This window comes from Kiritimatiellia bacterium (genome assembly GCA_028715905.1).
GTDB lineage: Bacteria > Verrucomicrobiota > Kiritimatiellia > JAAZAB01 > JAAZAB01 > JAQUQV01.
In genome coordinates, this window is the sequence record JAQUQV010000009.1 from 1 (window position 1) to 52617 (window position 52617).

46 protein-coding genes and 3 tRNA genes are annotated in these 52617 nt (G+C 55.6%); 25 read left to right on the plus strand and 24 right to left on the minus strand.

The window, feature by feature from the left end; translation table 11 throughout:
* The 3 genes from PHP98_03160 to PHP98_03170 all read right to left on the minus strand — a co-directional run.
* Positions 1–887, minus strand: an 887-nt coding sequence (locus tag PHP98_03160; GenBank protein ID MDD5482639.1) for an efflux RND transporter periplasmic adaptor subunit, incomplete at its 3' end; no start/stop codon positions are given.
* Positions 865–1554: a TetR/AcrR family transcriptional regulator gene (locus tag PHP98_03165; protein ID MDD5482640.1), complete on the minus strand. Its 690-nt coding sequence runs from the start codon at positions 1552–1554 to the stop codon at positions 865–867. The genes PHP98_03160 and PHP98_03165, both read right to left, overlap by 23 nt.
* Positions 1555–1716: 162 nt before the next feature.
* Positions 1717–2025 carry a hypothetical protein gene (locus tag PHP98_03170; GenBank protein ID MDD5482641.1) on the minus strand — a complete coding sequence of 103 codons (309 nt, stop codon included), beginning with the start codon at positions 2023–2025 and terminating at the stop codon, positions 1717–1719.
* On the opposite strand from PHP98_03170, the gene PHP98_03175 reads away from it, so the two are divergent.
* Positions 2012–2428 (plus strand): ATP-binding protein, encoded by a 417-nt coding sequence (locus PHP98_03175; protein MDD5482642.1) that lies wholly within the window; start codon positions 2012–2014, stop codon positions 2426–2428. The two genes, PHP98_03170 and PHP98_03175, sit on opposite strands and share 14 nt — an antisense overlap.
* Before the next feature lie 174 nt (positions 2429–2602).
* Here PHP98_03175 and PHP98_03180 read toward each other — a convergent pair whose 3' ends face one another.
* Together PHP98_03180 and PHP98_03185 are read right to left on the minus strand one after the other, a co-directional pair.
* A complete protein-coding gene (locus PHP98_03180) occupies positions 2603–3799 on the minus strand; it encodes an ATP-binding protein (protein MDD5482643.1) in 1197 nt (398 codons plus the stop codon).
* A 138-nt stretch (positions 3800–3937) separates the two neighbouring features.
* Positions 3938–5122, minus strand: a complete 1185-nt coding sequence (locus tag PHP98_03185) for a uroporphyrinogen decarboxylase family protein (protein ID MDD5482644.1) — start codon at positions 5120–5122, stop codon at positions 3938–3940.
* A 335-nt stretch (positions 5123–5457) separates the two neighbouring features.
* Here PHP98_03185 and PHP98_03190 point away from each other — a divergent pair, with 335 nt between their 5' ends.
* On the plus strand, positions 5458–6543 hold the full coding sequence (locus tag PHP98_03190; protein ID MDD5482645.1) for an SGNH/GDSL hydrolase family protein: 1086 nt from the start codon (positions 5458–5460) through the stop codon (positions 6541–6543).
* Between the two features lie 172 nt (positions 6544–6715).
* Entirely contained in the window at positions 6716–8170 is a 1455-nt protein-coding gene (locus PHP98_03195; GenBank protein ID MDD5482646.1) for an MATE family efflux transporter, read from the plus strand.
* Positions 8171–8551: 381 nt separating this feature from the next.
* Here PHP98_03195 and PHP98_03200 read toward each other — a convergent pair whose 3' ends face one another.
* Both PHP98_03200 and PHP98_03205 read right to left on the minus strand, forming a co-directional pair.
* A complete protein-coding gene (locus PHP98_03200) occupies positions 8552–10369 on the minus strand; it encodes an FAD-dependent oxidoreductase (protein ID MDD5482647.1) in 1818 nt (605 codons plus the stop codon).
* A gap of 9 nt (positions 10370–10378) precedes the next feature.
* Positions 10379–11788 (minus strand): M28 family peptidase, encoded by a 1410-nt coding sequence (locus PHP98_03205; protein MDD5482648.1) that lies wholly within the window; start codon positions 11786–11788, stop codon positions 10379–10381.
* A gap of 186 nt (positions 11789–11974) precedes the next feature.
* Here PHP98_03205 and PHP98_03210 point away from each other — a divergent pair.
* A tRNA-Pro gene (locus PHP98_03210) sits at positions 11975–12048 on the plus strand.
* 548 nt (positions 12049–12596) lie between these two features.
* Here PHP98_03210 and PHP98_03215 read toward each other — a convergent pair.
* Complete coding sequence (locus PHP98_03215) at positions 12597–12896, minus strand: hypothetical protein (GenBank protein MDD5482649.1); 300 nt, start codon at positions 12894–12896, stop codon at positions 12597–12599.
* 20 nt (positions 12897–12916) lie between these two features.
* Here PHP98_03215 and PHP98_03220 point away from each other — a divergent pair, with 20 nt between their 5' ends.
* From PHP98_03220 to PHP98_03250, 7 genes are all read left to right on the plus strand, one after another.
* A complete protein-coding gene (locus PHP98_03220; protein MDD5482650.1) occupies positions 12917–13735 on the plus strand; it encodes a hypothetical protein in 819 nt (272 codons plus the stop codon).
* A gap of 34 nt (positions 13736–13769) precedes the next feature.
* Complete coding sequence (locus PHP98_03225; protein ID MDD5482651.1) at positions 13770–14444, plus strand: hypothetical protein; 675 nt, start codon at positions 13770–13772, stop codon at positions 14442–14444.
* 912 nt (positions 14445–15356) lie between these two features.
* Positions 15357–15722, plus strand: a complete 366-nt coding sequence (locus PHP98_03230) for a hypothetical protein (GenBank protein ID MDD5482652.1) — start codon at positions 15357–15359, stop codon at positions 15720–15722.
* Positions 15723–15920: 198 nt separating this feature from the next.
* Positions 15921–17309: an ATP-binding protein gene (locus PHP98_03235; GenBank protein MDD5482653.1), complete on the plus strand. Its 1389-nt coding sequence runs from the start codon at positions 15921–15923 to the stop codon at positions 17307–17309.
* A gap of 82 nt (positions 17310–17391) precedes the next feature.
* Positions 17392–17673 carry a calcium-binding protein gene (locus PHP98_03240; protein MDD5482654.1) on the plus strand — a complete coding sequence of 94 codons (282 nt, stop codon included), beginning with the start codon at positions 17392–17394 and terminating at the stop codon, positions 17671–17673.
* Positions 17674–17690: 17 nt separating this feature from the next.
* Entirely contained in the window at positions 17691–18443 is a 753-nt protein-coding gene (locus PHP98_03245) for an ERCC4 domain-containing protein (protein MDD5482655.1), read from the plus strand.
* 517 nt (positions 18444–18960) lie between these two features.
* Positions 18961–19653, plus strand: a complete 693-nt coding sequence (locus tag PHP98_03250; GenBank protein MDD5482656.1) for a winged helix-turn-helix domain-containing protein — start codon at positions 18961–18963, stop codon at positions 19651–19653.
* A 199-nt stretch (positions 19654–19852) separates the two neighbouring features.
* Here the strand turns inward: PHP98_03250 and PHP98_03255 are convergent.
* Positions 19853–19927, minus strand: a tRNA-Asn gene (locus tag PHP98_03255).
* A 106-nt stretch (positions 19928–20033) separates the two neighbouring features.
* Between PHP98_03255 and mraY the strand changes: the two genes are divergently transcribed.
* Both mraY and murD read left to right on the plus strand, forming a co-directional pair.
* Positions 20034–21146 (plus strand): phospho-N-acetylmuramoyl-pentapeptide-transferase, encoded by a 1113-nt coding sequence (mraY, locus tag PHP98_03260; protein ID MDD5482657.1) that lies wholly within the window; start codon positions 20034–20036, stop codon positions 21144–21146.
* A gap of 113 nt (positions 21147–21259) precedes the next feature.
* A complete protein-coding gene (murD, locus tag PHP98_03265) occupies positions 21260–22651 on the plus strand; it encodes a UDP-N-acetylmuramoyl-L-alanine--D-glutamate ligase (GenBank protein ID MDD5482658.1) in 1392 nt (463 codons plus the stop codon).
* On the opposite strand, the gene PHP98_03270 is transcribed toward murD, so the two are convergent.
* Both PHP98_03270 and PHP98_03275 read right to left on the minus strand, forming a co-directional pair.
* A complete protein-coding gene (locus PHP98_03270; protein ID MDD5482659.1) occupies positions 22632–22991 on the minus strand; it encodes an MGMT family protein in 360 nt (119 codons plus the stop codon). The two genes, murD and PHP98_03270, sit on opposite strands and share 20 nt — an antisense overlap.
* A gap of 115 nt (positions 22992–23106) precedes the next feature.
* On the minus strand, positions 23107–24003 hold the full coding sequence (locus PHP98_03275) for a biotin--[acetyl-CoA-carboxylase] ligase (protein MDD5482660.1): 897 nt from the start codon (positions 24001–24003) through the stop codon (positions 23107–23109).
* A 112-nt stretch (positions 24004–24115) separates the two neighbouring features.
* Between PHP98_03275 and rpe the strand changes: the two genes are divergently transcribed.
* The 4 genes from rpe (at position 24116) to PHP98_03295 (ending at position 28661) form a co-directional block, all read left to right on the plus strand.
* A complete protein-coding gene (gene rpe, locus PHP98_03280; protein MDD5482661.1) occupies positions 24116–24793 on the plus strand; it encodes a ribulose-phosphate 3-epimerase in 678 nt (225 codons plus the stop codon).
* A gap of 49 nt (positions 24794–24842) precedes the next feature.
* Positions 24843–26651: a translation elongation factor 4 gene (lepA, locus tag PHP98_03285; GenBank protein MDD5482662.1), complete on the plus strand. Its 1809-nt coding sequence runs from the start codon at positions 24843–24845 to the stop codon at positions 26649–26651.
* Positions 26652–26666: 15 nt separating this feature from the next.
* Positions 26667–27743, plus strand: a complete 1077-nt coding sequence (gene lepB, locus PHP98_03290; protein ID MDD5482663.1) for a signal peptidase I — start codon at positions 26667–26669, stop codon at positions 27741–27743.
* A 159-nt stretch (positions 27744–27902) separates the two neighbouring features.
* Positions 27903–28661, plus strand: coding sequence for a hypothetical protein (locus PHP98_03295; GenBank protein MDD5482664.1), 759 nt, complete (start codon positions 27903–27905; stop codon positions 28659–28661).
* Positions 28662–28692: 31 nt separating this feature from the next.
* Here PHP98_03295 and PHP98_03300 read toward each other — a convergent pair whose 3' ends face one another.
* On the minus strand, positions 28693–29835 hold the full coding sequence (locus PHP98_03300; protein MDD5482665.1) for an HRDC domain-containing protein: 1143 nt from the start codon (positions 29833–29835) through the stop codon (positions 28693–28695).
* Positions 29836–30040: 205 nt separating this feature from the next.
* Here PHP98_03300 and PHP98_03305 point away from each other — a divergent pair, with 205 nt between their 5' ends.
* The 4 genes from PHP98_03305 (at position 30041) to PHP98_03320 (ending at position 34850) form a co-directional block, all read left to right on the plus strand.
* Positions 30041–30937 (plus strand): PHP domain-containing protein, encoded by an 897-nt coding sequence (locus tag PHP98_03305; protein ID MDD5482666.1) that lies wholly within the window; start codon positions 30041–30043, stop codon positions 30935–30937.
* Positions 30934–32079: a radical SAM family heme chaperone HemW gene (hemW, locus tag PHP98_03310; GenBank protein MDD5482667.1), complete on the plus strand. Its 1146-nt coding sequence runs from the start codon at positions 30934–30936 to the stop codon at positions 32077–32079. The genes PHP98_03305 and hemW overlap by 4 nt, the downstream gene beginning before the upstream one ends.
* A 1-nt stretch (position 32080) precedes the next feature.
* Positions 32081–33037, plus strand: coding sequence for a methionyl-tRNA formyltransferase (fmt, locus tag PHP98_03315; protein MDD5482668.1), 957 nt, complete (start codon positions 32081–32083; stop codon positions 33035–33037).
* Between the two features lie 220 nt (positions 33038–33257).
* Positions 33258–34850: an AAA family ATPase gene (locus tag PHP98_03320; protein ID MDD5482669.1), complete on the plus strand. Its 1593-nt coding sequence runs from the start codon at positions 33258–33260 to the stop codon at positions 34848–34850.
* Between the two features lie 86 nt (positions 34851–34936).
* Here the strand turns inward: PHP98_03320 and queC are convergent, their stop codons facing one another.
* The 8 genes from queC to PHP98_03360 form a co-directional block, all read right to left on the minus strand.
* Positions 34937–35620 (minus strand): 7-cyano-7-deazaguanine synthase QueC, encoded by a 684-nt coding sequence (queC, locus tag PHP98_03325; GenBank protein MDD5482670.1) that lies wholly within the window; start codon positions 35618–35620, stop codon positions 34937–34939.
* A complete protein-coding gene (locus tag PHP98_03330; GenBank protein ID MDD5482671.1) occupies positions 35617–36270 on the minus strand; it encodes a radical SAM protein in 654 nt (217 codons plus the stop codon). Before PHP98_03330 ends, queC begins: the two co-directional genes overlap by 4 nt.
* A gap of 83 nt (positions 36271–36353) precedes the next feature.
* On the minus strand, positions 36354–36728 hold the full coding sequence (gene queD, locus PHP98_03335) for a 6-carboxytetrahydropterin synthase QueD (GenBank protein ID MDD5482672.1): 375 nt from the start codon (positions 36726–36728) through the stop codon (positions 36354–36356).
* Positions 36729–36858: 130 nt separating this feature from the next.
* Positions 36859–37791: a lysophospholipid acyltransferase family protein gene (locus PHP98_03340; protein MDD5482673.1), complete on the minus strand. Its 933-nt coding sequence runs from the start codon at positions 37789–37791 to the stop codon at positions 36859–36861.
* Between the two features lie 179 nt (positions 37792–37970).
* Positions 37971–39134 carry a DUF362 domain-containing protein gene (locus PHP98_03345; protein ID MDD5482674.1) on the minus strand — a complete coding sequence of 388 codons (1164 nt, stop codon included), beginning with the start codon at positions 39132–39134 and terminating at the stop codon, positions 37971–37973.
* Positions 39135–39244: 110 nt separating this feature from the next.
* A complete protein-coding gene (locus tag PHP98_03350; protein ID MDD5482675.1) occupies positions 39245–39658 on the minus strand; it encodes a hypothetical protein in 414 nt (137 codons plus the stop codon).
* 173 nt (positions 39659–39831) lie between these two features.
* Positions 39832–39925: transfer RNA gene (locus PHP98_03355), tRNA-Ser, on the minus strand.
* A gap of 502 nt (positions 39926–40427) precedes the next feature.
* Positions 40428–41489 (minus strand): Gfo/Idh/MocA family oxidoreductase, encoded by a 1062-nt coding sequence (locus PHP98_03360; protein ID MDD5482676.1) that lies wholly within the window; start codon positions 41487–41489, stop codon positions 40428–40430.
* 167 nt (positions 41490–41656) lie between these two features.
* Here PHP98_03360 and PHP98_03365 point away from each other — a divergent pair, with 167 nt between their 5' ends.
* Positions 41657–42724, plus strand: a complete 1068-nt coding sequence (locus PHP98_03365; GenBank protein ID MDD5482677.1) for a 3-isopropylmalate dehydrogenase — start codon at positions 41657–41659, stop codon at positions 42722–42724.
* 55 nt (positions 42725–42779) lie between these two features.
* A complete protein-coding gene (locus PHP98_03370) occupies positions 42780–43793 on the plus strand; it encodes an aspartate-semialdehyde dehydrogenase (protein MDD5482678.1) in 1014 nt (337 codons plus the stop codon).
* Positions 43794–43835: 42 nt separating this feature from the next.
* On the opposite strand, the gene PHP98_03375 is transcribed toward PHP98_03370, so the two are convergent.
* Entirely contained in the window at positions 43836–44966 is a 1131-nt protein-coding gene (locus PHP98_03375) for a uroporphyrinogen decarboxylase family protein (GenBank protein ID MDD5482679.1), read from the minus strand.
* Between the two features lie 119 nt (positions 44967–45085).
* On the opposite strand from PHP98_03375, the gene PHP98_03380 reads away from it, so the two are divergent.
* Together PHP98_03380 and PHP98_03385 are read left to right on the plus strand one after the other, a co-directional pair.
* On the plus strand, positions 45086–45961 hold the full coding sequence (locus PHP98_03380; GenBank protein MDD5482680.1) for an AraC family transcriptional regulator: 876 nt from the start codon (positions 45086–45088) through the stop codon (positions 45959–45961).
* A 119-nt stretch (positions 45962–46080) separates the two neighbouring features.
* Positions 46081–47415, plus strand: a complete 1335-nt coding sequence (locus PHP98_03385) for an OmpA family protein (protein MDD5482681.1) — start codon at positions 46081–46083, stop codon at positions 47413–47415.
* A gap of 34 nt (positions 47416–47449) precedes the next feature.
* Here PHP98_03385 and PHP98_03390 read toward each other — a convergent pair whose 3' ends face one another.
* The 3 genes from PHP98_03390 to PHP98_03400 all read right to left on the minus strand — a co-directional run bounded on the left by PHP98_03390 (position 47450) and on the right by PHP98_03400 (position 52249).
* Positions 47450–48646, minus strand: coding sequence for a DEAD/DEAH box helicase (locus PHP98_03390; protein MDD5482682.1), 1197 nt, complete (start codon positions 48644–48646; stop codon positions 47450–47452).
* 18 nt (positions 48647–48664) lie between these two features.
* On the minus strand, positions 48665–50428 hold the full coding sequence (locus tag PHP98_03395) for a formate--tetrahydrofolate ligase (protein ID MDD5482683.1): 1764 nt from the start codon (positions 50426–50428) through the stop codon (positions 48665–48667).
* A gap of 111 nt (positions 50429–50539) precedes the next feature.
* A complete protein-coding gene (locus PHP98_03400) occupies positions 50540–52249 on the minus strand; it encodes a thiamine pyrophosphate-binding protein (protein ID MDD5482684.1) in 1710 nt (569 codons plus the stop codon).
* Positions 52250–52617: the final 368 nt, after the last annotated feature.

Here is a 52617-nt window from a genome sequence, read left to right on the forward strand (position 1 = left end):
GCCCGGACGAACATGCCCGGCAGAAGCGTTTTGTCGGGGTTGGGAAAGACAATCCGCAGAATGACCGCCCCGCTCGCGGGATCCACGGTAACGTCGCGGAACTGCAGCGTTCCTTCCAGGGGATACATCAGGCCGTCTTCCATGATGATTTTGACCTTGTTTTGTCCCTCGGTGTCGTGCTTGAGGCGGCCGTCGGCCAGACTGCGCTGCAAGCGTAAAACGTCGGCGGTGGATTGGAGCAGGTCAACATAAATGGGGTCCAACTGCTGAATGGTGGCCAGCGCAAGGGGCTGATGCGCGGTAACCAGCGCGCCGATGGTTACGGATGACTTTCCAATGCGGCCGGATATGGGCGCGGTAACGCGCGTATAGTCCAGATTGATGCGGGCGGATTCAACCGCCGCCTTGTTGACCGCGATTTCGGCTTCGGCCTGTTTCAAGGCGGCGAAGGCGTCGTCGTAATTCTGCCGGCTGACGGCGTTGATGGCGATCAGCTCCTTGTAACGCTCAACCCTGGCGCGGAGCGCGGTCAAATTGGCCTCGGCCCGCGCCAGCGTTGCTGCGGCGCCGTCGCAAATAGCTTGGTAGACGTCCGGATCAATCTGGTAGAGCAGGTCGCCCTCCTTGACTTCCGCGCCTTCCTCAAAGAGGCGTTTCTGGATGATTCCGCCGACCTGCGGCCGCACTTCAGCCACCAGAAATGCGGAGGCGCGTCCGGCCAGTTCCGTGGTAAGCGTCAAACGTTCCGGCCGGATGGTTGCCACGGCCACTTCGGGCGTCGGCATTTGGCCGCCCGTCTGCCTGTTGCCGCAGCCGGCCGGCATCAGCGCGACGATAAGGACGGCCAGCCCGCCGGCGGTTTTTTCAGCGAATTTGCGCGCATTCATGTTGATCCTTTTTTTTGATTGATCCCAATTCTCTCCATAAAGTCTGCAGCTGGCGCCGGTAATGGCCTTTTATATTCTTGATATTGCTGAATTTAACCGCGATCATGGTGCCGGCCATGATCGTCATCAGGGACACCAGCGCGTCGTCAATGTTGACCTGCCGGGGAAGTTCGCCGTTTTCCCGCGCGAGCTCCAGGCATTCCCTGAAAAATTCATCCATCATAAGGGGGTGAATGTTTTCTATGCCGTCCAAATGCGGGAAAAACAGGCGTTTTTCAATGTTGGAAATGCGGGCAGCCTTCGGTTTTTCATGCTGGACCACCATGATGGAAATGAGCTCGTAGGTGATATTGATCCCGGCGACGGCGTCCGCCAGTTCTTCAAAAAAGGCGTTCAAGAGCGCGATGTATCGGCCGCGGAAGGCTCTTTTCCGCGCTTTCCAGATGAACATAACGGCCATCAGGCCGACGTAGTAGGTGATGACGTCTATTTTCTGCGGAAAATAATTAAAAAACGTGCCCTCGGAGACCTCGGCGCTCCGGCACACGTCCCGCACGGATATCTTTTCAAAACGGTCTTTCTGCAGCCGCCTGAGAAAGGCCTTCATCAGGGTGATTTTTGTGCGGGCGTATTTTTTTTCGCGCAACGAATATTCCTTTTTTGCCATCTCAAAATCTCCCTTTTATAGTCAACACTTAAAATGTAGTATGCTATAAAAATAATTTCAACATAAAAATATTATTTTTTTACCCCCCCCCCCCTTTTTTTTTTTCGGGCCGCCATGCGTCACCTTGTTTCTTTTCCGTCGGGGCGGGGCGGCGGGGGCGGGTTATTTCTGGACGATTCTGGCGTTGGCGGATTTTCCGCCGCTGTCCCGGACACTGATGATGTTGGCGCCGGTGTTGGTGGCGTTCTGGTAAAGCGCAAACGCAGTGTTGGAGGTCGCTATGAAGAGCGTCCCGAGGAGGTCGTTGTTCATTGACCATTTATAGTTGTTGTTCCCGCCATCGGCGATGAATTCAATAATGTTTGTCACTTCTGCTTTCAGCGATGCCGATTCGGGATAAATGGTCGCGGAATTCGTGGAATCATTGTCAAGCTCGCAGCCGGCGAGCATGGAAACAATGGCGGATGACATCGCGCTTCTGGCATCTGATATTTCCCTTGAAAAGGAAATAGAGCCGGACTTAAAAGTCATGGCGGACGCCGACTTGATGAATCAGGCGCTCTACAACCTCATCGCCAATGCTGTCAAATATAACCGGAAAGGCGGCTGGATAAGGCTGGTCCTGCGCGCGGAAGGCCCCCGGGTGAAATTTGTTGTTTCCAATTCCGGCCCTGAAATTCCATTATCTGACCAGGAAAAAATCTTTGACCGATTCTACCGCGTCAGCAAATCAAGGGATAGAACCGTGGACGGCATTGGCCTCGGATTGAGCCTCGCGCGGGAGATTGTCGCGGCCCATCGCGGCGAACTTGTTCTTGAAAAATCGCTGAACGGCGTAACCTCGTTTGTCGTGCGGTTGTTCAGGTCAAATTGAAAGAGTCGCCATGCCGAAATATGCGCGGTAGGCGTTGACCGCGGCGAAATAATTTTCAGTTTTGACGTCCTCATGCACGGAATGACTGGCGTGCAGGATATGGCCGCCTTTGGCCCGGCGTCCGTAATCCAGGCGCTCAAATGTAAGAGCCTGTCAACCGGTTTTGATTTGACGTCATTTCTCCATTTCCGCAAGTATTTTCATCAGCCCTTCGTGCCAATTCACGGAAATTATTTTTTCCGAAAGCGGAACAGGGGCGTCCTGGAGCGTGAGCACCGTTCCCGTGGAATAAAACAAATCTTTTACACCATGCTTCAAAGCGGACGCCATGGCCATGTCCGGTGTCTTTGAAAACTTGATCTCGCTGGCGTGGATATCGCCGCCGATTTCCAACAAAAAATCCATTTCTACTCCAGCCGCGGTGCGATAGAAGAAAATATTGACGCGCCGTTTGACGGTCAAGATGTGTTTGACGGTTTCCATCACGACAAAATTTTCAAAGATATTTCCGCGCTCGGCGCTTTTGAGAAACCGATCGGCATTGTCAATTCCAAGCAGGTAGCACAGAAGTCCCGTGTCAACAAAATACAACTTGGGAGTTTTAACCACGCGCTTGGTTATATTCCGATGCCAGGGTTGAAGAATATACACTATGTATGTGGACTGCAGAATCGTCAGCCATTCCTTTGCCGTTGGCTGGGTCACACCGCATTCTTTTGAAATTTCCGAAAGATTCAATAGTCCTCCGGCCCGGGCAGCCAACAGACTGATAAAGGTCTGAAATTTAGTGAGATCGCCTATTTTTTTGATATTCCTGACGTCGCGTTCAAGATATGTGGCAATATAAGACGCAAACCAGCGGTTCCAATCGATACTTTTATTGACGATGAGTTCAGGATAAAATCCGCGGACAATCTGCTCCGCCAAGCCGGCGCTTTGCAGCCATCGTTTTTCCTGCAGTTCATCAACATGAAATGGGTATAAGTGAAAAACAGCAATCCGTCCGGCAAGCGTTTCAGATACACCCTGCATCATCGGAAATACTTGCGAGCCGGTCAGTATAAATTGTCCGGGGCGGTCGCGCTGCCGGTCTATTTCCATCTTAACATATGACAGCAATTCCGGTGCATATTGAATTTCATCGATAATAACCGGAGGCCGATTTGTATCCAAAAAAAGATGCGGGTCTTTTTTTGCCAAAGCGCGCGATATCGGATCATCAAGGTTCGTATAACGACAGGTCTTGAGCAACTCCTTCAGCAAAGTGGATTTCCCGGATTGCCGGGGACCGGTGACCAAAAGAGCGGGGAAATGTTTCAACGATTTCAGAATCAACGGTTCGATAGCCCGGTGATAGTACTTATGTTTCATGGCAAAAGGCTATCACCCCGCCGTTTTTTATCAAGCAAATTCAAAATCTAATTTTGAATTTGCTTGCCGCCCGCTTTGATTATCCATTGCCATAGCCGGCCGGTGGCGTCAGATCGGATGGTTAATGGTTGCCAGCAGTCAATTTGGCAAAGGTTCCATGCCGAAATATGCGCGGTAGGCGTTGACCGCGGCGAAATAATTTTCAGTTTTGACGTCCTCATGCACGGAATGACTGGCGTGCAGGATATGGCCGCCTTTGGCCCGGCGTCCGTATGTCAGGCATTCATGCACTTCCGCGTGCACTTCTGACGGCGTTCCATGGCAAAGCGTATGGCGTGCGTCAATATTGCCGATGACGCAAATCCGGTCGGCGACGCCTTCTTGTATCAACCGGGGCCAGGTCATACCGGCGGCCTTGTCCACTTCCTTATAGCCGTCAATGCCGGAGGTGAAGAAAAAATCTTCCTTGATCGGCCAGTGATTGCCGTCGGAAGTGTAAACCGCCTTGGCGCCGAGCGAGTGAATCAGGTTTACGTGTTCCTGGATGACGGGCAGGATGAATTCATGATAATGAGCCGGCGAGATGAAAGGGCCCTTGTCGCAGCTGACATCGCCGCCCATGGCCACCACGGAACAGCCGGCTTTAATGGCGCGCTTTGTGGCGGCAAAAGCGGCCGTCTTTTTCATTTCAATCCAGCGCCGGAGCAGTTCCGGCTCTTCAATCAGCCACATCAGCATGAACGGCGGATAGGCGGCCACGCCTGTTCCGGCGCCGATTTCCGCCATGTAAACCCAGTCAAGGCCGTCGCGCCGCGCCAGCTTTTGGACTCCGGCCAAAATCGGGTCAGGTTCCCCGGAATCGTCCGGCGCTTTTCCGTCCCATGTTTCCACGAGGCGTTTTGTTTCTTCTTCGGATGTTTTCTGGCTGTCGCTCATGGCTTCGGCCGGATTTTCGGGCTCAACCATGAAAGTGCGCTCGTTAAGGTGATATGCGGCTCCTTCCATTTTCCATTTGTTTTTGCCGGTTTTGACCGGCCGGGCGTGTTCCCGGCCGATAGCGTGGTTTAACCGCACCATATCCAGGCCGAAAAATTTTCTAACGGCGTATTCCGCCTTGATCTGGGCCTTCGCCAGCTCTTCACGGGAAATGCCCTCCGCCATGGCGTCCCAGGCCATGGCCATGTCGGTGGCGACGGTGCGGCCGCATATTTTCCAGTGAATGGGGTGGAATGGTTGAAAGATTTCAAACAAGGGCGTGCGTTCCGTCGTCCGGTGCGCCAGGGCCGCGTGTACCGGATGTATTTCACAGGGTGCTTCAGACATTTTTTTTATCCTCCGCTTGTTTTAATCTCATTTTCCGCCGCTGAATTGATTTGTTGCCGCAAGTGTCTTTTTGCCAGCATAAACAACGGATGTCAAGACCTTATAGCGGTTGAAGGCAACCTCATTCTCGCGGGTGTTTTTGTGATATTGGCGTGGTCTTATGCGCCGCGCGGATCATCTCGCGCCACAAAGCGCCCCCGGCGCGATCTCGCCCGCCGGCCTCTTCATGATGAGCCGCAATTTTGCCGCTTTCTGGTTGACAAAGGGAGTATATTTTTCTGTACTTGCATTCAGCCGCGAATAACGCGACAAACTTTTTGGAAAGGGGCGAATTTATGCCATCAGGAACCAAAACAAAGGCGGATAAAAAAAATCCGGTCATTTGCCGAATGGATGCCCGGGAGCTTTGTGTTGAGGGGCGGGGCTGGAAAGATACCGCCGCGTCTTACGACCGTTTTCCGGCCCGCGCCCGGCCGGCCGTGCCCGGTCCCGTCTGGGATTTAAGCCGGCATTCGGCCGGGATGGCAGTCCGCTTTATTGCGAACGCATCTGACATTTATTGCCGTTGGGAACTGACTTCAGGCAAACTTGCCATGCCCCACATGCCCGCGACCGGGGTCAGCGGGGTTGATCTGTACGTGCGTTGGTCAGGCGGTGCCAAACAACGTTGGCGCTGGGCGGGAAGCGGCCGGCCGGAGATGCAAATAAACGAAGCCGTGATCGCGGCCGGCATTCCGCCCGGCCGGCATGAGTTTTTGCTTTACCTGCCGCTCTACAACGGAGTAAAATCGCTTAAAATCGGCGTCCCGCGCCGGGCGAAAATATTTGCCGCCCCGGCCCGTCCGTCTGTCCGGACGCGGTCGATTTTATTCTACGGCACCTCCATTACCCAGGGCGGATGCGCTTCCCGGCCGGGTATGGCCTATCCGGCCATAATCGGGCGTTTTCTGGACCGGCCGACGATTAACCTCGGTTTTTCCGGCAACGGGCGCATGGATCCGCCGGTCGTTGATTTGTTATGCGAACTTGATCCGGCGGTTTATGTTATTGATTGCTGCCCAAATCTTTCTCCGGAATTAATCGCGGAACGCACCGGGCAGCTCGTGCAAAAAATACGCCGGGCGCGTCCGCGGACTCCCATTATTCTGATTGCAAACATTGAATATCAGGCGGCCGCCTTTCTGCCGGTTGTGCGCTTTAAGTATACGAAAAAAAATATCGCGTTGGTCGCCGCTTACAAACGCCTTCTGAAAGGCGGCGTAAAGGGACTGCATTATGTGCCCGGGAAAAATCTTTTCGGCGGGGACGGCGAAGCGACTGTGGACGGCACGCATGCAACCGACCTGGGGTTCCTGAGGATTGCGCGCGTCTTGGCGCCAGTCATCGGGAAGGCGCTCATGGCAGGCCGGTTCGGCCTTTAACCGCCGCGTCGCGCTGCGCTCCGGCCGCGAATCACATCGGAGCGGCGTGGCGTCCGTATTCTGTTCTTCCGGCGTTACGGGAGGCGCGATCGTGGCTTGCGCCGCGGCGGCGATGAGACTGCAGAGCGTCGTCTAGCGCAAACATAAAAAGCGGATATCAAACCATGCTGCCATGAAAATGTTGAAAAAAATAGCAATGCTCTGGACCCGTCCGAACGGGTGCCGGGAGGTGATGCGCATCAGCCTGCCGCTGGTGGTCAGCATGGGGTCGCATACCGCCATGCTTTTTGCCGACCGGCTCTTTTTAAGCCGTTATTCGGTGGAGGCCATCGCGGCTGCCACGCCCGCGGGTCTGCTGGCCTTTATGTTCACGTGTTTTTTCATGGGGGTGGTGGGTTTCACCAACACGTTCGTTGCCCAGGCGACCGGTTCCGGCCGGAAGGAACAGGTGGCGCGTTCAATCTGGCAGGCCGTTTATTTTGCGGCTTTGTCAGGCGTTTTGCTGGCGGGGGTGTCGTTTTTTGGCGATACTTTTTTTCGCTGGGCGGGTCACCCCGCGGAGGTGCGTCTGCAGGAGAATGTATATTTCCGGATTCTCATGCAGGGCGCGTTTTTCGCGCTGCTGCATGATGCGCTGGCTTGCTTTTATTCCGGCCAGGGGCTGACCCGTCCCATCATGTTCATCAATCTGGCCGGGGTCTTGATTAATATTCCCCTGGACTATTGCCTGATTTACGGTGCGGCCGGTTTCCCGGAGATGGGTATTACGGGCGCCGCCGTTGCCACGGTGCTGAGCCACGTTCTTATGACGGCGCTTTTTATCCTGTTGGTTTTCAGCCGGAAAAACGACCGGCTGTTCGGCATGCGGCGGCAAAGGGCGTTTGATAAAAATCTTTTCGGCAGGCTCGTAAAATACGGGGCGCCGGCCGGCCTCCAGTTTTTTGTGGACATCTTTGCCTTTACTTTTTTCCTGATGGTGGTGGGGCGCATCGGGCGCGACGAACTGGCGGCGACCAACATTGCCTTTGCGATCAATTCTCTGGCCTTCATGCCGATGATCGGTTTTTCCATCGCCGCCAGTTCGCTCGTCGGCCAGGCGCTCGGCCGCGGCCGGCCAGCGGAAGCCATAACCGCGACCAACAGCTCGCTTTTGCTGACCATGATTTACATGTGGCTGGTGGCCTTATTGTTCGTTTTGTTTCCGGAACCGCTTTGCGGAATATTCCGCTCGCCCTCCGGGGACCCGGCGGCCGATGCGGCCGTGCAGTCCATGGCGGTCATTCTCCTGCGTTTTGTGGCGTTTTATTCCCTGGTGGACGGCTTGAATGTCATTTATTCCGGCGCCCTTAAAGGGGCGGGGGACACGGCTTTCATCGGCTGGACCATCGCCGTGCTTTCGGTCGGCCTGATGATTTTGCCGATAACTCTGGCCGTGATTGTGTTCGGGGCCGGCCTTTACACGGTCTGGACTTTTGGCACGCTCTACGTCTGTGTGCTGGCCGTTGCGTTCTGGTGGCGTTTCCGGCAGGGCAAATGGAAAGCGATGAGGGTTATTGAGCTCCGTCAGCCGGCCGGCGACATTGTCCTGCCGCGGCCGGAAGTGCCCGGCGCCGAAGAGCTGGTCTGAGGCGGCAGGCCGCCGTCCAAAACTTTTCCGACTGGCGTTCCGCCGGTCTTGTTTTGCCCGCATATTGCGCGAAAACCGTGCAACATGGTTAATCCCGGCGAGGTATTGCAAAGAGATGTGGGCGCAGTTTATAAAGTGTGCCCGGGGTTCTTTCATGCACGGGAGAAGTTGCGCGCGGCAGCCGGCCTGATTAAATGCATAGGAATTTCAAACTTGCCGCAAAAGAGCGCAAAATCGTGGGTAGGAGCCGAACCCCTGTTCGGCGATGCATCTGGTGTTTGGAATCGCCGCATGGGGATGCGGTTCGTCCGGAATCGCCGCATGGGGATGCGGCTCCTACATCTATCAAATACAGTTGCCGCTCCTGCGGTTCAATGTTTTTCACCCGCGTTTCATCATGGCCGTCAATTCGGATAAATGCGTTTCGTAGACTGCCCGCGGGAAAACATCATGCTTCCGGCAGAGCGCGGCGGCCATGCCGACGACCTCGCCCATCATGCCGGTTGTTTTCTGGACCCGCACCGTGCCGAGCGCCGCGTGCGTTACGCTGATGTTGCGTCCGGCCATGAAAAGGTTGCGGATGTTCCTTGAATATAAACAGCGGTAAGGGATCGCGTAGGGCTTGATCGGCTTGCTTTCCGATATGGCGAGAAATTCTTGCCCGGGCAAATGGCGTTGGTTTTCGGGATCGGGATAATGCAGGTCAAATGGCCAGGTGCAGGTTACGCAGGCGTCCGGAAATGGTTTCCTGCTTTCAATATCCTGCTGGCAAAGCACGATGTCGCCCTGCAGACGCCGCGACTCGCGCTTGCCGCCGATACAGGCCGCCCAGGCCAGGGCATGGCGGGCGTATTCGTCCTTTCTCCTGGAGCGGTTTTTTAAAAAGTCCCAGTTGCCGAAAATAGCGCGGAACGAATGGTCGCGTATTTTTTCAAAATCCGCGATCTGGTCGGCGCCGATGCCGCTTTCCCAGTTCCAGTCGCCCCGGAGAGCGTGTTGGCAGGTTTCCTCGGTGAAGGGAAGCGCCCATGGGCATTCCGGGAAAGATACCGGTTCCGGCCGGAGGCCGGCATACCATTGCACGGAAGTTCCCATGACGAGCCTGTCCGTTTTTTCCGGCGCCAGCTCTTCGCCGGTCTCGGCGCGGTTTTCCCGTCCGACGCGGAAATCGGCGCCGGCCAGCGCTCCGAGCGCGCCGTCGCCGGTGCAATCGGCCGCCAGCCTGGGTTTGATCAGCTGTTCGCGCCCCGTCCTGATATCCGCGGCCGTGACGGCGGTGATTTCGTCCCCGTTCATTTTAACTGCCGTTACGTGGCAGTTGAGGAAAAGCCTGATGTGCTCCTCCGCTTGAACGGCCAGCAGTTTTTTTTCATCCTCGTAATTTTCCGCCGGCCCGGCGTTATGGATGCGTTTTGCCGGGTCCAGTTTCAGAATGCGGCGGCTTTCCGGGGCGGTTGGATTTTGTTCGGCCGCAATGAAGTCATAATATCCGACGGGGGCAATTTCCTTTACGATGTTGCCCAGGGACGGGTAGGGGGGCAGGTTGATTTCTCCGGAAAGCCCGACTCTGACTTCGGAGCTGTTGTTTCCGCCCAGAACAGGGCGGTCATGAACCAGGGCGACTTTCAATCCGCGGCGGGCCGCGGAAAGCGCCGCGCAGATTCCGGCAATCCCTCCGCCGGCCACAACCAGGTCAAATTCTCCCGCTTCTTCCGGCGCGGCCGGCAAAACCGCGGCGGAGCGTCGGAATTTTGCCAGTTCCGGCCCGCTTTCCGGCGGACGGAAGTCGGGGTCTTTTGAAAAAACAATGGCGTCACAGCGTCCGTTAAACCCGGTTAAATCATGCAGGGCGATTAAGGTTTTGCGCGCGGCAATTTCCACTGTGCCGCCGTCCTGCCAGCGCCATTGCGCGCCTTCGGCGCCGAAGACGGCCGGAAGCCGGCGCCCGTCAATCGCAAGCTGGAAGCGGCCGGGCGCTCCGGAAGCGCCGAGAGACGCAGCCCAGTCCTTTGTGCGGACCCAGACGCGGTAAATACCGGCGGCTGGAAATTGAACGGTGGTGAGGGCGTCCTTTACCGGCAAGCCCAAGCCATGCGCCATGAGGTATGGCGAACCCATCTGGTCCATGAACTGCTGGTCAACGATCCACCCGCCTGAATCTTCAAAGCTTTCAGCTTCCAATAAAATAATTTTATCCATGGCAAAGTCTCATAAAAGAACGGCGGGAGTTTGCGCTGCGGGCCATAATCCGCCGGTTTTCAGCCTTTCCTCAAGGATTGGATCGCGGCTCAGCCATTGCCGGACTTCGCGTGCGCTGTGATGATGGTCCGGCCTGTGCCGGGCGGCATCCAGCCGCAAACACGTATCGGCGACAACCATGATTGCTTCCTTTGCGTCAAATATATCCACTTTGTCCGGCGTGTCGCGCCGGGTGTGTCCATAAGTCAGTTGGGCGGGATCAAACAGCCATCCCCGGCGTTCGCGCGACATCATCCAGACCGCGGGAACACCCTTCAATAAAAAGGGGAAACAATCGGTGTTGTAGGCCACGTAGTGTTGGGCCCTGTTCTGCCATCCCGCCGTTTTTGCCGTTTCTTTCAGCCAGCGCAGCGTTTCCGCAAATCCTCCCACCCAGTAATTGGTTGAGTTTGCCGGATCAAGGTTGAACATCATGACAATGTTGCGCATTTCGCGCGCGTGTTTCTTGACGTAAGCGTTTGACCCGGCCAGGCCGAGCTCTTCGCCCGTAAAACAAACGAACCGGATGGTCCGCGCCAGCTTGCCCCGGTAGTATTTTGAAAATACGCGCGCCAACTCCATGACCGCCGCCGTGCCGGACGCATCGTCGGCCGCGCCGACGGTATTGTCCTTTGTGTCGTAATGGGCCGCCACCAGGATGATTTCATTCGGCCGCTTCACCCCCCTGATTTCCCCGATGACGTTGCAGGTGACGGCTTGTTTTTTAGGATTGTTCTTCAGGAACATCCTGACTTCCAGCCTGCCGGAATCGCGCGCCAGACGCGCCAGACGTAATGCGTCTTCCCGTGCAATTCCGGCGGCCGGAATGGGCGGGTTGGCGGCGCTGTCGGACTTTAGAACCGGCGTGGCGATTATCACGGCCCTGGCGCCGGCCCGCGCCGCCCGCCGCACGATGATAGACGAATGTTCGGAGATGTCGCGTCCGCCTTCTTCCGGTATAACCAGCGCGATTTTGCCGGCCAACGCCCGTTGATTTTTGAGGGTGGCCAGCGTCCGGAACGAGTTCACCACCGCTAATGCCGCGTTTATTCCCCCGCGGGGCGTGGAGGGCGTAAACCCGATCGCCGTAATTTGCAGCCTTTGTTTGTCCGGTTTAAGTTCCAGGAACGCGGGGCCGTGTTTCCAGGTAAAACAGGTGAATTTTTCCTTGTGTGCCTTGTCAAGGTTATATGACCGGAATTGGTCCAGGATATAACCGGCTGCCGTCTTTTCGCCGCGGCTGCCTGTGAACCTAACCCCGATGCGGTCGCAAAGTGTCAGCAGATGGCGTTCAAATTCCCGCGCCGCCCATATGTCGCCCATCAAGCGAATGCGCGCCTCGGGTCCTTGCGGAAAATTGTCCCGCGTAATAATATTCATTATGCCGTCCTTTTGGACAACAAAATCGCATGATTTATCGCTTTGTTCAAGCTGAATCTGACGGTGTGTCGTAAATATTAAAACGGACGCTAAATACAATCCCCTTACGTTATCAGAAGAGTCTTGCAAAGCAAACAGGGGCGAGTGTATTATCTGCCGCAAGAAATTGTATATCTGTATTTATTTCGGGGTGTAGCGCAGCCTGGCAGCGCGCCAGCCTTGGGCGCTGGAAGTCGTGGGTTCAAATCCCACCGCCCCGATCCACAAAACGCTTGACAAATATAGCTTTTCTTGTTTTTCGTGCAGTCGGCAAACTTGCTTTTTTCCGTTTTAGGGGTTGAATTATTTTCACTTTTTTACTTACCTTATTCGCTATTCGCGAATAGCGTATCTCTATGTCAATGAAGCCACAAGATATATTAGTTACACTTAAACTGCTGGTTTCGGAATGGCCAAAATCATTTCGGACGGAGACGTCTATCCCTGCTCGCATCTTTGCCGAAGCGAATTCAGAATTGGCAACGTTACCGAAACACCGTTTCCGGATATCTGGAATTTGTTTTTGGAGATATCAGATCGGAGTTGGCGCAGCAGACTGATCGGTCCATGCGACATGTGTACACACAAACCGAGATGTGGAGGTTGCCGGGCCATAGCATTGCACGAATTTGGAAATATCGGTCCCAGTGACCCCGGCTGCCCGATGTCATTGACCTTGGCATAGAACGGGGATTTTGTTTCACATGATGAAAGAATATATTGAGGAATTTCAAATAAAAACGCACAAATTTTGATAGGAAAAATGAACTTATCCTCTAAGTATCAACCGTGGGTGGAAGCGCGAAATAAATTCCATTTGTCTCATGCCCACATTCAGATGGCGCGAGAACTCGGCCTTAATCCTAAGAAATTCGGGCGTCTCGCGAATCACAGGCAGGAGACCTGGAAGGCGCCATTGGCCGAATTTATCGCCGAACTTTACAGAAAACGGTTTGGCAGGAGTCAGCCGGCTGATACCCGGCCGCTTGAACGGATCATTGAGGACGGAAAGCGCAAGAAGGCCGAGCGCAAGGCCCTGCGAAGAGAAGAAATCTCCAATATCCTTCATGGCGCGAACGGGGGCGCCGCATGACGCCAGCGCAGGAAGTTCGACGATTCCTCGCAAGCGGAGAATATGATGCGCTTTATAGCGCGTGGCCTGGCGGCGACCTGATCGTCAAAGCGCGCAAGGGCGAACATGCGTTGAAACAGGCCCTGGTTACTGAGGTCCGCCGTCGTGCGAAAGGTCGATATTTACCGCCGCTACCTCCTGGCTTCAATCCATCGCAATTCACGCTCGGTAAGGTGGGTTCGATGGTGCGTGGCCTTTTCCCGCGAAAGGAACAACGGACTGTGTTCAGGCTGTTTGACAAGTCGCTCGTGTTCCTCACCCCTGGCAGTATCGGGCAGATTCTTGCCGGAATGACTTGGATGGAGACCGCATGGCAGGTCGCCAACCTGTACCTCGGCAGTCTTGACCTTCCTGGCTTGGACGGTAAACCAGTGCGCCTTGTCGGTCTGAGTGAGGAAACAACGTTTTTTGTTTCCATGGCTTACTTCCAGGAGAAAAATCCCTTTGCGGACTACGTGGTGCACGAAGCCGCGCATGTCTTCCACAACTGGAAGCGCAATCGGGAGGGTCTGCGCCACACTCGCGCGCGAGAGTTTCTGCTCCCAATCGCTTTCAAAAAGAGAGAACTCTTTGCCTACGCCTGCGAGGTCTACAGCAGAATACTGGAACAGGCCAGGAATCCGGCCGACAGAAAACGCCTTCACACCGACTATGCGGCAAAATGGATTCCAGCAGGGGATGGTCTCGATCAAACCGAACTGGCTGATATTCTTGCAAAGGCTGTAACTGTCCGAAACGGTTGGCAACACATCCTCCAACGCTGCAGCCATCCTTGATCAGTTTGAGGATAATCATAGATTGCAACGAACAATGACTATCGGCCGTGAAAAACTACGAACGGCCATTCGAAGACTCGGGAATAAGCACGTCTACTTCATGCTTGAGGAAGCCATAGCCTTGCTGCCGCCATCCAAACTGGCTAAACTCGCGGGACAATACTTCGACGTGAAGAGCCTTAAATCGAATCCCGGTAACGGCTTGGGGCTTCTCGCTCAAGTGAAGGAATTTGAAAAGGCAAGCCTTGCGGGTGACTACTACGAGAGCTTCGCCGTCAACTCCAAGAACTACCGAGAAATGCCCGGCGGCACGCAAGCTTGGATTGCCGAATGCCGGCGTTTGCTGGGCCGCTGCGTGATTGCGGCCAAGAAGAGCGATCCTGCCGAAGCCAGGGAGGCCATGGAAACCATTTTCGGCCTGTTGCGTCATATTGACGAGTGTCTCGACGATGTTGTTTTCTTTGCCGACGAGGGATGTTCATGGCAGATTGGCGTTGACTGGAAAACTGTTTTGCCGTCGTGGTTCGCCTGCCTTTCGGCAACGACTGACGCGGTCGAATACGCACGCCGGGTTATTGAAGTCGTGGACGAGTTCGTGAAATACGATCGGGAAATGTTTCTTGTCGTGGCTTGCCGTAAAGCTTCTTCCGCGCAGAGAAAAACCCTTGTTGGTCTTTTAGGAACAAAATGGCGCAAGAACAGTTCGTAATTGGCTCTTCACCCTGCGGGACAGCTTCTGGAGCGAAGTTTCGAGCCAGTCGTGGTTCGTTCATGGGACGAGTCGCGGCGAAGATTTGTTCTCGCCATTCCATGAGTGACCGGTCGGAAGGGAGTCCACGCATGCATGACTACCAACGCAGTGCCGTCGATATCCAGATCGATTTCCGCTCTTTTCCAGCCGCCGTATCCTTCGCCTGGAACCTCAAGCGAATAGTCCGCAGGGAACTGCTGATAGTAGTTGGCTATTATTTTTGTCTTGGGCATTTCACGGTCTCATTTCCTGCAGAACTTGTTATTAAGACGTAAACTTTGATCGGCTTATCCAGAATTATCAAGGATAAAGATTCAATCCCAGACACGGGACTGAAGGGTCTCCCTCAGGATCAGTTTCAAGCCTTTTCGTCCTGCCGTTGTCTTCAGATACATTTCGTGGCGTTCGGCGTCTTCCTTGGAAAAGAATTACTCACAAAAGATTAGCCGAAATGGGCGGCGGGGTGCAGTGGCGGCGGATTGACCATGGAAATGTTCGGTTAAACGGCGTTTGAGGTCGGTTGTAAAGCCTACATAATAAGTCGCCGTCGTGCATAGAGAGCAGGACGTAGACGCAGTATTGGAGCTTGGCGGGCATGTTTCAAATAATACGGTTGGATTGGGTAGAAAGCAATCCTTGTTTCTAACGAAGCGGGAGGAGAATCATGGGAAGAAGAGACAGTGAAGCAGAACCTTCGGTTCGCTTCACCGCCACACAGTGAACCTTGTTCTACTGTGTGGCTCCGCGGACTATACACAAAAACGAACAACGTTTGTCCTGAATATAATCATCGGAATGCCGATTTGCAAGCAAGGTTTTCAACCGTTCGTTCTCCATCCGATTCCCTATCCAGTGGACGTGATTCAAAAGATGACTACCGAAGTAGGCGCAGTAACAAGAAGCGAGACTCGCATTCGGCACCCGATTCACTTGGCTCTGGAATGGAAACGAGTGCTGAACTCCGACGGGAATATGACCTTGGCGAAAATTGCCAGAGAAAAGGGGTTTTCGCGTGCTCGCGTCACACAAATCATGCACCTTCTTTGTCTTGACGAACGGATACAGAAGCACTTTTTGAAAATTACTGCCGCCACTGATATCGCGTTCTTTTCTGAGCGGCAGTTGAGGGTGATTGCCGCATTGAAAAGTATGGAGCAACAGATAGCGGCATTCAAGGCGCTTGTGGTGGAGCGCGATCATACAGTTGAAGGTCTCTCCTTTTCGGGACAAGCATAATCCTGTTTTTGCCCTATTCATGTTGATTTCAGCCCCGTATTTAATAACAGTCCATCGGCTTTTTTCGGGACATTCGGGACAACCCCGCCAGATTTAATACGATAATGGACAGAGCGGATTGTCCCGATTCGCTCGATTATTTCGTGCCGAAAATGCTTTATATCCACAGCCAAATCCATATTATAAAACCTATCAGTTGTGAAACAGCGATCTAAAAAAACGCAGTTTCCGCCCGAAAGCGAAACGGTGGAATGGAAGCAGTCGCTCGGCGAATGGAAAGAAATCGTCGAAACGTGCGCTGCTTTTGCCACGGCCCAGGGCGGAACCGTCTATGTTGGCATCAGCCCGGAGGGTAAACGAGTCGGTGTTCAGATTGGCCAAGGGACGATCGAAGATATCGCCAATAAAATCAGGATCAACGCCGATCCTCCTCAATTCCCCTCCATCGCTATCTCTGGCCCAGAAAATTCGGCGGTTTTAAAGATTCATATTGAGCAGAATCCTGTAAAACCAGTCTGGGCTTTCGGACGGCCGATGAAACGAGTCGGCAGAACCAACCAGCACCTTCGGCGTGACGAATCTCAGCGGTTGTTGGAGATTTCAACGGGACGCACATGGGACACCTTTGTCTGCAGTGAGTTCATAGACAAAGATATCAGCAAAAAGGCGGTCAAGGAATTTCTCAGACGAGCCGGAATGAAGATGTCCACATCGGTCGAAGACGTCATGAGGAATCTCAAGCTCGTGACCCATAGTGGTTTCACCAATGCTGCCGTTCTACTGTTTGGCAAGTACCCCCAGCGTTTCTTTGTGGAAGCACAGACAAAGTGCGCCCGTTTTAAGGGCACAAGTTCTGTCCATTTCCTCGATGAACGTACATTGGAGGGGCCTATTCTGGAACAACTCGACAATGCCATGGCATTTGTCACCCGCAATACCCGCCAGGCAATAGTCATTACAGGCAGGCCCGAGCGTGATATTATTCCAGAGTATCCGGACGATGCTGTTCGCGAAGCCATTACCAACGCCCTATGTCATCGCAACTACGCCGAGGTTGGAACTATACAGGTTCGAATTTACGATAACTGTCTTGAGGTCTGGAATCCAGGCTCTCTTCCGAATGATATCTCTGTTAGCGAGCTATATCACAAGCACCGTTCATGCCCCCGGAACATGCTATTGGCTGGCGCTCTTTTCAGGGCACGGCTCATAGAGCATTGGGGTACGGGTACGCTTCGGATCATTGAGGCGTGCAAGAAACACAACATCAAGGTTGAATTCGAGAACAAGGCCAGTACGTTTATCGTCCGCCTTAAACAGAGGTCTCAAAGGGTAGGGTCGCCGACCCAGTCGCCGACCCAGTCGGGCGACCCAGTCACACGCCTGCTGTCCGCGTTGCAAACCGGTGAGTTATCTTCCGGTGAACTGCGGAACATGTTGGGCATCAAGCACAGGCCAACGTTTCGGCAAAACTATCTTCATCCGGCACTATCTTCTCATTTGATTACGCTTACCATTCCCGACAAGCCCAACAGCCGGCTTCAGAAATATCGGCTGACGGAAAAGGGTAAGGCCATGCTGTCGTAATGAAAGGTGTAACACCATGCCGCGCAAACAAATTCAACTCAAATGTCCCTCGCATGTTCTCAGTCAACAGCGACTGGACGAGATGATAGAAGAGGCTACGGTAGACTGTTACAACGAATCCGAACAGGTCACCGGACTGTTCACGATGCTGGAAGAAAATTTAGCTCTTCCATTTAGGACTACCTTGCTCGGCATGGAGGTCGCAGTCGAGAAAATCGATCTAAACGATGCAGAGGAAATCGTGGTGGTCTGCAAACGAGGTTCGGAGAGACAGCGGGTGCCGATCCTTGATTTGCCTTTGCCGACTCCAAAACCGGTCGGGTCAGATTGGATTGAAGCGTATCGTGAATGGGCGAAAGGATAAAATAAATCAACAAAGCCATGGATGACAACATTCCGCAATGGGTTTTTCCTGAGCCAGACAAGTTCGGCTTCAGCGAAGGAGGAATCAAGATAGAGACTTCATACAATCGCTCAAGACCATTGGAGATTGTGGCAGACGATCGCGAGCAACCGTCGGGCGTGATCGAACACCTGCTGTCACATGAGGTGTTCCGGGTTACCGTTCGCCGCTTGAAACTGGGCGACTATCTGGTCGGTAATCGCGTGCTCATTGAGCGCAAAACGGTTTCCGATCTCTCGGCTTCAATCATTGACGGACGTTTATTTCGCCAGGCATGTCTCCTTGCGGAAAGCGCTTATCGTCCCCTCATGCTTATAGAAGGGCATGTTTCCGAGGGGGATGTATCCGGCGTAAGCAGAGAGGCTATTCAGGGAGCACTCATTACACTCGCCATTTTCTTGAATATTCCCTGCCTGCGTTCTTTTGATGTAAAGGAAAGCGCAAATCTAATCTATTACGCGGGGTTACAAATGCATCGCAACATCAGCCGCGGTGTATATCGGCATGGCTATCGTCCAAAACGTCGAAGAAACAGACAGCTTTTCATCCTTCAAGGGCTTCCCGGCATTGGTCCGGCCCGGGCCGAGCGGTTGCTGGAGACATTTGGCAGTATTGAGAACGTATTCCATGCCGATGTCGAAACGTTGTCACGTGTTGTTGGGATAGGACGTAAAACAGCAGAAGCCATCAGGGAACTGGTTGGTCCTGACGTTGACCGGAATTCAGAATAGAAAAGTGTGTTATCGTTGAAGCATCAGTGAGTAAGGAGCAAACTGATTGTTCAGTATGACGCCAGAGAGATTCTCGATGGCGTGAGCAGTCGCGAATCTATCCGAAACGAGAAACAGCAAGAGGAGATATAGACATGCGAATTACAGCCTGCCGCAGACAGTATCTATCAGATCACAGTTCTACGAACTATCTGTTCCAAAGCGGGCTCTGCCCGCAACCCAATGTTATTAATGCTTCCTTCCCCATGTGGTGCGAATTTGGTTCGAAAAAGGCGGCGGCGATTCCGGCTCATCTGGCCCGTTGCCGCCCTCGCGCATACACGAGTATAGCGCTTCGCGCGGCGCCGGCCCATCTGAACCGGACTGGCCTTTCTTTTTCGAATCCGGCTCCGCCGGAAGCCAAATTCGCCCCACGCTTGCATCGGGCTTCGCTCTGCGCTACGCCCGAGTTCAGACTTTCTCTGTTGCTTCTTCCAATGAACGCAAGGAAGCCATTGCCCATCAACGCCAACGCGACTTGGGCATCAAACACGGTCTCATCGGCGTCTGGTCCTGCGTCGAAGCCTGTTCCTCTTTCCGCGCCCACTATGACGCCCAGGCCGGTTTCCCTCAGCCGCGGCATCTCTTTTCCCGCTGCAAACATCTTTACTTTTATTACGACCATCCCCTCTTCGGCTTTATGAGTGTCCGCCTCCAAACCTGGTTTCCCTACGGCATTCAGATCGCATTCAACAACCGCTTCATGGATCAAATGGCTGCCGTTAAAGACACGCAACCCTTCCGCCAAATCCTTGATGCTCTCTCAAAACCACGCCTTCAAAACTCCCGCCGTATCCGCTCCCTGGAAATAACCGGCAAAGACCGGGAATTCCTTCAGGCCTTGTCCGATCCGAAGTTTGCCGTCTCCGGCCTGACCAATAAAGACCTGCGTCAAATACTCCGCCTTACCCCCTGGGCCAAGGGCGGATCCGAAAAACAGCTTTCCGCCCGCATCAGCCGCCATTTGCGCCTTATGCGCGAGCACGGCCTCATCCGCAAAATGCCCAACCAGCGCCGTTATCTTCTCACTTCCTCAGGCCAAATATTAACCACCGCGCATATATTTCATCCCACATCATCCTTACCCGGCATTCTTTTCTTGCTTCTCATCACGGCTTTTGACATTTCAGGTGCTATCAAATACAGTTGCCGCTTTTGGCGGCCTAATTGAAAGTCGCCGTCGTGCATAGAGAGCAGGACATAAACGCAGTATTGGAGCTTGGCGGGCATGTTTCAAATAATACGGTTGGATTGGGTAGAAAGCAATCCTTGTTTCTAGCGAAGCGGGAGGAGAATCATGGGAAGAAGAGACAGTGAAGCAGAACCTTCGGTTCACTTCACCGCCACACAGTGAACTTCGTTCTACTGTGTGGCTCCGCGAGCAGGGCTCGAACCTGCAACCTAGTGGTTAACAGCCACCCGCTCTACCATTGAGCTATCGCGGAATCAGAAATCGCGTCATCAACGTAACATGCAAACAAGAGTTGTCAAGCCCGAAAATGAATTGACTTTTCACGACGGACAAATTAACTTGCATCCGGGTAAGTTGTCATGTTTTATTATTTGCATTTATTGTCGGATTATGTCTCCTACCTGCGGGTATTTCAGTATATCTCCGTCCGCGTCGTGGCCGCGGCCGGGACAGCTTTCCTGCTAAGCCTTTTGCTCGGGCCTGTTTTCATCCGCCGTTTGACAAACGTGTGCTGCGGCAATGAGACCCGTTATCGGAGCGATTTGCCCGTCTTGGACACGGTGCACGGGGAAGCGAAAAAGAGGACGCCCACCATGGGGGGGCTGCTCATCATCAGCGCCATTCTGCTTGCGTCCCTGCTCTGGGCGGTGCCAACCAACCCGCTGGTGTTGATAACCTTGGCGACCATGTGTTACATGGGATTGATCGGATTCAAAGACGACTATCTTAAAACGGCCGGGCGCGATGCCCGCGGCCTGAGCTCGCGGCGGAAGCTGTTTCTTCAGGCGGGCTGGGCCGCTCTGCTGGCTTTGTTTCTTTTTGTCATTCCCGACACGCGTGATTTTGCCAGGCAATTGATGGTCCCGTTGTTGAAAACGCCGCTGGCGGCGGAACTGCCTTTCCTCGCGGCGGGTTTGTTTATCATGCTGGTGATTGTCGGTTCCAGCAACGCGGTGAATCTTACCGATGGCCTGGATGGGCTGGCCATCGGGTGTGTTTGCACGGTAACCTTTGCCTTTGCGGTCATGGCGTATGTGGCCGGGCATGTCAATCTTGCGGGCTATCTGCAGGTTCCCTATATCGCCGGCGCCGGCGAGCTCACGGTTTTTTGCGGGGCGGTTCTGGGCGCCGGGCTCGGGTTTCTCTGGTTTAATTGTCATCCCGCGTTGATTTTTATGGGGGACACGGGCAGTCTGGCGCTTGGCGGCGCCCTGGGCTGTGTGGCCGTTCTCATCAAACATGAACTGGCGCTTTTGATTGTCGGCGGCATTTTTGTGCTGGAGGCCATGAGCGTGATTCTGCAGGTGGGTTGCTTCAAGCTCACCGGGAAACGCATCTTTTCCTGCGCGCCTCTGCACCATCACTTTGAGCTTAAAAAACCCGCCTGGAGCGAGACCCAGGTAACCGTGCGTTTCTGGATTGTTTCCGCGATTTTCGCCCTGCTGGGCATTCTGCTGCTGAAGATGCGGTAAGCATGCGCGAAGCGTGAAACGCATGAATGGAAAAATATTTCATCAAATGAGTTTTACGAATTACGCTTCTTTTGCCTGCCTCGTTCGGGGCCGCCGACAATCTAAAATCGTAAATGGCAAATGATCAATGTAAATCCGTCCTGATCCTGGGATTGGCCGCCAGCGGCGAAGCCGCCGCGCGCCTCTTGCTGGCCGAAGGGCGCAAAGTTACGGTTCTGGACGGGAAAAACACCCCGGAAATCAGGGGCCGCGCTGGTAAAATCCAAAAATACGGCGCGGTTGTTTTTGCCGGCGCGTCAAAAATTCCGGACGGTGATTTTGAACTTTGCGTGGTCAGCCCGGGCGTGCGCCCGGATTCGCCGGTTTTGAAGGAGATTGTTTCCCGGGGCATTCCCGTCCTGCCCGAATTTGAACTGGGCTGGCTGCGCGCCAAATGCCCGGTAATTGCCGTTACCGGTTCAAACGGCAAAAGCACCCTTGTGAAATTATGCGCGGAGACCATGCGGCTGGTGGGCCTGAAAACCTTTGCCGCCGGCAATTACGGGCCGCCGGTTTCGCAAATCGTCCTTGACCATCCCGCGCTTGATTGGCTGGTGATTGAAGTCAGTTCGTTTCAACTGGAGACGGCCCGCAATTTCCATCCCGATATAGGGGTTCTTTTGAACGTCTTTCCGAACCACCTGGACCGGCACCATGATTTGCGCAGCTATACCGCCGCCAAGGCGCGCCTCTTTGCGCGGATGACGGATAAACACCGGGCGGTTGTGAATGAAAATAATTTGTCCGAAATAAACGGGATGCTCGGCGGGAAACTGCGGCTGGTTTCATTCGGCCTGTCGGCGGAAGCCGATTGGTTTTTTCGCGAAAATTTTGTCGGCACGCGGTTCTCCGATCAAAAGGTACAACTGGAGAACACCGTTTTTGCCAACGAAATCATGGGGCAGGCCGCGGCTGCGGCCGCGGCCGTCATGGCGGCCTGCAAAATTCCATTTTCCTGCCTGGAACGCGCGGCCCGTGATTTTAAACCTTTGCCGCACCGCCTGGAAAGCGTGGGTATGTTGCGCGGTGTGCGTTTTGTGGATGATTCCAAGGCGACCAATGCGGCGGCCTTGGCGGCGGCTTTAAAAATAACGGCGGGCAAGGTGCGCCTGATCGCCGGCGGCCTGCCGAAAAATGAATCTTATGCGCCGCTCAAGCCGCTTCTGGCCGAAAAAGCGAGCGGAGTGTATTTGATCGGCCAGGCGGCCGGGGAAATGGGAACGGCATGGGGGGAGACGGTTGCCTGCCGCATTTGCGGCACGCTTGAAAAGGCGGCGGCGGAAGCGTGGCGCGAGGCGGTTCCCGGCGAAACGATTCTGCTTTCTCCGGCCTGCGCCAGCTTTGACCAGTTCCGCAGTTTTGAAGAGCGCGGCCGGCGCTTCCGGCAATTTTATGATTCGCTGGCGGCCGAACAGGCGGGCCGGGAAGCCAAGCCGGCGCCCGGCGCTAAAAAGCAAGGCGTTTGACAATTCGGCCCGGTTCCGCCAATCGGCCGCGCCGGAATTTGATTCCTTCCGCCTTCAGTAAATCCAGTTTCCGCCTCAGGGCCGCGCCGTGTCTTTTGCCCCGGAAACCGCCCGGGGTCAGGTCCGCGGCAATGACCCGGTGGCAGGGGACTTCCGGCGCAAAGGGATTGCGTTTCAAGGCCTGGCCGACGGCGCGGGGCGAGGCGCAATGGATGTGGCCGGCGATAATTTTATATGTTGTTACGCGGCCGCGCGGGATTTTTTTTACCGCTTCATAAACGCGCATTTGAAAACGGGTTATTCCGCCGGGGCGGAACGAATGAATATTGTTATCGTTCATGGTTATGCGCGCCGACCATGTTTTGCCGGAAAGAGGCGGGGGCCAATTCCTTGTTTTCCGCGGGCCGCCTGTTTATTGTCCGCGGCCGGGCCGTTTTGCGGTTTGTGCGTATGGCTCATTTCAACCGCAAACAGGTCGGGGATGCGCTTGAATTTTGCGCGGCAAAATCGGGGTTAATTTTTTCCAGCGACACATTGCCGGAAAAGATTGTCATGAGGCCGCACTGCGCGCAGTCAAATAAAAGCGCGCCTTCCGCATTAAGGCCTTTGATTGCGCCTCGGTGCGTTTTTCCCGTGGCATGCAGGTTGACCGTTGCGTCCCGGTATGCCAGCCGTTCGTTTATTTGCCCGGCAATCGGAGCGAAGCCGCCGGTTTTGAACAGAAGAAAGAGAGGCATAATGGCGTCCAGCAATTCGTCAAGGATTTCCCGCAGGTCCGCCGCGCGCCCGGTTTCCGCCGCGAAAGATGTGGCCGGCGCATCCATGGCGGCTGGGGCGCCCGGCGAGCTGTTTATGTTGATCCCCACTCCCACCACCATGGAATCGGCGGCGCCGGCGGCCGCGCCGCGTTTCGCGGTTTCGCATAAAATTCCGCAGATTTTTTTACCGGAGACCAGCACGTCGTTGGGCCATTTGACAACCGGCTGAAGGCCGCGGGACTGCAGGACGCGGCAGACGGCCAGCGCCGTTACCTGGGTTAGGTTGGGATAACGCGCGCCGGGTATGTTTTCCAGCGGCAGGATGAATGAAAAACAGAGGTCTTTCCCCGGTTCCGAAATCCACTTTCTTTCAAACTTTCCGCGCCCGCCGGTTTGGTTTATGGCCCAGACCGCGCTGTAGTCCGGGAAGGAATTCAGGCTGGTTTTCAGGAAGGTGTTGGTGGATGCGAGCGAATCGTAGACAAAAACACGGAACGGCTCCCGGTAAAAATCCGGCCGGCGGCCGGCCGGCGGCGCGAAACTCCGCGCCGGATCGCCGTCTGTCCTGACGGAGCGCTCTGATTCCCTGTTCACGGACGGCATTAAAACAAAAACGCGCGCCGGGATCAATATTCGCTTCCTGTTTTTTTTACATCTGTCATTCAAGATTGCGCCCGCGGAGGCGTTCTGTTATGCTTCCGCCCTTATGAAGAAAACAATTCCGGAAGTGCGTATAATGCCGTCCCTGCTTGCGGGCGATTTCGGCAACCTGGAGTCCTCCGCCAAAAAAGCCGAGGCCGCCGGCGGGGACGCTTTGCACCTTGACATCATGGACGGCGTTTTTGTGCCGAACATCAGTTTCGGGCCGGACGTCGTCCGCATGGCGCGGCGGGTTGTCAAAATGCATTTACACGTGCACCTGATGATGATCCGGCCTGATTTGTATGCGGAAACTTTCGTGAAAGCCGGCGCGGGCACGCTTTTGATCCAGGTGGAATCGGACTGCGATGTTTCCGGAACGCTTCGGCATATCCGCCGGCTCGGCGCCCGGCCGGGAATTGTGCTGAATCCGGAGACGCCGCATGAGGTGGTTCTCCCGCACCTCGGCGAGGCCGATGGAATTCTTTGCATGAGCGTTCATCCCGGGTTTGGCGGCCAGAGTTTTCTGCCGGAGGTTCTGCCGAAAATACGCGCATTGCGCGCGGCCGCCGGCGCGAAGGATATTGCCGTGGATGGCGGCATTGACCTGGAAACCGTGGCGCTGGTTGCCGGCGCCGGCGCCAACGCCATTATTGCGGGAAGTTCGCTTTTCAGGGCAAAGGACATGGCCGCTGATCTGCGGAAAATGAGGGCAAAAGCCGAAGAAGCGCGGGAAAAGAAATAACTTTGTTTTGCCTCCGCGGCCTCTGCGTCTCGGCGGTCAAAGGCGTCACATGGATAATTATTTATCGTTGATCCGCAATTTCTGCATCATTGCCCACATTGACCACGGCAAGTCAACCCTGGCCGACCGCATGCTGGAACTGACCCGCACGGTTGAAGCGCGCGATTTCCGCGACCAGATGCTGGACAGCATGGATTTGGAGCGGGAACGCGGTATAACCATAAAATCCCATCCCGTTACCATGCGTTTCCAATCCTCCGGCGGAAACAATTATGAGTTTAATCTGCTGGATACTCCCGGCCACGTTGATTTTACCTACGAGGTTTCACGCAGCATGGCAGCCTGCGAAGGGGCCATTTTGCTGGTGGATGCCGCCCAGGGCGTTGAGGCCCAGACCGTGGCCAACGCATTCCTGGCGATGGAACACAACCTCAAAATTATTCCGGTGCTGAATAAAATTGACTTGCCGACCGCCGACATCGCCGAAGTGTCCGGGCAAATTGAGGAGGTGCTGGGCATAAGCATCGCGGAGGGGGTGATGGTCAGCGCCAAAACCGGCGCGGGCGTGCGGGAGATGATGGAGCTGATTGTCGGAAAGATGCCGCCGCCTTCGGCAGAGGCCGGGGCGGGCCGCACCAGGGCGCTTATCTTTGATTCGGTCTACGACGCCTACCGCGGCGTCGTGCCGTATGTGCGCGTCTTTGAGGGAGAGATCAAGGCTGGCGAGCGGGTCTTTATGATGGGCACGGGGCTTGCCTCGGAAATCAAGGAGGTCGGAATTTTTACCCCGAAAATGATGCCGGTGAAAACGCTGCGCGCCGGCCAGGTGGGTTACATTGTCGGCACCATCAAATCCCCGCGTGATATAAAAGTCGGGGACACCGTCACCGCCGCCGTCCGCCCGGCGCAAATCCCCCTGCCGGGATTCAAGAACGTCCAGCCGATGGTTTTCAGCGGCGTGTACCCGGTTAATACGGCCGATTATGAAAAACTTAAATCAAGCCTGGACCGGCTCGCGCTTAACGACAGCTCCTTTACCTGCCAGAACGAGTCGTCGGTTGCCCTCGGGTTCGGTTTCCGTTGCGGGTTCCTCGGCCTCCTTCACCTTGAAGTTGTCCAGGAACGGCTGCGGAGAGAATACGATCTTGACATTATCAGCACTTATCCGGCGGTGGTTTACAATGTGATCCTGAAAGACGGCGCCGTGCGCACAATTGACAATCCCACCAATCTGCCTGATCCGACCCGCATTGAACGGATTGAGGAGCCGATGGTGAAGGCTTTCATCATCTGCCGCAACGAGCAGATAAGCGACTTGATGAAACTTATCATGGACCGCCGCGGCGTCCTGGACAAAACGGATTCGCTGGATACAAAACGCGTCATGCTGACATGCACGCTGCCCTTAAATGAAATCCTGGTTGACTTTTATGATTACCTCAAGAGCCTGAGCCATGGATACGCGTCCATGGATTACGAACACAGCGGCTATGCGGCGAGCGACCTGGTCAAGGTTGACATTTTATTGAACGGCGAGCCGGTGGACGCTTTTTCTTCCCTGATGCACCGCTCCAAGGCCGAAGGGCGGGGGCGGCAGATGTGCGCGGCCTTGAAAGAGGTCATCCCGCCGCATCTTTTCGCCATTCCGGTTCAGGCGGCCATCGGCAAGACGGTCATTGCCCGCGAAACTATCCGGGCCCTTCGCAAGGATGTGACCGCCAAGTGTTACGGCGGGGATATTACCCGGAAAAGGAAACTGCTGGAACGCCAGAAGGAAGGAAAAAAACGGATGAAGCAGGTGGGGCGGGTCAATGTTCCCCAGGAAGCTTTCATCAGAATATTAAAATCAAATGCCTGAACGGAGAAAGTATTCATGCAGGTAAAATCATTTTTAACGCGGCGAAGAATCCGGAGACAGGCCGTCCATCTCTTGAGAAGCGCCCGGCACATCTGGCGCCTGCGCGAAGATGTCGCTGTGCCGGCCGATTTGCAGCGCATGGAGGCATCAATGCGGGACCTTTCCGGGCGGTTGAAGGAAAAAGACTGGCCGGGGGCGGAACGGGCCTTTCCCGTGCTGGCGGAGGCCATCCGGAAGCTCAATCCGCCCCGTCCGTACGCGGTCCTGCGTGAAAACATTGAAGTGCTGGTGGTGGCCCTGGCCGTGGCCATGGCTTTTCGCACTTATTTCGTCCAGCCTTTTAAAATACCCACTTCTTCCATGTTTCCCACGCTTTCCGGCATTCATTATGTTGGAAAGGAAGGCAAGGGGGTTTTTGATTATTTCCCTTTCAATATCGTTAAGTGGATTGTCTTCGGTGAAAAATATGTTGAAATTAAAGCACGCGTGTCGGGGACGGTTGCCGTGGGGCAGACCCGGGAAGGCCCGCTGATCAGCGTGGGCGGCATTCTTCATCCGCTTTTCCCGAACATGATTTTGCGCGTTTCGCACGGCGAAACCGTTATCCGCGGACAAATCCTGGCCACGGGCGCCAAGACCGCCGGCGACCATATATTCGTCAACAAGATCAAGTGGAACTTTGTCAGCCCGGAACGCGGCGAAATCATGGTGTTTAAAACCGATGGCATCCGCCATCCTCAGATCAAGCCGAATGAACATTACGTCAAGCGCATGGTCGGCATGCCGGACGAAACCATCGGCATCGCAACGCCGTTTTTTTATGTCAACGGCCGTCGGATGGCCGGGATAGATGTCATGGACAGAATTCAGTCTTGCGCGGACGGTTATAACGGCTATATTCAGTCCGGTGATTTTATGACCGGCGGCGTCCATTCCGTGAAGCTGGGGGAGGGGCAGTATTTTGCCTGCGGCGACAACCAGCGCAATAGTCTTGACAGCCGCTACTGGGGCCCGGTTCCGCGCGAGAACCTGGTGGGTCCGTCTTTTTTTGTCTATTGGCCGCTGTCCGCCCGATGGGGGCCGGCACGGTAAGCGAGAAGACAAAGAGCAGAAGTCAGGGTTCGGCGGCCAGAAACTTTGAACGTTCAACGTCCGAATGTGCGGTCAGGAGTTCAATGTTGTCCGCCCTGGCGGAAAAGTTGAAGGTTGAAAGTTTCTACAGTCTCGGCGTTTCCATGGGACGTCAATGCAATGAAATCATTATTTAGAGTATCATTCCTGATTGCCATTGTTGCGGTATTGGCCGGCCCGGCCCATGCCGCTTCGCTCTCCGGCGCCGGAACGCGCGAGACCCTGATTACGCAGGAATATCTCGGATTCCTCACCATCGGCGCCGATTACCAGCAGCAGGAGCGCGATATCAGCATCGCCTCGCAGGGCGAACTGCGGCTGAAATCGCAGACGTTTGACGGTTATATCGGCGTTGATCCCTGCCAATGGATGGTGATTTTTGCGACCTTCGGCGGCACGGCCGCAAAAACCACCGTGGAAGAAACCTATAATGATTCCAAATTCAAATGGTCGGCCGGCTTTGACGTCAGCTGGTGGCGTTATTCTCTCAAAAATCCCGCTTTTATGGCAGGCGATTTAAGTCTTAAAACGCATGCCGAGTTTGCCGCTTACCGCTCGGGTTCCGGCGCTGAAAAAATCAATTGGAACGAGATATTTGCCGCCCTCCTTGTCAATTACGAAGTGTTTGTTTTAAATAAGGGCGATATGGCAAAATACCCATATAGCCTTGCGCTTTATGCCGGCCCGGCCTTGTCATGGCTGGAAGGGGATTGTTATGCCGGGGGGGACGCCGGCCGGAAAACCGATTTTCACGAGGCTAACCTGGCCGGGATCATTGCCGGCGCCGAAATTTTCGCGGCCCCTAATGTTTCATTCGGCGGCGCGTTTCAATATTACGACGCCATGACGTTTAATCTTGGAGTGCGCTACCATTTTTAAGCCTTCCGAGTCCGGCGATTGAAGCCGCGGCTTAATTTTGGCGCAGGGAAGATTCGCCGAACAGGTTCAAAAATTCCGGCAGCAGAAAATCCCTCTGCCAGTTTCGAATGCGTCCGGCGATATACGGCGGCGCGGGCCGGCCGGGGTTGCGCGCAAACCATACCATCACTTCCGCGTCAAATAGGAGATGTTGTTCAAGGTTAAGGGCCGTGGCTTTTTCCAGCCGCCAGCGGCGCATGTCTTTCAGCCTTTTTTCCCAGTTCTGCGCCGCCGGGGGCAGGCTGTGCCGGCTTTTCCGCGCCGGATGAATTTCTTCGGGCGCGTTCAGTCCGGCCTGAATGGCCTGCATCAGGCCGTCCCGGCCATGTTTTCGGTAAAGCGCGGGATGAAGTCCGCGAAATGATTTTATTTTTTCGCCGTCTTTCGGCGGCCGCCGGGCGAGTTCAATTAAGAGCGCGTCGCGGATTACGAATTGCGGTGGCAGGTCAAAGCGGCGGGCCGCGCTTTCCCGAAAATCAACAAGCGCTTTCAAAACGGACAGCGAGCGCGGGGAAAGGGCGGCGGAATGCTTTATGCGGCAGTGCGCGCTCACGGGATAAGCAGAGGCCAGCGTTTTCTCGGCGCGTCCAAATTCTTCCTTGGCCCATTCCAGCCGGCCGGCCAGCCGGACCGTAAGGATTTCCTGAAGCGCGTGCAGCATATTCACGTCCCGCGCGGCGTAATCAAGGGCGGGCCTGGAGAGAGGCCGTTTCAGCCAGTCCTGTTTCTGGTAGCGCTTGTCAATTTTCATGCCGAACAATTCGTTGAGCAGATTGGCCAGGCCGGGCTGTTTGAAGCCGCAGAACATGGCGGCAATCTGGGTGTCAAAGGTTTTGCCCAGAATCCAGCCGTAAAGCTGGAAACAAGTTCGCCGGTCAAAATCGGCGTTGTGCATGATCAGTTCGTGGCGGGAGCCGGCCAGCAGGGCGCCGAGCGGTTTCAAGTCGTGAAGCGCGAGCGGGTCAATGATAAAGACGTCGTTTCCCGGGGTGGCAATCTGGATTAAAGCCAGGTGCAGGCCGTAATGATGGAAATTGTTTTCCATTTCCATGTCAACGGCCAGCGGGTTCATATCCCTGATTTGCGCCAGCGCCGAATCCAGGCCGCTTTGATCGCTGATCAATTGGTAATTCATTTTTAAAGCCGGATTGCGTCCGCGGCCATGAACGGTTTTTGCCGGTTTTTTTGTTGTTTCCTGCAAGGCCGGAAGTTTAAGGCAATGGCGCATTATGCCCGATCGGGCGCGTCCCTGCAAGCGCGGAAGATTGCCGCGCCCGTTGCGTCAGGGTTTATTTAATAATTGCAACCGGCGGAGCTTTCGGTTAACTTTTTCGGAATAAATGAGCACGATCGACCTCCATCTTCATTCCACATTTTCCGACGGAAGTTTTTCGCCGGAACAGCTGGTGCGCGCCGCAAAGAAAGCCGGTCTGGCGGCGATTGCCCTGACCGATCATGACAGCGTCAGCGGCGTGCCCTTGTTCCTGGAAGCCTGCCGGCGTGAAAACATCCGCGGCGTGCCGGGCGTTGAAATCAGCGTGGATTATCCGCGCGGCACCATGCATATTCTCGGCTATTTTATTGACTGTAATTCCCGCGAATTAAACAACCATATTGAGAAATTGAAGGCCGGGCGCGCGGCGCGCAATGAAAGAATCATGAAAAAACTCAATAACCTCGGCATTCCGTTGACGCTTTCCGAGGTGGCGTCTTTTGCCGGCGAGGGCAATGTCGGCCGCCTGCATTTTGCGCAGGCCCTCGTGGCGCGCGGATATGTCAAAAGCAATCAGGAGGCTTTTGATCGTTACCTGGGCAAGGGTCGGTCGGGCTATGTTGAGCGCCGGCGGCTGATGCCCCGGGGCGGCGTGGAAATGATTGTCAAGGCCGGCGGCTTGGCGGTTCTGGCGCATCCCTTTACCCTGGAACTTAATCCGGAAGCCCTTACAAAACTCGTGGCCGAACTCGCGGCGGACGGATTGCAGGGCATTGAAGTCTATTATCCCCAGCATAACCCCAACCTGCTCAAAAGATACCTGGCGCTGGCGCAAAGGTTCAATCTGGTCGCCACGGGCGGAACCGATTTCCATGGCCGGGCCATGCCGGATATAAAAATCGGACGCGGCTTCGGGACGCTCAACGTGCCCGCCGGCGTCTTGGACCGGCTTGAAGAGCGCCGCGCGGGAAAAAAAACGGCCGCCCCGGCGGCGCCGGCTGGCGGGAACCGGGATGCGGAATGAACCCCCGGCCTGATTCCCGCCGCCGCGGACTTTATATTCATGCGCCCTTCTGCGACGGCAAATGCTTTTATTGCGCTTTTTATTCGCGGCCTTATGAAAGCACATTGGCGCGCCGCTATCTCTCCGCGCTGGAAACGGAATTGAAACAGCGTCCGCCCCTGGTCGTGGAAACAGTTTATTTCGGCGGCGGCACGCCGACCGTATTTTCATCTTCGGAGCTGCGCGAACTGTGCCGGATAGTGGCGCGGAATGTTTCCCTGACCGGCCTGAAAGAATGGACCGTTGAGGCCAATCCGGGTTCGCTCACGCCCGGCAAGCTGGACGTGCTGGCCGCGGCCGGCGTCAACCGCATCAGTCTCGGCGCGCAGTCGTTTGACGATGCGGCGCTGAAATGGCTCGGCCGCCGCCACACTGCGGCCGATATTTACAAGGCCGTGCGGATGGTTAAGTCGGCGGGGTTTGACAATTTCGGGATGGATATCATCGCCTGTATCCCGGGTTTTCCCCCGGACACTTGGCGCCAAACAATCTCCGCTGTTGTTGCGCTCGGGCCGAAGCATATTTCGGTTTACGCCCTCACCGTGGAGGAAGGCGCGCGGCTGGCCGCCGGTGCGCCGTCAAAAAAGCGCGCTTTCAGGCTTCTCTCCGAGGATGAGGAGCTTGCGGATCTTTATCTTGCCGAAAAAATCCTGGCGGACGCGGGGTATGAACATTATGAAATTTCAAACTACGCCCGGCCGGGTTTTGAATGCCGGCATAACGTTGCCTGCTGGCGAGGAGGGGAGTATATCGGAATTGGCCCCGCAGCCGCCTCGCATGCCGGATTAAAACGCTGGACAAACCGGGCGGATCTTGGAAAATATCTTGCGTCCCTTGAACGCGGCGAAAAACCGCCGCGTTCCGTTGATGCGTGCGGCGAAAAAACCAGGCGGATTGAGAAAGTTGTTTTTGGCCTGCGTTTGAGCGCGGGCGTCAGCGCGGAAACGGCGGCCGGCTGCGAAAAACCGCTGCGCGCTTTGCGCGCGCAGGGACTGGTTGCATGCGCAAACGGCTGCTGGCGGCTGACGGAGCGCGGAAAATACCTGGCGGATTACGTCGGGATTGAAATCATGACCTGGGCGGACCGGCCCGGCGGGGGATAGCATGAGAATAATTTTTATGGGATCGTCTGAATTCGCCTGCCCGGCGCTGGAATTGATCCTGAAAACCGGGCGCGATGAAGTTGTTGCGGTCGTCAGCCAGCCGGAGCGGCCGAGCGGCCGGCGCCGGCGGACTAAAAAATGCCCGGTTGATGAATTTGTCTCACGCGCATCCATCCGGACGCTGACGCCGGAAAATGTGAATGCGCCGGAAAGCATCGCGGCATTGCGGGCGCTTGCGCCGGAACTCATCGTGGTTGTGGCCTATGGCCAGATATTAAAGTCTTCCCTGCTCAAGCTCCCGCCGCAAGGCTGCGTCAATCTGCATGGTTCGCGGTTGCCACAATACCGGGGGGCGGCTCCGATTCAATGGGCCATTGCCCGCGGCGAACGGATGACCGGCGTAACGACCATGTTCATCAATGAAAAAATGGACGGAGGCGACATTATTCTGCGGGCGGAGGAAAGGATTGCGCCGGATGACACCGCCCTTTCCCTTTCCCGCCGGCTGGCCGAAAAAGGCGCCGAGCTTCTGCTTGAATCGCTGGCGCAGATCCGGGACGGCCGCGCCCCGCGAATAAAACAGGACGAATCGGAAGTTTCCTATGCCCCGCGCCTGAAAAAAACCGACGGCCGGGTTGACTGGATTATGCCGGCCAAAGAGCTTTCCGACCGTATTCGGGGTTTTCAACCCTGGCCCTGTTGTTATTTTACACTGCAGGCGGAAACGGCGCGGCTTGCATCCGGCGCCGCAACCGTGAAGATTCTGCGCGCCCGGGTTGAGCCCGGCGGCGGAGCGGAACCCGGCGCGGTCCTTGAAACCTGCGGCGCCGGCCCGCTGATTCAGACCGGTTCCGGCGCTCTGCGCCTTCTTGAAGTCCAACCCGAGGGGCGGAAACCGATGGAAGGAAAAGCCTTTCTTTGCGGCGGAAAAATTTCGCGGGGGGAAATTTTAGCGTAAGGCCTCAGTTTTGAGGGGGAGAGAGAAACCGTAGGGGCTTCGCTTGCGAAGTCCTCTTCAATAAAGACGGGCGCGCGACAAGCGCGGCCCCTACGAAGACTGGCCAATTGAATTGCCATCCACCCACATAACTGAGGGGTTACATTTTGGCATAAAAAACGTTTGTATTTGTTCCGCCGGCGTAATAAAATATATTGCGTTGCCAATGAAGTTGTCCGCCATGAGTGACGATAAAACCAAACCATCTCCGGAGGATCTTCGCCGACAGGTTGAAGACATGTTGCGCAACGGCCGCTTTGCGCCGATCATGGGCTTTCCGCGGCCGGAAGACGCCGCCGCCGGCGGCCGGGAGGAAGCCGCGGCCGGAAATGCGGAAAAATTGCGCAAAATCAGCGAATTCAACCTGAAACCGCGTGAGATCAAAGACTATCTTGACCGCTTTGTCATTCAGCAACAGGAGGCCAAAAAGGCGCTCGCCGTGGCGATCTGCGACCATTATAACCATGCGCGGCAATGTTTGCGCAATCCCGACCTGCGCGAGCGTGAATACGCCAAGCAGAATATAATCCTGCTCGGGCCGACCGGCGTCGGGAAGACTTACCTGATGCGCTGCATTGCGCGGCTGATCGGCGTCCCGTTCGTAAAATCGGACGCCACCAAGTTCTCGGAGACCGGCTACGTGGGGCACGACGTTGAAGATCTGGTGCGCGATCTTGTCCGCCTCGCCGGCGGCGACGTTGCGCTTGCCCAGTACGGCATCATTTATATTGACGAAATAGACAAAATCGCCTCGGCTCCGAATGCGGCCGGCCGCGACGTTTCCGGGCGCGGCGTGCAGGTCAACCTCTTGAAACTGATGGAGGAAACCGATGTCAATCTGCAGAGCCAGACGGACATTCTCGGCCAGATGGAAGCCATCATGCAGTTCCAGAAGACCGGCAAAACGGCTTCGCGCACCATCAATACCCGCCATATCCTTTTTATCGTCAGCGGCGCCTTTGAATCAATCGCCGATTGTGTGCGCCGGCGGATGGCCAAGTCGGCGATCGGTTTTGCGGTGGAAACGAAGGAGCGGGAGTCCTGCGAGTATCTGAAAAAAGCCCGGACCATGGATTTTATTGCGGGCGGTTTTGAGCCGGAATTTATCGGGCGCCTGCCGGTGCGGGTTGTCTGCGACCAGCTGACCGCGGAAGATTTGAAACAGATTTTGATTTCTTCGGAGGACAATATATTGACCCAGTATCAGCGTGATTTCAGCGGTTTTGGCATAGATTTTTCCATTACCACCGAGGCGATTGACGAAGTTGCGCGGCAGGCAATCACGGAGCAAACCGGCGCGCGGGGCCTGATGACGGTGATGGAGCGGGCCTTCCGGAATTACAAATTCCAACTGCCCTCTACGGTTGTTAAATCTTTTGAGGCCACCCGTGAAACCATCCTTGACCCGGACGCGGCCCTGAAAAAAATACTGCGCGCCAACCGCGACTCGCAGAGGGTTTTGCTGCGCGGTGAAATTGCCGATTTCATAAGCCGTTTCCGGGAAACGCACGGGCTGGAACTCGTTTTCAGCGACGATGCCGTTGATTTGCTGGTGGAAATGAGCGTGGAACAGGATAAATCCGTCCGGGCAATCTGCGCGCGGAAGTTCAAGGATTTTCAACACGGCCTGAAAATCATCGCCAACAACACCGGCCAGACTTCGTTCGTGATCGCTCCGGAAACGGTCAGAAATCCGGACGAGGCGCTTTCCGCCTGGATCGTTGCGAGCTTTCAAACCAAGGCGGACGGCCCGCCATCCAAAACTTCCCGCTGACGCGCCGCTGTTGAGATTAAAAGCTTTGCCGCCGAACTCGCATGCGTTGGACAATTGGTTTTCCGGGCTGTGCGCCGGGCAGGGATTTATTTGTATTCCAGCGGATCGCGGACTTTGTTCGCCTTGAAGGCGGCCATGCGTTCCACGCAGGACGGACACTGGCCGCAGGCTTTTTTATGGCCGCGATAACAACTCCAGGTATGCGCGTAGTCCACGCCGAGCGCCAGGCCGGTCCGCAAAACCTGTTTTTTCCCGGCCCCGGCGAAAGGCGCTTCTATGCGGACCGCCTGCCGGTGATTCAGCCGCAGAACTTTATTCATACCCGCCACGAATTGTTTTGAACAGTCCCAGTAACCGTAGTAATCCTGGCGCTGGGCCGCGTAATACACTCTGGTTATGGCCAGCGCCTCGGCATGGGCGCAGGCCAGCGCGAGCAGGATCATGTTGCGGTTGGGCACATAAGTGGGCGGCTGCGAAAGTTCCCGCGGCCGGATGGCGGCGTAATCCGGAATCGGATTAAAGCGGGAGGTCAATGCGGAAGATTTTCCGATAAACCGTTTAAAAAAAGAAATATCAACAACGAGATGCTCGCGGACGGACAGGCGGCGGATTTGCCAGCGCGCGCAGGAGAGTTCGCGCGCAAAATGTTTCTGGCCGTAATTGAAGGTAAGCGCGTAAATCGCCTCGCATTCCAGTTGCTTGCGCAGATAGTGCAGGAGGGTCGTTGAATCCAGCCCGCCGCTTAATAGAATGACTGCTTTTTCTTTCATTTCGCGCGTTCAGCTTGCGGCCAGATTTGCCGGTGCAGCTGAAGATTGAAACGCACCGGCAGGCCGTCTCGGGCAATCCAGGACGCCAGCGTCCGCGGCTTCAGGAATCCGGCGGCCGGGCTGAAATTGACCGCTTTGCAGCGCGCGGCCAGGCGGTGTTTTTCTGTTACCCGGCGGGCCCATTCGTAATCCTTTCTGCTGCAGATGACAAACTTAACCTCGTCGTTCGTCTTCAAGCGTGGTATGTTTTTCCAGTGAACCGTGTTGGCAAAACCGCTGCCCGGGCATTTTATGTCCAGAATGGTTATGACGCCGTCGGGGACGCGCGCCGTGTCGCAAGCGCCGTTTGTTTCCAGCAGGATTTTTCCTTTTCGGCGCCGGAGGAGCAGTTTCAGGAGGTCGTAAACGTTTTCCTGCAGGAGGGGTTCTCCGCCGGTAATTTCCGCCAGGGGCGTTTTGGCGGCCGCGAAACCGGCCGCCAGTTCGAGGATGGGGCGGGCCCGGCCGCCGCGCCAGGCATATTTTGTGTCGCAATAGCGGCAGCGCAGGTTACAGCCGGCGAGGCGGATGAAAAAACACGGCCAGCCGCTCCAGGTTGTCTCGCCCTGGATGGAGATGAATGTTTCGCAGACCAGCAGTTTTTTTTTCACGGCGTTGCGTTGTTATTATTTGCGGCCGCCGGGGCGGACGCATGGTTCGTTTGCAAACTGGCGAATGGTGGTTTGTCCGGGAATCAGTTTTTTTTACAATACCAGGCGGCCGTGCCGTGGTTTTCGCTGACCCGCACGCGGTGCAGCCGGCAACGGGCGGCCGGGAACGCGGGGGCAAGCGCTTCAAAAATAAAGCGGGCGATATTTTCGGCGGTCGGATTTCTTCTTTTAAACATCGGCAGGTCGCTCAGGTTCCGGTGGTCAAGCTTTTCCAGCGCGGCCCGGAGCGTCGTTTTTACCTGCTTGAAATCAACCAGCATGCCCAGACGGTCGGTCGTTTTTCCCCGCAGGAAAATTTCAACTTCCCAGTTGTGGCCGTGCAGATTGGCGCACGGGCCCTGGTAGCCGGCCAGCCTGTGCGCTCCGCAAAAACTTGCCTTTATGCTGATTTCAAACACAAGCATTATCCCCGCGTTGCTGAAAGTTTGCGCCGTGATTTGTAACGCATCTTACTCTCTCCGGCGGAAACATCAACCGGAAAACTTAAGGCGGCGGGGCCGCAATCCGGCGTTTGTTTGCACCGTAGTTTTACGCTTCCGGAGACTGGCGTTTGTTTTCAGTTTTCGCAAGGGGGTCAAAAATCCAGCGTTTGTTGAACCAGAACCATTGTTCCGGTTCGTTCCGGACGCATGCAGTCAGTATGTCAAAAACGGCTTGGGTTATCCGGAGGGCGTCGGTCCTTTTTTCGGCATGAGGGTCCGGAAAAATCGGCTCGTAAATCCGGCAATGGTGTTCGCCCCAGCCGATGCGGCTGATCATAACCGGGAAAACCGGCGCGTCGGCCTGATGGGCGATGAACCCCATGCCTTCGGCCACGTTTGCGGTTTTTCCCAGGAATTTGACGGGCAACGCGTCGGTTTTTCCGCGCACATCCGATAAAATCGCGAGCATGCGGCCGGTCTTTATCTTACGCAGGATTGTTTTCAGGACGGAGGCCGAGCGCAGGACGGTTTCAAACCCGGTGCCGGCCCGGGCCCGGTTGTAGAATTCATCCACGAGCTTGTTTTTCTGCGCGGCGGCCAGCGAAAAAAGCGGAATGTCATGGACCAGACAGGCCAGTGCCGCCAGTTCCCATGCACCCATGTGCGCGGTGGCGATAATTCCACCCCGGCCGGAGCGCACCCATTCTTGCATCCGGACAATCAGCGGATTGATCTTCACTGCCTTGAGCGCCCAGGCCCGGCTGGAGACCGGCAGGCGGATCGCCTCCACAACCGTAAATATGAAGTTGCGCCATGAAATCCAGGCAATCCGCCGTATTTCGCCCTTTGAGAAACGGGCTCCGAATACCTCGCGGATGCGTCCCTGTGCTTCGCGCACGCGGTAACGGACAATGTAAAAGCCGATTCCGGCGGCGCACCAGCCCAGAAACAGGGCGGCGCGGTAAGGAAGACGGCGGAGAAGCGCCGCCGCCAGCCGAACGAGGACATATTCCAGAATATGTTTCAGACTATATTTCATTTTTTTTCAGGACTCAAAATTCAGGATGTCCTGCAAATATGCCTCCTGTAATTTGCAGGATAACCGTGTCCGACAATAGACAACCGGCGCGTGCCGCACGGCCAAATTTACAAATGTTTTTACCGGCGTTCTCGTTCTGACTCCTGCATCCCCGCTCCTGACTGCCCTGATCGGCAACTTCATTTTTTTGATTTTTGCGGCGAAAGCAAGGCAAACAACGGACTCCGCATCATTTTTATCGCGCGCTCCGGGCAGACTTCATGACAGCAACAACAGCCGATGCATTTTTTCCGGTCAAGCCGCGGCCGCGTCCCGTCAATCCGGCCGGTTTTATCCGGCTGGTTTAAAGCAAGCGCCCCGACCGGGCAGGCCCGAACGCACCGTCCGCAGGCCGTACAGTTTTCAGTGAAGACAGGCCTGACCCAGAGGTAAGGTTCCGCCAGCCGCACCAGCCGCCGCGGAATGAATCTGGCCGCTTTTGCGGACGCCGGCAGTTTGATCGGGGGTATCCGGCCCAAGTCGCGGGTGTCGCCAATCAGGTCAATATTTTCCGGGTCTGTTTCGCCGCTGCCGGCGCGCCGCAGGCTGTCCAGATAAAACACGTCCTTTACATTTATATTGAGCATTTTGCAGAACGCTGTGTCAAGCGCAACCCCGTCCGTTGAGGCGGCCATGAACCCCAGTTGAAGGGGGGTTCCGGCGGAAGGCCCGTCGCCTTCCATGCCGATTACGGCGTCGCATACGGTCAACCCCGGCCGGACGAGTCCATAGAGAAAAGCCAGGCAATCGCCGAACTGGCGCGGGTTCGGGAAGGTTTTGTGCAGCATCGTTTTTTGAAAACCAGGTAAAAGCCCGAAAAGGTTTTTTGCCGCGTTGGTAAAGAGCGTGAAGGCATGGGTCTTTAATTTGGGAACATTGATGACCAAATCGGCGTCGCAGGCCGTGCGGGCGATGGCCAGCGGCACGCCTTGGTAATCGTGCGCAATACAGGACTCTTTTTCAAAGACGACGAATTTAACTTTCTCTTCATCGCACAACGCGCGGAATCCCGTTTTTTCCAGAACGGAATCCATTTTCATCACGCCCGCGGGGCTGTCGCCGACCAAAGGCGTTCCGCCGCATCGGCGCACCGTTTTAATCAGGGCGCGCACGATTTCCGGATGGGTCGTAACCGCCTTTTCCGGAGCGCGGTCGGTCAAAAGGTTCGGTTTGATCAGCACCAATGCTCCCGGCGGAATAAATTGTTGCGGTCCGCCGAGGGAGACAAAAAGCTTTTCCAAGGCAGCCGTGATTTCCTCCGGGCGGTATGTGCTGCATTTTGCAAGGGCAACGCGGGTTTTCATGAAGCCTGCTTTTTCAACCGGCCCGTCAATTAACGGACAATTTTATCGTCAACGGACCGATGGCCGCTTGTTTTGGACGGCGGTGCGGCCGTTTTGAATTTGAAACTGACTCATATGATTTTCTGATTTCCCGCCGCCGGGGAGGGGAGGGGAGTAACACGCAGGGGGAAGCGGATTTTTAAGTCGTTGTCTAGCAAAACTTCAATCCAGTGCACGCCCGATTCGGTGAAGGCAATGTTGATGAAAAATTCAATGTTGGTGACAATCGCCTCCGTGTTCTGCAGTTTGACCGGAATGCTTCTTCCCTGGGCGACGACCTTTTTCTGGTCTGGTTTCAGCAGGCGGCTCATCTGTTGAAATTCGCCCTCCCCGTTGCACCAGCGGGAGACCAGGCACATGCGCGGAAAAACGAGCGGATACTGGTTCGCGTTGATGACGTCAAAAAGTCCGATCAGGATGAATTTTCCGTTTCGTTCCTGCCGCACGTCATCGCACAATAGACAAGCCTGTATGTCTGGAATCATGGTTTGTTTTTTTCCCAGGTTTTTATCATGGCCCGCGCCGGCATGTTGAATCGCGCCGGTTGGCCCGGTTTTGACTGTTGCGGGTGTAAAACCACAAATTCCCGGAAACTCTATCACTGACGGCCGTGTTTCTCCACTACATTTTTGACTAAAACATGGGAATTTTTGATGGCTGGCGGAGAGGGGGGGATTTGAACCCCCGGTACCGGCAATTACCAGTACGACGGTTTAGCAAACCGCTGCTTTAGACCGCTCAGCCACCTCTCCGTTTTTACTTAATTGCTTGAAAATCAATAATTTGCAAAAATAAAATATTTTTGTAATTCAATGCTTGCCGCCTGATGTTGCAACCTGTGTGATGTAGGCATTATGAAAAAGGTTTCAACGAATCAAATTCTTAATAAAGTCGTTCATTGCCTTTATCGCTCCGATAAAATCAAAGACATACTATGCCATTTTAAAGCGTTATGGCAATCAAATAAAACGGTCTTTGAGAACCACGGACCTGGCCCTTGCCGAACGCCGCATTTCAGAATTACAGGAAAAGGCATCGCGGCTCTGCACGGGCGACAATGCTGAAATTACGTTTGCGGAGTTAGGGAAAAAATGGTTGCAAGTTATTATTGCCTCATTGAAACAGTCATCATACCTGCGTCAAACCCAGCTAGTGAGATCGCTTGACAGATTTCTTGATAAGATGGTAGTGCGTAGAAATGTCCGCCGCAAACAGGCAATATAATTGCGCGATGGCCGTTAAGCGAAATACGGGCTAAACGGCCGTTTCGCGTCCGTTTTTGCCGGAAGCATAAACGGCGTCAATCAGTTTCATGACCGTAACGCCTTCTTCGGCCGTGGCGGCCGGCGGGCATTTTCCGCGGCAGGCCTTGATGAATATGCCGGCCTGGCGATGAAATATATTTTCGGACTCGTTGGTCAACGGGGAAACATTCGCGATCCGGTTGTTGTTTTCAGTGAAAATCGCGAGCGGTTTTCCGTCAAGGAACCGGGCCCCGCCCTTGTCCCCGAGCACGTCAATATAGTTCTGTTCTTCCGTGTTGGCCGCCCAGGCTATTTCAAAAACCATGGTGGCTGTTTTGCCGAATCGGACCAGGCCGACGGAATAGTCTTCAACGTCGCATGTGCCGTTGTAATTCGGCGGTCCGGCCCACATGCTGACGTAACGGTATTGGCGCATATTCCGGCCGAACTTGGCGTAGTTCATGGCGCTGACGCTGGTCGGGTTCCAGAGTCCGCTGACGTGCATGGCGGCGTCAAACCAGTGCACTCCCAGGTCAATCAGGGGGCCGCCGCCCGAAGCGGACTTGGTGGTGAACCAGCCGCCCAGGCCCGGGATGCCGCGCCGGCGGATGAGAACCGTTCGCAAATGATAAATGTTGCCGAAGAATCCCTTCTGGATGTAATCGCGGACGATTTTCACCTGTTCGTTCTGGCGTCGGACCATGCCGATTTGAATGATTTTTTTTGCTTTCTTGCCGGCCGCGGCGATCCGGGCGGCTTCCGCGGCGTTCATGGCCATCGGTTTTTCCAGTAAAATATGCTTGCCGGCCCTGAGGGCGGCAAGCGCCACCTCGCAGTGCAGGGCATTGCCGACGCAGATGCTGACCGCTTCCACGCCGCTTTTGAGCAGTTCGCGGTAATCGTTATATTTTTGGCGGACATTGTATTTGTTTCCGATCTCATTCAGCCGCGTGTTGGCGACGTCGCAAACGGCCGATATTTCGGCGTCGGGCAGGGCGCGGTAAGCGTCCGCATGGACGCTGCCGATGGCGCCCAGCCCTATGATGCCGACTTTGACTTTGTTTTTACTCATGTTTTTTTGTTTTTCCGTACAATTATGCAGTGATTGCCGCAAACGTTAACGGCCGCAGGTTGAAAAGCAAGAAAATTTTTACGGCCGGCCGGCCTCAAAAAAAAGGTTGCACTTGCGGTAAATATTGATAAATTACGGGCTTTTATTGGAAAGAGGAAGGGAACCATATGGCAAAACAATACAAGATTGCGGTGATTCCCGGCGACGGGACCGGGCCGGAAGTTATCAGGGAAGGATTGAAAGTCCTGGAGGCGGCCGCCTCTAGATTCGGATTCAAGCTTGATTTTACGCATTACGACCTGGGCGGCGCCCGTTACCTTAAAACGGGCGAAACCTGCCCGGCTTCGGTCGTCCAGGAACTGCGCAAATCTGACGCGATTTACCTCGGCGCGATCGGCCATCCCGACGTTAAGCCCGGCATCCTGGAAAAGGGAATTCTGCTGGCCCTCCGCTTTGAACTGGACCAGTATATTAATCTGCGGCCGGTCAAACTGTTTCCGGGGGTGGACTGCCCCCTCAAAGGCAAGGGGCCCGAACAGATTGATTACGTCGTTGTCCGCGAAAATTCGGGCGGAATGTATACCGGAACCGGCGGCATCATGATGAAAGGCACGCCCAACGAGGTGGCGGTGCAGAACATGTTGTATTCGCGCTTTCAGGTTGAACGCTGTTTGCGCTATGCCTTTGAATATACGCGCAAACGCAACAAGCGCAAGACCCTTGCCTTGAGCGGCAAAACCAATGTCTTGACTTATGTCTTTGACCTGTGGGAGCGCGCTTTCCATGAAATCGGGCAAAAAGACTATCCCGAGATCAAGCGCGATTATTACCATGTGGACGCCACTACCATGTGGATGGTTAAAAACCCGGAATGGTTTGACGTGATTGTCACGGAAAACCTTTTCGGCGATATAATCACGGACCTGGGCGCCATGACCCAGGGCGGCATGGGCATCGCCGCCGGCGGCAATATCAACCCCGAGGGGGTGAGCATGTTTGAGCCCATCGGCGGCTCGGCCCCAAAATACACCGGAAAAAATGTCATCAACCCCCTCGCGGCCGTTTGCGCCGGACAGATGATGCTGGCCGAGCTCGGCGAGGCAAAGGGCGCGGACGCCATTGAACAGGCGGTCATGTTCGTTACGGCCAACAAGGTGAAAAACCTCGGCGCCGGCAAGATGGGATATTCAACCAGCGAAGTGGGGGACATGGTGGCCGAAAAAGTCGCCGGTTGATTTTTATCCGGAAAAAATCTTTATTGCGGTCTGTTTTGCTTAAAGGGATAAAGCGATGAAAAAACACAAGGTCGGCATAGTCGGCATAGGCGCGGTTGGGGCCGAAATGATCCGCGTCCTCCGCCAACGCAATTTCCCGGTTGAGGAAATAAGGATTTTGGCGCGTTCAGAACGGGATGAGGTCATTGACGGCGAAACCTTTCATGTTATCCCGGCTTCGCCGGAGGCTTTCCAGGGATTGGATTTTGCCTTTTTCGCCGGCACTGAAGGGGCGAAAGGCGCGTCCCAGCAGTTCGGCTGGCCCGCGGTTGAAAAGGGCGTCATTGTTATTGATAACGGCGATGATTTCCGCATGGATTCACGCGTGCCCCTCGTGATACCGGAAATCAATCCGCAGGCATTGGACAAGCACAATGGTTTTATCGCCAATCCGAATTGCAGCAGCATCATAGTGTTGATGGCCTTAGCCCCTCTGCACCGGGTGGCGCGCATCCGCCGGTTTGTGGTGAGCACCTACCAGGCCGTCTCCGGAACGGGCCGGCCGGCGATGGTGGAACTTGAGCAGCAGGTCCGGGACTATGCCGCCGGCAAAGAACTGAAACATTCCGTCTATCCCCACCAGATCGCCTTCAACCTGATCCCCAAAATCGGCGGGCCGAAAGACGAGCTTCCGGGATATACCAGCGAAGAGCTGAAAATGCTGAAGGAGACCCGCAAGATATTTGAGGATAAAAGAATCAGGGTTTGCGCCACCTGCGTGCGCGTGCCGGTACTGAACGGACACTGCGCGGCCGTTAACATTGAATTTGACCGCCCGATGACCGTGGACGAGGCCCGCGCCATCCTGGCCAAGTCGCCCGGCGTGGTGGTTTACGATAACCTGCCGGCCGATGAGTATCCGATGCCGGTCAAAATTTCCGGCCAGGATAACGTTTACGTCGGCCGGATCCGCCCCGATGAAAGCGTCAAGAACGGGCTGGCGCTGTTTGTCAGCGGAGACAATATCCGCAAGGGCGCGGCCACCAACGCGGTCCAGATTGCCGAGCATCTGATTGCGTCCGGCAAGTGAGCGGAAAAATCTTACGAGTATGCTTAATCCCGGATTTTTCTTTTACAACCAGCCCGTGGCTTTGGCCAGCAAACGCACGTAATTGACGTAATCGGGCCAGGAAACGTCCGGCGGGACGCCGTGGTCGCAGCCGGGGATATAGCCGTCGTCTTCAATCACGGGGCGCAGTCTTTCTATTTCCGCTTCTATCACGCGGCCGCCCCTGGCCATGGCGCGCTTGTCCACTCCTCCGCGGAAAGCCATGTTTTTCCCGAATTGCTTGCGGAGCGCGGCAATGTCGTTGCCGGCCGCAACTTCCATGGGGTCGCAGACATTGATGCCAGCTTCAATCCAGAGCGGGATCAGTTCGCCGACGTAGCCGTCGGAATCGCAGGCGTAGACCGGCACGCCCGCGCCGCGAATGATCTCGCCCCAGCGCTTCCAGGTCGGCAACATGAATTTTCTGGCCATTTCCGGGGAAATCATGGAAAAATTCTTGTAAGCCATGTCTTCGGAGATGTGGATGCTGTCCGGGATGCAATATTTGAAAGTTTGCCTGAGCACCCCGGCGATATATTCCTGCCAGAAGGCGATCATATCGGCGGCCAGGGCGGGGGCGTCGTAAAACAGCATGCAGAGCCCTTCAAATCCAACCCATTCGCGCAACTGCCAGAAAGGGCCGTAAATGTTCGGCTCAACAAACCAGTCGCGCCCGCGCAACCGCCGGCCGAGTTCTTCGGCTTTCGGCGGCAGCCGCGCCGGGTCATTCGCATTATAACGTTTTTTCATGTCTTCCCAGTCCTTGCGGTTTTCCACCGGGCATTTGAGCCAGCGCCGGGTCACAAAATCCCTGCCGCTGCGCAGATATTCCACGGAATATTTCTTGTCAATCTCGCAGACGTTGCCTTTCCAGTCCTGAACGATTATGGAATTTTCATTCTCCTCAATGGTTTTTTCCTCAAACTGCGGGATCATCATAAAATTGACAGAAAAATTTGTTCCGCCCTGCGGCCAGGGCAGTTTTCCCCCCGCCAGGCGGTAGGCGTATTCGTTGTATTGATTGGCCTGGTCCGCGGGCAATCCCTGTTTCCGCCAGGCGGCAATTGTTGATTCCCGTCCGCAACCCGGCGTCAGTGGGACCATGTCGGGTTTTTTAAACAACAACGTTTGCAGGCATCGGTCGCGTTCGTTCATGGTGGTTTTCCTTCTCTGATTATATACTATTCGCTTATGTTATGAATTAGCTTGAATTGTTTATGGGGCAATGTTAGTAAATGCTTTCATGTAAAACAATGCACAAAGCGATCATTTGTATGGACAAAACAATCGCAAAGATAACTGTCTTCCGCGAAACGCGGTTCCGGACGCCCGGCGTTTATGAGCGCCGGGCCGGACTATGGGTGGACCGTATCGGCAGCGCGCGGGACGCGGGAAAAGACCTTTGCCGGCTGCGCATTCTGGGACAGTGCGCGGTTGTGGCGGTGGAATCGGGCGCAGGCGTTTTAATAACGCAAAGCGGTGGCCGTTATCCCGTTCAAGCCGGCGATGCGTTTCTGCTCCTGCCGGAAGAACCGGCGGTTTACGGTCCGGACCGGACCTGGTTCAGCCGCTGGATTCTCTGGAACGGTCCGCTGGCGACGACACAGCTTGACATTGCCGGGCTCGGTTGCCGCGGGCCGGTGCTTCATCGTGCGGCCGAAATCGTGCGCCCGTCATTTTATGAGTTGCTGCGGCTGATGGATATTGAGGACCGGGCCGCGGCGCTGGAGCGGCAGGCCGTGATCCTGAACATGCTGGCGGGGTTATTTCGTCTCCAATCCGCCGGGAATTTTAAGGCGTCCGGCCCCGGCTTGGAAGCCGCGATCGGACATATTCGGCGCCGCTTGGGGGCCCGGCTGACGGTCGGCGAACTGGCCGCGGTCAGCCGTTTGAGCGTGCCGCACTTCCGGAGAATGTTCCGCCGGCACACCGGCCGCAGTCCCGTGGAATTCATCATGGCCGCGCGCATTTCCCGCGCCAAGGATTTGCTGCTGCGGGGCGCTTCCATCAAGGAGGCCGCCGAAGAGACCGGGTTCGCCGACCAGTTTTATTTCATGCGCGTATTCCGGAATGTTGCCGGACAGACCGCGGGAGAATTTATCCGGGGGATGCCGCGCGCGCCGGCGCGCCAAGGCGGGGGCGGGTTATAACCGCCGCCGGCGGCAAAAGGCGCAAAATAATGTTTTTTTTCCTTGCGTTCTATCCGCAAGTCATGTTAGAAAAGTAACGCAACTTTGCAATTATGGTAATTACCGGAGGTAGATTGAATATGAAAAAGTTTCTGATGGCGGGCTTGTTAATCGGGGCGGGTTTAACGGTTGCATGGCCTTCATTTGCGGAAACCGCGCCGCAGAGCGAGGAGATTCCGCCGTGGTACCTCGGGCTCGGCGGCGGTTATATCAATTTTGAAGGCGACGAGGCCACCAAATCCGGGGGCTTTATCCAGTTGAAAATCGGCTATGATTACAATCCCCGCTGGTCATTTGAAGGCTCTCTCCTCGTTTTTCCCAAATTGAACCGCAATACCGTTTATGACTATGACGCCAATAATGTGCCGCATCCCCGGAAAGGGCTTGACGGCGAGTCCACATGGGCGCTCGGCTTGGCTGCGGACGCGCTTTTTCACATCATTGCCGCCGATGACCGCCACTGGGATCCGTATTTCCGGGTGGGTGTGGGTGGAAATTATTTCCAGCGCGAACGCGAGGACTGCTGGCGGATTGACCCCGTTCTGCGTTACGGCGGCGGTTTGGCTTATCACTTTAATCCGGAATGGTCCCTCGCTGTGGATTTGATGTGCGCTTCGCCGATCCACAAGGAACGGGATGCCATTGAGTTTAATTTCATGCCGAGCGTCGGCGTCAATTGGAAATGGGGCGCGCATGTCCCCGCGAAATACGTGGTTTCCGGCGGCCCGCTTGACAGCGACGGCGACGGTCTTTCCGATGCCGAGGAGCTTCAACTGGGCACCGACCCGCATAATCCCGACACGGACGGCGACGGTTTGACGGATGGGGAGGAAGTCAAAAAATATTTGACCGATCCCCTGAATCCGGATACCGACTATGACGGTCTGAAAGACGGCGCCGAAGTGTACAATTATAAAACCAATCCGCTTGTGCGCGATACCGACGCCGGTGGCGTGGCCGACGGCCATGAGGTCATTGAAGACGGCACCAATCCGCTGGATCCCAGCGACGACCTTTTGCTGTTCACCCTCCATATTGAATTTGAAACCGACAAAGCAGTCATTCGCAGCCAGTATTTTGCCGACCTGAACAAGATTGGCAAGGTGCTTGCCCGCGATCCGGGCGCAACCGCCCGCATTGAAGGCCATGCCGACAAGCGCAAAACTTCGGTTTTCAAATACAACATGGAGCTTTCCGCGCGCCGCGCCGCGGCCGTCCGGGATTACCTCCACAAAAACTTCAATATCCCGGTCAGTCGCATGAAGCCGGTCGGCTACGGTTATACCCGGCCGCTGGCGCCCAATGATTCCGTCAACGGCAATGAGAAGAACCGGCGCGTGGAAGTCTATATCCGCAAAGGTTCGGAACAGGCCGCCGCCCAACCTGCCGCCAAGCCGGAAGCCGGCAAACCGTAAGGAAACGTCCGGTTAACGTTCGGTCGGGGGTATATCAGCGCCGCCAGCGCCGGCGCGAAGGACGGAAGGAGCGGGTCATGACCTTCGGCGGAGGATAAAATTTTTCCGCCGGCATGTCCGGGTGGGTGGACAAGGGGATGCTCGCGCGGATAATCTTTTCAATCCGGAGCACATCCTGTTTCTGGTCAGGCATGGCCAGCGTGATGGCATGGCCGGTTTTGCCCGCCCGCCCGGTGCGTCCGATCCGGTGGACGTAATTTTCGGGATCGTCCGGCAAATCATAATTTATTACAAGCTCAATCCCGGCCACATCAATGCCCCTTGCGGCAATATCGGTTGCCACGAGAATGCGGTATTGCCCGGATTTGAAGCCCCGCAAGGCGTCCTTCCTCTGGCCTAAAGACCGGTCGGCGTGAATTTCCGCGACGGAGTGCCCCTTGTTTTCAAGCAGCCGCGCCACCCTGGCGGCCGACCGCTTTGTCCGCACAAATAAAAGCACCGAACCGGAATATTGTTTCAGCAATTCGTTCAGGAGATTTCCTTTCAATTCCCGCCGCGTGACGAAAAGTTCCTGCGAAACCAGTTCTGCGGCCGTGCCGGAGGGAGCGATTTCGGTCTGGACCGGCATTTGCATGTGCCGCGAAGCGATCTTGACTATGCTCGGCGGGATTGTTGCCGAAAAAAGCATGGTCTGCCGCGCGCGGGGAATAGTTTTCAATATGCGCTCAATCTGCGGTAGAAACCCCATGTCCAGCATTCGGTCGGCCTCATCCAGCACGAGGACGCCGACATCGTCCAGCCGCAGACGGTGATGTTCAATATGGTCGTTCAGCCGGCCGGGCGTGGCGATGATTATCTGGGGATTTTGTTTAAGCCGGAGAAGTTGTTCGTGCATGGAAGCCCCGCCGATGACGACGGTGGTTTTTAGTTTATAGACCGGCGTGATTTTTACCAGGGCGTCATTGACTTGCATGGCCAATTCGCGGGTCGGCACCAGCACCAGTCCGCGTTGACCCGGTTTTTGCCCCAGGCGCTGAACCATGGGAATGCCGAAGGCGAGCGTCTTGCCGGTGCCGGTCTGGGCGATGCCGATAAGGTCCTTTCCCTCAATGGCGATGGGAATGGCCTTGTATTGAATCGGGGTCGGCGTAATAAATTTATGCTCGTCAAGGGCATTTAACAGCCCGGGTTCTATGCCGAGCCCGCGGAAATTAATCTGGGAATGTGTCATCCTGTCTCCTGTTTATTTTCAGAACAATCCCCTGACTTTGCCGGTCTGGACGTCCACGTCAAGGTTGCGGAAGGCCGGGCTTGATGATGTGCCCGGCATGAGTTTGATGTCGCCCGCCACGGGCACGACGAATCCCGCGCCCTTGTAAATCAGGATATCGCGGATCGGCAGAGTCCAGCCGCGCGGCCGCCCTTTCACGTTCGGGTCGTGCGAGAGGCTTAAATGCGTCTTAACCATGCACGTGCCGAGTTGCGCGATTTCCGGGTCGGCTTCAAACGCCCGGGCCTTGGCTGCGGCGGTGTCGGTGTAAGTTACGCAGTCGGCGCCGTAAACTTCCTTCGCAATTATTTCAATCCGCTGGCGCAGCGGCATGGAAAGATCATAGAGGAATTTGAAATGGTTCTTTTCGCCGCAGGCGGCCATGACCGCCTCGGCCAGCTCCCGCGCTCCCTCGCCGCCCTTGAGCCAATGCTCGGAAAGCGCCGCCAGGGCGCCGTTTTGCTCGGCGATCTTTTTTATCAGCGCCACTTCCTCCCGGGTGTCGGTATGGAAACCGTTGATGCAGACCACCGGCCGCACGCCGCTTTTCTTGACGGTTTCAATATGGGCCGCCAGGTTTTCGCAGCCCTTTTCAAGCAGGGGCAGATTTTCGCGGCGATAGGCTTCGTCCAGCGGCAGCCCCGGTTTAACCGCCGGGCCGCCGCCGTGCATTTTAAGCGCGCGCACGGTTGCCACAATCACGACCGCGTTCGGTTGCAACCCTGAAAAACGGCATTTCAGGTTCCAGAATTTTTCAAAACCGATGTCGGCCGCAAAGCCGCTTTCCGTGACATGGTATTCGCCGAGGCGGATGCCGATTTCGTCGGCGATGATTGAGCTTTGCCCGATGGCGATATTGGCAAACGGTCCGGCATGGACAAAGACCGGCTGGCCTTCTATCGTTTGCAGGAGATTAGGGTTGATGGCGTCCGTCATCCAGGCCGTCATGGCGCCGTCAACTTCCAGGTCGCGGGTGGTAACCGGGTTGCCTTTTTTGTCATAGGCCACCACGATCCGCGCCATGCGCGCGCGCAAATCCTGCAGGTCGCGCGCCACCGCCAGGATGGCCATGATTTCACTGGAGACGGTGATTTGAAATCCGGATTCCATTTCAAATCCGTCCATTTTGCCGCCTTTGCCGATGGTGATGTTGCGCAGGGCTTGCGCGCAGAAGTCAATCGCCCATTTGATTTCAATCCGCCGCGGGTCAATGTCCAGCCGTTTCAGGCCGGCTTTGGCGAGGCGCGCGTCGTCGTAATTGCGCTCGTGCTGCATCCGGGAAGTGAGCGCCACCATGGCCAGGTTATGGGCATTGGTGATGGAATCAATGTCGCCGGTGAGGCGGATGGAGAGAGGCGCGAGCGGGATGCACTGCGCCAGGCCGCCGCCGGCGGCCGACCCCTTGATGTTGAAGGTCGGCCCGCCGCTTGGCTGGCGGATCGCGCCCGCGACTTTTTTGCCGAGCCGGCCGAGGCCTTCAATCAAGCCCATGGTGGTCGTGGTTTTGCCTTCGCCGAGCGGAGTGGGGGTAATGGCGGTTACGTCAATGTATTTGCCACGGGGCGCGTTATGCAGCCGTTTCAGGGCGCGCAGGGCGTCAATTTTTCCGATTTGCCGGCCCATCGGGATTATTTCTTCGTCCTTGAATCCTATTTCGGCGGCCAGTTCGGAGAACGGCCGCATATTTTCTTCGGCCGCCTCGGCAATCTGCCAGTCTTTCATTTTAATCGGGTCTAATTTCATGCTATTTGATTTTCTCGGCATTTTATAACCCGAATATTGCACGAATTTCATGCAACGTGGTTAACCCCGCGTGAGCGACGACATCAAGCTTGCATAGCGCGTTATTCATCATCAATCCGCCGGCGGCAATTTGCGGCCGGCGGCTCGGCCGCCTTCGGGAAGCTTGCTCAAACCGCGCACTTCCCGGCCAAGAACGGCGAGCACTTCCGAGCAATCCCGCGGTTCCAGGACAATTTCAATAAGCGCCGGACGGGTGTTGTCCGCCAGCGCGGCTTCAATCGCCTTTTCAAGCTCGTCCTCGGCGCGGACCGCCGCGCCGGGATTGCCGCTGCCGAACGCTTCGCCCAGTTTATGGTATTTCCAGTTCTGGATATCGTTGTAAACCCCGTCGTGGATCATTCTTTCAATCACGTAGCCCTGGTTGTTCAGGACAAAAATTATGGGATTGCATTCTTTGCGGATGATGGTGGAAAGCTCCTGGGCCGTCATCTGGAAGGCGCCGTCGCCGATTAAAACCACCGCGCGCTTGCCGGGGCTGGACAGCGACACGCCGAGCGCCGCGGGCAGGGAAAATCCGATGGAAAGGTAATAGGCCTGGGCGATGAAGTTTTCGGCCTCTTCAATGTATAAATCCGCCGCCGCGCAGATGCAGTCGCCGGTGTCTGAAATAAGGATCATGTTGTCATCCAGCAGGTTGTTGATTCTTTCGTAAAACCGCCGGACAGTGATCTTTTGCCCGGCCTGCGCCCGGTAATTGCGGCGGGGCAGGGCGCGGGCCAGGGGATGCGATTGGATGAATGACCGCGGCCGCAGAAGGGGGATGAGCCCCGCGATAAAGTCGTCCAGCCGGATATTGTTGTAGCCATGGTGCTTGATTTGCAGATAATCTGAATGCGCGTTGAGCAGGCTGTTTTCATCCAGTTTAGTCGTGAACATTCCCGTGTTGAAATCGTTCATCCAGACTCCGAGGCAAAGTACGCAATCCGAGGATTCAATCTGGGCGCGCGTGCTTTCGCGGCTGAAGGCGCCCTGGTATACGCCGACAAACTGCGGGTGAAGCTCCGGCAAAACCGACTTGCTGCTGATGGTGGTGGCATAGGGTAGCTCGGCCGTTTCCACCAGTTTCAGCGTCGGCGCGGCAAGCTGAAACCGGGCGATTTCCACCCCGGCGATAACGACCGGATTTTTTGCCGTGTTAATCATATCGGCGGCTTCCCCGGCCGCTTCCGCCAACGCCGCTGGATTGGACGGGTGTACGGGGGCAACCGCCGGCCGGGAACCTGCGCTGGAACGCGGGTCGCAGGGCTGGTCAACGGCGTCAACCGGGATTTCAAAATAAACCGGTTTTTTGCGGGCAAGGCAGTTTGCCAGAACGCGTTCAATGTCCGCGGCGGCGGTGCGGGGGTTGTCAAGGACTGCCGAGTCAATTGTCATTTTTTTGAAAATTTCGGACTGCAGGGCGTAGTCGCCTGCAAGGTGGTGGACCAGCGCGCCCGCGCGGCGTTGGCGCGAATGGGGGGCGCCGCTGATGACGATCAACGGCACCTGTTCGGCCCAGGCCCCGGCCACGGCGTTGAGAATGCTGAATCCGCCGACCCCGTAGGTTACAATCGCCGCGCCGGCGCCTTGCGCGCGCGCGTATCCGTCGGCGGCGTAACCGGCGTTCAGTTCATTGCAGGTGCCGACGAATTCCAGTCCGCTTTCAATCACCCGGTCCAGGAAGTCCAGCGCATAGTCCCCGGGGACGCCGAAGACGTGTTTGATGCCGATGTTTTTCAGGCCGTCTATCAGAACGCCGCCAATGGTTGTTTCTTTATTCATGCCGGCATTATACATTTGGTTTTTTGTTTGGCAAGCTAATCAGGAGCTGGCGGGTAACCCCTCAGTTATGTGGGTGGATGGCAATTCAATTGGCCAGTCTTCGTAGGGGCCGCGCTTGTCGCGCGCCCGTCTTTATTGAAGAGGACTTCGCAAGCGAAGCCCCTACGGTTTCTCTCTCCCCCTCAAAACTGAGGCCTTACGCTGGCGGCGATCTGCAGTAAACGCGCGCAAACTTTTGGATTCAAGACGTCCGTTTTCATGAAATGTATGGGCGCAGTTTATAAAGTCCGCCCTTAAAAATCAATTAAAGAAATATCTTCGGTTAATCTTTTGCCCGCTTGATTTTTTTTTGTAATTTTAATATCGTT

Excerpts from the sequence above, each read along its gene's own strand:
- PHP98_03165 (MDD5482640.1), bottom strand. The coding sequence starts at position 1,554 with ATGGCAAAAAAGGAATATTCGTTGCGCGAAAAAAAATACGCCCGCACA.
- PHP98_03175 (MDD5482642.1), top strand. The coding sequence starts at position 2,012 with ATGGCGGATGACATCGCGCTTCTGGCATCTGATATTTCCCTTGAAAAG.
- PHP98_03170 (MDD5482641.1), bottom strand. The coding sequence starts at position 2,025 with ATGTCATCCGCCATTGTTTCCATGCTCGCCGGCTGCGAGCTTGACAAT.
- PHP98_03180 (MDD5482643.1), bottom strand. The coding sequence starts at position 3,799 with ATGAAACATAAGTACTATCACCGGGCTATCGAACCGTTGATTCTGAAA.
- PHP98_03185 (MDD5482644.1), bottom strand. The coding sequence starts at position 5,122 with ATGTCTGAAGCACCCTGTGAAATACATCCGGTACACGCGGCCCTGGCG.
- PHP98_03190 (MDD5482645.1), top strand. The coding sequence starts at position 5,458 with ATGCCATCAGGAACCAAAACAAAGGCGGATAAAAAAAATCCGGTCATT.
- PHP98_03195 (MDD5482646.1), top strand. The coding sequence starts at position 6,716 with ATGAAAATGTTGAAAAAAATAGCAATGCTCTGGACCCGTCCGAACGGG.
- PHP98_03200 (MDD5482647.1), bottom strand. The coding sequence starts at position 10,369 with ATGGATAAAATTATTTTATTGGAAGCTGAAAGCTTTGAAGATTCAGGC.
- PHP98_03205 (MDD5482648.1), bottom strand. The coding sequence starts at position 11,788 with ATGAATATTATTACGCGGGACAATTTTCCGCAAGGACCCGAGGCGCGC.
- PHP98_03215 (MDD5482649.1), bottom strand. The coding sequence starts at position 12,896 with ATGAAGGATATTGGAGATTTCTTCTCTTCGCAGGGCCTTGCGCTCGGC.
- PHP98_03220 (MDD5482650.1), top strand. The coding sequence starts at position 12,917 with ATGACGCCAGCGCAGGAAGTTCGACGATTCCTCGCAAGCGGAGAATAT.
- PHP98_03225 (MDD5482651.1), top strand. The coding sequence starts at position 13,770 with ATGACTATCGGCCGTGAAAAACTACGAACGGCCATTCGAAGACTCGGG.
- PHP98_03230 (MDD5482652.1), top strand. The coding sequence starts at position 15,357 with ATGACTACCGAAGTAGGCGCAGTAACAAGAAGCGAGACTCGCATTCGG.
- PHP98_03240 (MDD5482654.1), top strand. The coding sequence starts at position 17,392 with ATGATAGAAGAGGCTACGGTAGACTGTTACAACGAATCCGAACAGGTC.
- PHP98_03245 (MDD5482655.1), top strand. The coding sequence starts at position 17,691 with ATGGATGACAACATTCCGCAATGGGTTTTTCCTGAGCCAGACAAGTTC.
- mraY (MDD5482657.1), top strand. The coding sequence starts at position 20,034 with ATGTTTTATTATTTGCATTTATTGTCGGATTATGTCTCCTACCTGCGG.
- murD (MDD5482658.1), top strand. The coding sequence starts at position 21,260 with ATGGCAAATGATCAATGTAAATCCGTCCTGATCCTGGGATTGGCCGCC.
- PHP98_03270 (MDD5482659.1), bottom strand. The coding sequence starts at position 22,991 with ATGAACGATAACAATATTCATTCGTTCCGCCCCGGCGGAATAACCCGT.
- rpe (MDD5482661.1), top strand. The coding sequence starts at position 24,116 with ATGAAGAAAACAATTCCGGAAGTGCGTATAATGCCGTCCCTGCTTGCG.
- lepA (MDD5482662.1), top strand. The coding sequence starts at position 24,843 with ATGGATAATTATTTATCGTTGATCCGCAATTTCTGCATCATTGCCCAC.
- lepB (MDD5482663.1), top strand. The coding sequence starts at position 26,667 with ATGCAGGTAAAATCATTTTTAACGCGGCGAAGAATCCGGAGACAGGCC.
- PHP98_03295 (MDD5482664.1), top strand. The coding sequence starts at position 27,903 with ATGAAATCATTATTTAGAGTATCATTCCTGATTGCCATTGTTGCGGTA.
- PHP98_03300 (MDD5482665.1), bottom strand. The coding sequence starts at position 29,835 with ATGAATTACCAATTGATCAGCGATCAAAGCGGCCTGGATTCGGCGCTG.
- PHP98_03305 (MDD5482666.1), top strand. The coding sequence starts at position 30,041 with ATGAGCACGATCGACCTCCATCTTCATTCCACATTTTCCGACGGAAGT.
- hemW (MDD5482667.1), top strand. The coding sequence starts at position 30,934 with ATGAACCCCCGGCCTGATTCCCGCCGCCGCGGACTTTATATTCATGCG.
- fmt (MDD5482668.1), top strand. The coding sequence starts at position 32,081 with ATGAGAATAATTTTTATGGGATCGTCTGAATTCGCCTGCCCGGCGCTG.
- PHP98_03320 (MDD5482669.1), top strand. The coding sequence starts at position 33,258 with ATGAGTGACGATAAAACCAAACCATCTCCGGAGGATCTTCGCCGACAG.
- queC (MDD5482670.1), bottom strand. The coding sequence starts at position 35,620 with ATGAAAGAAAAAGCAGTCATTCTATTAAGCGGCGGGCTGGATTCAACG.
- PHP98_03340 (MDD5482673.1), bottom strand. The coding sequence starts at position 37,791 with ATGAAATATAGTCTGAAACATATTCTGGAATATGTCCTCGTTCGGCTG.
- PHP98_03345 (MDD5482674.1), bottom strand. The coding sequence starts at position 39,134 with ATGAAAACCCGCGTTGCCCTTGCAAAATGCAGCACATACCGCCCGGAG.
- PHP98_03350 (MDD5482675.1), bottom strand. The coding sequence starts at position 39,658 with ATGATTCCAGACATACAGGCTTGTCTATTGTGCGATGACGTGCGGCAG.
- PHP98_03360 (MDD5482676.1), bottom strand. The coding sequence starts at position 41,489 with ATGAGTAAAAACAAAGTCAAAGTCGGCATCATAGGGCTGGGCGCCATC.
- PHP98_03365 (MDD5482677.1), top strand. The coding sequence starts at position 41,657 with ATGGCAAAACAATACAAGATTGCGGTGATTCCCGGCGACGGGACCGGG.
- PHP98_03370 (MDD5482678.1), top strand. The coding sequence starts at position 42,780 with ATGAAAAAACACAAGGTCGGCATAGTCGGCATAGGCGCGGTTGGGGCC.
- PHP98_03375 (MDD5482679.1), bottom strand. The coding sequence starts at position 44,966 with ATGAACGAACGCGACCGATGCCTGCAAACGTTGTTGTTTAAAAAACCC.
- PHP98_03380 (MDD5482680.1), top strand. The coding sequence starts at position 45,086 with ATGGACAAAACAATCGCAAAGATAACTGTCTTCCGCGAAACGCGGTTC.
- PHP98_03385 (MDD5482681.1), top strand. The coding sequence starts at position 46,081 with ATGAAAAAGTTTCTGATGGCGGGCTTGTTAATCGGGGCGGGTTTAACG.
- PHP98_03390 (MDD5482682.1), bottom strand. The coding sequence starts at position 48,646 with ATGACACATTCCCAGATTAATTTCCGCGGGCTCGGCATAGAACCCGGG.
- PHP98_03395 (MDD5482683.1), bottom strand. The coding sequence starts at position 50,428 with ATGAAATTAGACCCGATTAAAATGAAAGACTGGCAGATTGCCGAGGCG.
- PHP98_03400 (MDD5482684.1), bottom strand. The coding sequence starts at position 52,249 with ATGAATAAAGAAACAACCATTGGCGGCGTTCTGATAGACGGCCTGAAA.